A 51,751-nucleotide genomic window follows, 5' to 3' on the forward strand; every position below is an offset into this window, starting at 1 on the left:
GCCCATATCCTGTTCGCCCGCGCCTTCGCCCTCGCACCCGTCTCGGCGCTCGCGCCCTATGAATACTCGAACGTGTTGCTGGGCGGCATCCTCGGCTTCCTGATCTGGGCGGAGGTGCCGGCCTGGACCACGATCGCCGGCGCGGTCGTGGTCATCGCCGCGGGGCTGTACAATCTGCACCGCGAGAGGCTCCGGCGGGCCGCGGAGCGGCACGACGGCATACCCTGATGCCGCTGCGCCACGACATTCGCCGCGGCGCGCTGATGATGCTCGGCGCGACCGCGCTGTTCACCGTGATGTCGGTGATCATCAAGGACGTCTCGGACAACATCCACTTCGTCGAAACGATGTTCTTCCGCTCGGCCTTCGCCCTGCCGGTGATGCTGGCGATTGCCGCGCGCGGGCGTGACTGGGGGCTGCTGCGGACCAGGCGCCTGCCAGCCCATGTCGTGCGCGCCTTCACCGGGACCATGGCGCAGGGCTGTTCCTTCTTCGCCCTGACCGTGCTGCCGCTCGCCGAGCAGACCTCGCTGTCCTACACGACGCCGCTGTTCGTCACGATCCTGTCGATCCCCGTGCTCGGGGAGAAGGTGGGGATCCACCGCTGGTCGGCCGTGCTGCTCGGCTTCGCGGGCATCCTGGTCATCGCGCTCGGCGAGGGCGCCTTCCAGGGTGGCGGCATGCCCACCGGCATCGTGGCGGTCGGCATGGCCGCGGCGGTGGTGCAGGGCCTTTGGTCGGCTGTCACCACGTTGCTGGTGCGCAGCCTGTCGGCGACCGAATCCTCGGCGACCATCGTGCTGTGGCAGTCGCTGCTGATGACCGCCTTCACCCTGGTCGCACTGCCCTTCATCTGGACTACGCCGAGCTTCGGCGAGTTCATCCTGCTGGTGCTGATCGGGCTGATCGGCGGCGTGGCGCAGGTCATGCTGACGGAAGCCTATGCCTCGGCGCAGGTCTCGGCACTCGGGCCCTACTCCTACACCTCGATCCTGTGGTCCGTGGCGCTCGGCTGGATCGTCTTCTCGGACACGCCGTCCTGGAGCACCGTGGCGGGCGCCGTGCTGATCGTCGCCTCGGGGCTGTACATCCTGCACCGGGAACTGAAACGCGCTGCGATGCGGAGGACCCAGTGAGCATCCCCTTCCTCAAGGAGGACACCCTGCCGCCCGGACAGGTGCAGCAGGTCGCCCCCGGCGTGCGCCGCGTGCTGTGCGCCAATCCAGGCCCGTTCACCTTCCGCGGCACCAACACCTGGATCATCGGGCAGGGCGCGTCGGTGGCGGTGCTCGACCCGGGGCCGGAGGATGCCGCCCATCTCGCGGCAATCCTGCGGGCGACGGAAGGGGAGAGGATCACGCATATCCTGGTCTCCCACACCCATCGGGACCATTCACCGGGCGTGGCTGCGCTGCAGGCGGCGACCGGCGCGCTGTCCCATGGCTTCGGCCCGCACATGACCCCGCCCGACCAGGGCGGGGAGGGCGGCGATCACGGCTTCCATCCCGATGTGCTGCTGCCCGACGGCGCGGTGGTCGAAGGCGATGGCTGGCGGCTCGGTGCCATCCACACGCCGGGCCATTGCGCGAACCATCTGTGCTTCGCGCTGGAAGGCACGAGCATCCTGTTCAGCGCCGACCATGTGATGTCCTGGTCCACCACGGTGGTCAGCCCGCCGGATGGGGACATGGCGGCCTATATGCGTTCGCTCGCGCGCCTTGCGGCGCGTGACGACAGGCTCTACCTGCCGGGCCACGGCGCGCCGCTGCCCGATCCCGCCCCCTTCGTCGCCGCCCTCGCCGCGCATCGGCGCGAGCGCGAAGCGATGGTCGAGGCAGCGCTGCGCACCGCCCGCCGCGCGACGGCGCAAGAACTGGTGCCACCGGTCTATGGCCCGGCACTCGATCCGCGGCTGGTGCCGGCCGCGGCGCGCAGCCTGCTCGCCCATCTCGTGAAGCTCGCCGCCGAAGGCGCCGCTTCCCGCGACGGGGAGCATTGGGAGCCGCGATAGGCGGGCTGGTCAGCGCGTCGGCGGTCGTGGCCGGCGCGCCGGCCCCTTGACCGGCTGCATCGGCGCGATGCGGATATGTGCGTCATCGCCATCCGCCTTCCGCGCCGCGGCGGCGAAGCGCGCGGCGGCATAGGGCGCGACCTCGAACTGCGTCTCGCGCGACAGGATGCGGATGCGGCCGATCTCCTGGCGCGTGACATGGCCGCGCCGGCACAGGAAGGGCAGCAGCCATTTCGGGTCTGCCCGGCCGTCGCGGCCGACATCCATGCGGAACCAGATGCCCTCCTGCGCGCCGGGCTCGGCGCGTGGCGCGGGCTCACGCTCGCGCGGGGCGCGCGGCGCCGCGCGGTCGGCAATCTCGCTCAACTCCTCGGGCGCGGGCAGCGGGGCGCGCAGCACGCGCAGAAGTGCTGCGGCCACGACCTCCGGCCCACGCGATGTGAAGGCAGGGTCGGCGAGCAGGCGGTGGGCGAGGGCGAGATCGTCGTCACCCGGTTCTTCCGCCACCAGCGCCAGGGCCTGTTCGCTCAGGCGTTCGTCATCCCGCGCGCGCACGGTCTCGACCGATGGTGCGGGCGCCCAGCCCGCCTTCACCCGTGCCGCGGCGATCAGCCGCTGGCCCAGGCTGCGGCGCGTATGCGGCACCAGCAGCACCGACACGCCCTTGCGCCCGGCACGCCCCGTGCGCCCGGACCGGTGCAGCAGCGTCTCCGGGTCGCGCGGCAATTCGGCATGGATCACCAGGCCGAGATCCGGCAGGTCGATGCCGCGCGCGGCGACGTCGGTGGCGACGCAAACGCGCGCCCGGCCATCGCGCAGGCTCTGCAGGGCGCGGTTCCGTTCCGCCTGGGACAGCTCGCCCGACAGCGCGACGGTGGAGAAGCCGCGCTCCGAGAGATTGCCATGCAGCCGGGCGACGGTGGCGCGCGTCGCGCAGAACACCATGGCGATGCGCGCATCCTCCAGGCGCAGGACGTTCACCACGGCGCGCTCGATCTCATGGGGCGCGACCAGGGCGGCGCGGTACTCGATGTCGCCATGCGGTTCGGCCTGGCTGGTCGCCTCGATGCGGAGCGCGTCGCGCTGGTAACCCTTCGCCAGGGCGGCGATGCCGCGCGGCACCGTGGCGGAGAACAGCAGGGTGCGCCGTTCGGCCGGCGTCTCCTCGAGGATCGCCTCGAGTTCCTCCTTGAAGCCGAGGTCGAGCATCTCGTCGGCTTCATCCAGCACCACGGCGCGCAGGGCGGCCGGCGCCAGGTTGCCGCGTTCGAGATGGTCGCGCAGGCGGCCGGGCGTGCCGACCACGATATGCGCGCCCTGGGCGAGTTGGCGGCGCTCGGCGACCGGATCCATGCCGCCGACGCAGGAGACGATGCGCCCGCCCGCGGGGGCGTAGAGCCAGGCGAGTTCCGCCTTCACCTGCAGCGCCAGCTCACGCGTCGGCGCCACCACAAGGGCGAGCGGTGGCCCAGCGGGCGGCATGCGCGGCGCGTCACCGATCAGTTCGGGCGCGAGGGCAAGGCCATAGGCGACCGTCTTGCCCGACCCGGTCTGGGCGGAGACGAGCAGGTCGCGCCCGGCCGCATCCGGCGTCAGCACGGCGGATTGCACGGCGGTGGGTTCGGCATAGCCACGGGCGGTGAGCGCATCGCGCAGCGGCGCGGGCAGGTCGGCAAAGGACATGAGGCAGGTTCCGGGGGAGGGCGCGGCAGCACGCAGGCCAGCGCAAGCGGCGCGTCAGGCGCGCGATGGGCGCCTGTTTGTCACAGGGAGGCGTCCGGGTCGAGCCTTATGACGTAAGAGCGCCAATCGGTGTGCTCGGCGATGCGTTCGTAGAGGACGATGGCGCCGCGATCGGCTTCGGGCACGATCCAGCGCAGATGCGACCAGTGGCGCTCGCGCCCGAGGTCGCACAACGCGCCGATCAGCGCGCGGGCGAGGCCGCGGCCGCGGCTGTCGGGGCGCACGAACAGGTCATCCAGCGCGCCGCAGCGCCGGGCAAAGACCGCCTCGGGCAGGTCGAAGAAGATGGCGAAGGCGAGGATGTCCTCGCCCTCCGTCGCGGCGAGAATCTCGGTGCGCGGGTCGGCGGCGAGCATCGCCGCGGCATCCTGTCCGCGTGCCGGGCGACTGCCGGCGAGCGTGTCGCGCATCTCCGCCGCATAGGCTTCGAGCAGCGGGGCGAGGCGGTGGCGTTCGGCCGGAGCGAGGGGGCGGATCGTCGTCATGGGCGCTACCTGATGCGAAAAGGGCGCCGCCCGCATCGCGGACGGCGCCCCTCGCCGGGATCGGCGATGGTATCAGTCGGCCGGAGTTTCGCTGGCCGGCATGGCAGCCGCAGCGGCCTTCGCGGCCTTGTTCGCCGCGCGGGTGGCGGCAGCCTTGCGCGCCGCCTCGACGCGGGCGGCGGACTTCACGACGGCCTTCTTCGGAGCGGCAGCCTTCTTGGCAGCGGCCTTCTTCGGAGCGGCCTTCTTGGCGGCAGCGCGCTTCGGAGCAGCCTTCTTGGCAGCGGCCTTCTTCGGAGCGGCCTTCTTGGCAGCGGCCTTCTTCGGAGCGGCCTTCTTGGCGGCGGCGCGCTTCGGAGCGGCCTTCTTGGCGGCAGCGCGCTTCGGAGCGGCCTTCTTGGCGGCGGCCTTCTTTGGCGCGGCCTTCTTCGCGGCCGGCTTCTTGGCAGCGGCCTTCTTCGCAGCCGGCTTCTTCTTGGCGGCGGCCTTCTTCGGCGCGGCCTTCTTCGCGGCCGGCTTCTTGGCGGCGGCCTTCTTCGCAGCCGGCTTCTTCTTGGCCGGCGCCTTCTTCCTCGCCGCGGCCATGGCCATCGGCTGGGCGCGCAGGCCCTCCTCGGTTTCGGTGGTCTCGATGATGTCCGTCATGATGTCTGGTGTCTCCGTGCGTTCCGGTGAGTGGGGCGCGACGCGGGAAATCGCGGCGGCCCCATTGAGCACAGCAGGTGGGAAACGGCCGGCTTCAGGCGCGCGGATCCCGTGGCGCGCGCCATTGGCTGAGTGGCGATCGTCCGGTCGTGGGCGGCGCAGTCCGGAGCGAAGGCGGCATATCCCCGCCGCGCGACGCTTCCGATGCCTCTCTCGCCAGGGCGCAGCAGCTGCGCTGCGTCATCCGGCGATGCGGGATGGAAGGCAGTGGTGGCCATCCGTCCCAAGAGCCTGCGGTCCATCGACCGTCCTTCCCTGCTGCGGCGGTCACCTTTCCGATGCGTCGTTGGTCTCCGGTGCACGGCGATCCGACTCTGTCGTGCGGAGCGTGGTGCGAGAGAACGTGCCCGACGAATCGCGCAAGATGATTCGCGCGTCGTCACGCTATCTGCACGCGCATATTGCATGTCAACAGAATCCGTGCGCACGCGCGCGCAAATCGCACGTCGTCGTCGTCGTGATGCTGATTGTGTTGCGCGCGTGTCGCGCTTGCGGCGTCGTCGTGGTGCGCAGCGCGTCGCGCCGGAGGTGCGCAACGCGTCGCGCCGCAGGCGAGCAACGCATCGCTGCGTGCCGCGTTCACCTCCCGCCGCGACGCATGCGCGCGGCGGGAGGATGCGTCGTTCAGCCGCGCTGCGGCAATGGCACCACCGGGCGCTGCTCGACGCCGGTGTAGACCGACAGCGGGCGGATCAGGCGATTGTCGGCAGACTGCTCCAGGACATGCGCCGCCCAGCCGGTGATGCGGGAGCAGACGAAGATCGGCGTGAAGAGCGGGATGTCGAAGCCCATCAGGTAGTAGGCAGGCCCGGCCGGGAAATCGAGGTTCGGGTGGATGTTCTTCCGCTCCAGCATGATCTTGGCGAGCACGTTGGAGGTGTTCATCCAGCGGCGGTCGCCCACCACCTCGGCCATGATCTCGGCGTACTTCTTCATGGTGGGCACGCGGCTGTCGCCGGTCTTGTAGACCCGGTGGCCGAAGCCCATCACCAGCGCCTTGTGGTCGAACTTGCCTTCCAGCCACCCCGCAGCGGCCTCCGGCGAGGGGATCTCCTTCAGCATATGCATGACCGCCTCATTCGCCCCGCCATGCAGCGGCCCCTTCAGCGCGGCGATCGCCGCGGTGATGGCGCCATGCATGTCCGCCTGGGTGGAGGCGACGGTCCGCGCGGTGAAAGTCGAGGCGTTGAAGGTGTGCTCGGCGTAGAGGATCATGCTGACGTCGAAGGCCCTCAGCACCTCCGGCTGCGGCACCTTGCCGAACACCATGTTGAAGAAGTTGGCGCCGAAGGACAGCGAGGCGTCCGGCGCGATCGGTGCCTGGCCCTTCGATGCCCGGTGGGCGGCGGCGACCGCGGTCGGGATCTTGGCGAACAGGCGCATCGCCTTCCGCCGCTGGGCGGCATCCCCGATATCGGCCCATTCCGGGTCCTCCATCCCCATGAAGGAGACGGCGGTGCGGATCGCATCCATCGGATGCGCGTCCTTCGGGAAGTCGGCGATCACCCGCAGCAGGGCCGGGGACAAGGCGCGGTTCGCCTTCTCCTCGGCCTGGAAGGCGGCGAGTTCCGCCTTGGACGGCAACTCCCCGTTCCACAGCAGGAAGGCGGTCTCGTCGAAGGAGGCGAGTTCGCACAAATCCTGCACGGCATAGCCGCGATAGGTCAGGCTGTTCGTCTCCGGCATCACCTTGGAGATGGAGGAGACGTCGGCAAGGACGCCGACCAGGCCCTTCTTGATGTCAGCCGTTTCGCTCATGGGGTGCTCCCGCTTGTCGTGATGTCTGTGTCCGGGGTGCCGTCATCCCTCGCGTAGAGGATGTCGGGCTCCCCTTCTTCCGTGCCCGCGCCGTCGCTGGTAGCGGCGGCGCGGAAGCCATGGCGTTCGTAGAAGGCTCGGGCGCCAGTGTTGCGCGCGATGCAGAACAGGGAAAGGCGCGGGCCAAGCGCGGTCGCCGCCTCGGCGAGCAGGCGGCTGCCGATGCCGCGCCGCTGCCACGCCGGGTCGAGGTAGAGATGCATGACCATCGGGCCATGCGCCGGGTCCCGGCCGAAGCCGATATAGCCGACCGGACGACCGGCCTGCGCGGCGACGCGAACGCTGTGCTGCGCCATCAAATGCACAGCGATCCAGTGCGCCACCTCCGCTTCGTCATGCGCTTCGCGCAGGCCGGGCAGGGCAGCCGCGCGGGCGACGGCGTGGAGCCGGGCGAGGGACGGCGCATCCGCCGCCACCCCCGCCCGGATCGTCACCGCCGCCGTCACGCTCAGAAGATGCCCGGCTTGCTCTCGGCCAGCCCACCGGCCGGCAGGGCGACGTTCAGCGCGCCGAGTTCGCCCGCCTTCAGCTTCGGCAGGTCCTGCACCAGCTCGATGAAGCGGTTGGCCTCGCGGGCGGTGATGATGCCGTCCGTCAGGGTGCGGAACTTGTTGATGTACTGGGCCCGGGCGAAGGGCCGCGCGCCGTTCGGGTGGGCGTTCGCCACGCCGAGCTCATCGACCAGGCGCGAGCCGTCCTTGAAGATGATCTCCACCCGGCCGCCGAAGGCCAGCTCGTCAGGGTCCTTGGAGTGGTACTTGCGGGTCCACTCCGGATCCTCGGTGGTGACGATCTTCTGCCACAGGCGGACGGTGTCGGCGCGACCGGCGCGCTTCGGCGCATAGCTGTCCACATGGTGCCAGCGCCCGTCCTGCAGGGCGACGGCGAAGATGTACATGATGGAATGGTCGAGCGTCTCGCGTGACGCCTTGGGGTCCATCTTCTGGGGGTCGTTCGCCCCGGTCCCGATCACGTAGTGGGTGTGGTGGGAGGTGTGGATGATCACCTTCTCGATGGCGTCGAAGTCGCTGATCTGTTCGCGCATGCGGAAGGCGAGGTCGATCAGGGCCTGGGATTGGTACTCGGCCGAATGCTCCTTCGTATAGGAGGAGAGGATGGCGCGCTTGCCCTCCCCGGCCTCGGGCAGCGGCACGTGGTAATAGGTCGGGCCATAGACATCGTCGCGGTTCGACCGGCCGGACAGCACCCAGGCGATGACGGAATCCTCGCCTTCATAGATGGGGGAGGGCGCACCCTCGCCGCGCATGCAGCGGTCCACCGCCTCGATCGCCAGCTTGCCGGCATGGGCCGGGGCGTAGGCCTTCCAGGACGAGATCTCACCCTTGCGCGACTGGCGGAAGGACACGGTCGTGTGCAGCGCCTGCTGGATGGCCTGGAACACCACTTCCTGCTTCAGCCCCAGCAGCGTGCCGATGCCGGCCGCGGCCGAGGGGCCGAGATGGGCGATGTGGTCCACCTTGTGCTCATGCAGGCAGATCGCGCGCACCAGGTTGATCTGCAGCTCGTAGCCGGTGGCGAGGCCGCGGATCAGGTCGCGGCCGGACTTCTCCATCGCCTGCGCGACGGCGAGCACCGGCGGGATGTTGTCGCCGGGGTGGGAATAATCGGCGGCGAGGAAGGTGTCGTGCATGTCGAGCTCACGCACCGCGGTGCCGTTCGCCCAGGCCGCCCATTCCGGCGAGACCGTCGTGCCGGACTTCACGCCCATCACCTGCGCGCCGCCCGCCTTCTTCGCATGGCCGAGCGCCATGCCGCGCGCCGAAACGACCGGGCGGCGGTTGATCGCGGCGATGGCGACGGAGGCGTTGTCGATGACCCGGTTGATGATCATCTCCTGGACGTCCTTCTCGACCGCCACCTTGTCGGTGGCGACGCCGGCCATCTTCCAGGCGAGCTGGTCCTCGCGCTTCAGCAGCGCCTTGGACGGGTGGACCTTCACGGGGTGGAGCTTCATCGGCGGCGTTCTCCCTTGCGAGCGCGGATGCCGCAGGTTGTGCCCCCGTATTGCGCGATCGTCCAATCCGATTGACCTCCGCGCGCAATAGGAATTCCGTATCGCAATGGATTTCCGGCTGGTGCGCCGCCTCGGGGCTTTCCTCGCGGTGGCGGAGGAAGGGCATTTCGGGCGGGCGGCGGCGCGGCTGGGCATTTCCCAGCCGCCACTGACGGCGCAGATCCAGGCGTTGGAGCGCGAGCTGGGTGTGCGGTTGCTGGAACGCACCGGCAAGGGCGCGCGCCCGACGCGGGAGGGTGAGGCGCTGCTGCCGCTGGCCCGGCGCGTCGCCGGCGATGCGGCGGAACTGGAATCGCTGGCGCGGGAGTTGCGCGCGGGGCGGTCCGCGCCGGTGGCGATCGCCTGCGTCACCTCCGCGCTGTTCGATTACCTGCCGCCGCTGGTGCGCGCGATGCAGGCGGCTCGGCCCGAGGCAGCGGTCAGCGTGCGGGAGATGGACACCGCGGATGCGCTGGAGGCGTTGCGGCGTGGCGAGGTGGACCTCGCCCTGCTGCGCGCGGATCGCGAGATCTCGCCGATCCGCCTGCGGCCCTTGGGCGAGGATCGCCTGGTCGCCGCCCTGCCGATCGGCCACGCGGCACTGGCGGGGCCGGACCCGCTGCCGCTCGCGATGCTGGCGGAAGCGTCGATGCTGGTGCTGCCGCGCGCGATCAGCCCGTCCTACTCGGATGCGATGACCGCCGCCTGCCGCGCGGCCGGCTTCGCGCCGGTGGCGGTGCGGGAGGTGGGTTCGGCGATGGCGCAGCTCGGCTTCGTCGCGGCGGGGCTGGGCGTTGCATTGGTGTCGGAAGGCATGGCGCGGCTGAACCCGCCGGGGGTGGCGTTCCGCATGCTCGCCGGGCCGCTACGCGGAGTGGGCGTGGCACTCGCCTGGCATGCGGAGCGCGAGAGCGAGGCGACGCGGTTGGCGCTGCGCATCGCGGAGGATCTGTTCCCGCCACCCACCGCGGCGTGAGCGAGGGCGCGCACGCATCTATATAGTGTGTGGTGGTCATCGCGCGCCGCCTTGCCCGATCACGGTGCCGGTCCTGTAATCGCCAGCGCATATCGGACGGGAACCAGACGCGATGACCGAGGACCGGATCTTCGAAGGCGCCAGGCTACGCAGCCGCTACCGGCTGCAGGGCGACGGACAGCCCATCGTGCTGATCCACGGCGTTGGCAGTGACCTCGAGGATCTCTCGCCGATGGCGCAGGCGCTCGGGCCGGACTTCCGGATCCTGCGGCACGATTTGCGCGGGCACGGGAAATCCGAGCGCGTGCCGGGCCCCTACAGCCTGGAGGATTTCGCCGCCGACCTTGCCGAGCTGATGGACCACGCGGGGTTCGAGCGCGCGGATGTGATGGGCTTCTCGCTCGGCGCGCTGATCGCGCAGCGCTTCGCGCTCGATTATCCACAGCGGGTCCGGCGGGTCGCCATGGTCTCCGGTGTGGCCGGCCGCACGGCGGAGGAGAAGGCCGCGGTGCTGCGCCGGCTGGAGGCACTGGAGACGAACGAACCGACGAGCCACGCCACGGCATCGGCATCCCGCTGGTTCACTGATGAATTCCGCGCGCGGCATCCCGAGGTTGTGGAATCCCGCCTGTCGCGCATCGCCGCCAACCACAAGCCGAGTTACGCCGCCGCCTATCGCGTGCTGGCGACCAGCGACCTGGCCGATGAACTCCACCGCATCACCCAGCCGAGCCTGGTGATGACGGGCGAGTTCGACCAGGGATCGAATCCGCGCATGGCTCGGCTGATGCACGACCGCATCGCCGGATCCGAATTGCAGATCCTGCCGGGGCTGCGCCACTCCATCCTGCTGGAGGCGCCGGAACAGGTGGCGGGGCATCTGCGCGCCTTCCTGACGCGGCCGGGCCAGGCCGACGCACTCGGTCGCCGTGCCGCGCTCGCTGGCGTCGCGGCGATGTTCGGCATGGCGGTGCGGCCGCTGCACGCGCAGGCAGCCTATCCGGACCGGCCGGTGCGGCTGGTCGTGCCATTCGCGCCGGGTGGCGGGACGGACATCGTCGCGCGCGTCATCGCCGATGCCATGACGCAGTCGCTCGGCCAGCCGGTGGTGGTGGAGAACCGCGGCGGTGCCGGCACGGTGATCGGCACGGACTACGTCGCGAAGGCGGCGCCGGACGGCTATACGCTGCTCTACAGCGGGCTTGGCCTGACCTTCCAACCTGGGATGACGCGTTCGCTGCCCTATGACGTGATCCGGGATTTTGCACCGATCTCGGTGACGGGACGGCAGCCGAACATCCTGATCCTGGCGCCGAACAGCCCAGTCCGCGACGTGCAGGATCTGGTGCGGCGGGCGAAGGCGCAACCGGGCCGGCTGACCTTCGGCACCGCCGGGCAGGGAAGCGGCACGCATATCGCGTCCGAGATGCTGTGGCGCACGCTGGGTGTGGAGATGCTGCACGTGCCGTATCGCGGCACGGCGCCGGCGCTGAATGACCTTCTGGCCGGGCGGCTCGATGTGATGTTCACCACCATTTCCTCGGTCGCGTCCCAGGTGCGGGCGGGGGCGGTGAAGGCGGTCGGTGTCAGCGGCGCGCAGCGCAGCCCGTTGCTGCCGGATGTGGCGACCGTCGCGGAGCAGGGTTTCCCCGGCTACGAGTACTCCAACTGGGCGGCGATCGTGGCACCTGCGCGCACGCCGCGGCCGGTGCTCGACCGCGTGGCGGCGGCGGTGGCGCAGGCGATGCAGACGCCAGCGGTGCGGGAACGCCTGGCGGGCGAGGGCGTGGTGGGCGATCCGGAAGGCCCGGATGCCGCGGCGGAGCTTTACCGCACCGAGGTGGCGCGCTGGACGCCGCTGCTGCGGGAGATGCGGGTGGAGATGAACTGATCCTCGGCCGGCCCGGTGCGGAAGGGTCGGTCGCCCGCCGCTACCTCTGCCCTATGGTGACGCGATGCGCTCCTCCGCTCCGCTCTGGCTTGCCGCAGCCTTCCTTGCGGGCGTGCTCCTGTCGGGCGTGCAGTACTGGCTGCTGTCCTACCGGCAGGCGGAACTGCCGGCGGCGGTGATGGGGCCGGGGCTGCTGGCCTTGCCGGTGATCGCCGCGGCGCTCGTCGCCGCGCGAGTGGCCGTGCCGCGGCGGGTCCTCATGGTCATGGTGTCCTGCCTGCCCTGCGCGATCATGCTGCGCGTGATCGTCGAGACGTGGCGGGATCCGACATCGCACAATCTCTGGCCGTTCGAGGTCGTGATGGCGATCCTCGTCGGGCTGGTGGCGGTGCTGCCTGGGGTCGGCATCGGCGTGTTCCTGCGCGGGCGGCAGGCGCCGTGATTTCCGATCAGCGGAGGAACCGCTTCTCGATCTCCCGCATCCGGTCGTCGCCCTGCAGCGCGAAGACCTCCTGCACGCTCGCGATGCGTCCCTCGACCCCGGCGATGCCGCCCTCGGCCAGGATGCGGGCGAAGGTGTCGCGCATTGCCGCCACCGCCGCGCGGATCGCGTGGTTGCCGCAGATGATCAGCCCGACCTTGTTCAGCGCCGCGACCTCGGCGAAGGACAGTTGCGGGTAGGAGGTCGGCACCAGCACCAACGGCACCCGCCCCGGCCAGGCGCGGCAGAAGGCGAGGATCTCGTCCGGCGTCTTCTGCTTCGAATGGATCAGCACGGCATCCGCGCCAGCCTCGGCATAGGCAGCGCCGCGCTTCAGCGCCTCCGCCTGGCCGAGGCCCGCGATCAGCGCCTCGGTGCGCGCGATCACCAGCGGGCCACCGGCGATGCGGGCGGCTTCGATCTTGCCCTGGAACTCCTCGACGGGGACCAGTTCCTGCCGCCCGCCGACGCGCAGCGAGGAATCCTTCGGGAAGGTCTTGTCCTCCATCACAACCGCGGCGACGCCGGCCGCGGCATAGCGTGGCACCAGATACGCGACCGAGACGGCATTCCCGCTGCCGGTATCGATATCCGCGACCACCGGGACGTCCTGCACCTCGACCATCGCGCGCATGGCGGCCAGATGCGTGTCCCAGGACAGGATCGAGGCATCCGGCACCGCATGGGCAGCGGAGAGCTCGAAGCCGCTGCCCCAGATGGCGTCGAAGCCGGCCTCGGCGGCGAGCTTCGCGGAGAGCGGATTATGCGCCGACATCGCAATGGCGGGCTTGTCGGGGGTGAGGCGGGCGCGAAGCCGCGCGGCGGGCGTTTCCATGCCGCGATGCTCCATCGGCGCGGCGGCCGCATCAAGCCGGACAACCGGGCCCGGGGTGGGCATCGCGCCGCCGCAGGGCTAGCCTTCGCACCGCGCCTTACCGGGAGTTGCCTTGCATGTCCGACGCCACACCCTTCGACCGCGTGATCCGCGGTGACATCGTGCTCACCGACCGCGTGCTGCGCGACGGCTACGTCGCGATCCGCGGGGAGACGATCGCCGCGATCGGGGAGGGCGCGCCGCCGCCGGCCAAGGCCTTCACCGATTTCTCAGGCAAGTATGTGCTGCCCGGCCTGGTCGATGGGCACATGCACACCTCCTCCTCGCGCGGTTGGCCGGGCATCAAGGGGGCGTCGATGACGGCCGCCGCCGGCGGTGTCACCACCTGCGTGGACATGCCCTACGACGTGCCGCGCCCCGTGACCGATGCCTCGATCCTCGCCGAGAAGATCCAGGTGGTGAACAGCACGTCCCACGTGGACATGGCGCTCTACGGGACGATCAGGAAGGAAGGCGGGGTGGATGCCATCGCCGGGCTGGCCGAAGCCGGCGTGTGCTCCTTCAAGCTCTCTACATATGAGTATGACCCGGTGCGCTTCCCGCGCATCGACCACCCGACCATGGTCGCCGCCTTCCGGGAGATCGCGAAGACCAACCTGATGGTCGCCATCCACAATGAGGACCAGGAGATCGTGGTCCGCATGACGGAGGAGGCGAAGGCCGCGGGCAACACCAGCCCGATCTGGCACTGCCGCACCCGCCCGCCCCTGTGCGAGACCATGGCCGACCTCGAGATCTTCGAGATCGGGCTTGAGACCGGCGCCCACGTCCACATCGCCCATTCGTCGCTGGCGCGCGGCTTCGAGATCGCGGAGGTGTTTCGCCGCATGGGCGGCAAGGCCTCCGGCGAGGCCTGCATCCAGTACCTCTGCATGACCGAGGAGGACATCATCCGCCTCGAAGGCTTCGGGAAGTGCAACCCTCCATTCCGCACGAGCGATGAAGTCTCCCGCATGTGGGATGCCTTCGCGGCGGGCAAGATCGCCTATGTCTCGACCGACCACGCGCCCTGGCCGAAGGATCGCAAGACCTATACCGGGGACATCTTCACGGTCGGTGCGGGTCTGACCGGCATGCAGTCCTTCGCGCCGCTGATGTTCACCCTGCTGACGGAACGCTCGCTGCCGGTGACGCTGATGGCGAAGTATTGCGCCGAGCGCCCGGCGAAGTTCCACGGGCTGTTCCCGAAGAAGGGCGCGATCCGCATCGGCGCGGATGCCGATTTCGTGGTGCTGGAGACCGGCGACTTTACCTTCGACGCGAAGGACATCCAGGACGACGAGGATGCCCGCTGGTCGCCCTATGACGGGCGGCGCATGTCGGCGCGCGTGGCCGCGACCTTCCTGCGCGGCACCTGCATCTGGGACGGCAAGGCGGTGCTGGCGAAGCCCGGCGCTGGACAATTCGTGCCGCGTCAGCACAACGGGACCTATGTCGGAGAAGAATGAGCGGCCGGACGGCCACTGGATCAAGCGGCCGAAGCGCCCGTCGCGCATCGGCAACGCGCCGCCGCCGCGCGAGAAGCCCGGCTTCTGGCAGGCGGCGATCGCGATCGGTGTCGGGTTGCTGCTTGGGCTGCTGGGCGCGAGCCTCGCGGCGCAGGCCGGGCTGCGCGAGGGCCTGCCAGGTCTGATGCTGGGCGGCGGGTTGTGCCTCGGCACGGCGCTGGTCTGGCGCGCCTTCGGGGGCACGTTTCAGGATTTCAGGGACCTGTTCAAATGACGCGCATCCTCCGCATCGCCGGCGCCCAGATGGGCGCCAACCAGAAGGCCGACAGCCGCAAGCAGATCCTCGACCGCATGATCGCGCTGCTCGAGGATGCGGCGGGGAAGGGCGCGAAGCTCGTCGTCTTCCCGGAACTGCCCTTCACCACCTTCTTCCCGCGCTGGCTGTTCGACACCCAGGCCGAGGTCGATGCCTGGTTCGAGGCATCCATGCCCGGGCCGAACACCCAGGCGCTGTTCGACCGGGCGAAGGCGCTCGGGGTCGGCATGTATGTCGGCTATGCGGAGCTGACGCCGCAGGGGCAGCACTTCAACACCTCGATCACCGTCGGGCCGGACGGGACGATTCTTGGCAAGTATCGCAAGATCCATCTGCCCGGCACGGTGGAACCGCGCGTCGGCGACCGCTTCCAGCAACTCGAGAAGCGGTATTTCGAGTACGGCGACATGGGCTTCCCCGCCTTCCGCGGGCCGGATGCCTGGGGCCGCCCGGTCACCGGCATGCTGATCTGCAACGATCGCCGCTGGCCGGAAGGCTGGCGCTGCTACGGGCTGCAGGGCGTGGAACTCATGCTGATCGGCTACAACTCCGCTGCCTACGACCCGATGGGTGGCACCACGGAAAGCGCCGACCTGCGCACCTTCCACTCGACGCTCGCGGTGCAGGCCAATGCCTATATGAATGCGACCTGGGCAGTCTCGGTCGCCAAGGCGGGCAATGAGGACGGGTCGGGGCTGATCGGCGGATCGGTCATCGTGGACCCCAACGGCATCGTCGTGGCGCAGACCGGCACGCTCGGCGACGAGGTGATCGTCGCCGATGCCGACCTCGACGCCTGCCGGCAGGGCAAGGAGAAGATGTTCAACTTCGCCGCCCATCGCCGCCCGCAATGGTATCGCGCCATCGTGGACCAGGTGGGCGCCGTCCCGCCGACCTGATCCTGACCGCATGACGCCGGCGCGGGCTTCCCCCGCGCCCCGTGCGGCTTGCCCCTACCACGGCCGGCGCCCAAACTCGGTCCCAACCATCTAGGGACGAAGGAAACAGCGCCATGGACGGCATCCTCACCGGCACGGCGACCGATGCGCCCGTGAAGGCATGGCTCGCCGATTTTGCCGCGGCGATCGAGGCTGCCGACGCCACGCGCCTCGCCGCGCTGTTCGCGCAGGAATGCCACTGGCGCGACATCCTCGCCTTCGATTGGGACTTGCGCACCGTCTCCGGCGCTTCCGCCATTGCCGGCCGGCTCGCCGCCCGACTTGGCACCGTCGCACCGCAAGGCTTCGCCCTGGCCGCCGACCGCACGCCGCCGCGCCGCGTCACCCGCGCGGGCACCGAGGCGGTCGAGGCGATCTTCACCTTCGAGACCGCCACCGGCCCCTGCAACGGCGTGGTGCGCCTGGTGAACGAGGGTGGGGCGCCGCGCGCCTGGACGCTGATGACCGCGCTCGACGAGATCCGCGGCCATGAGGACCCGGCCAATGGCAAGCGTTGGCAGGACGTGGACTGGAAGCGGAATTTCGGCGGCGAGAACTGGCTCGACCGGCGCAACAAGGCGCGCGCCTATGCCGGCCACGATCCGGCGGTGCTGGTGGTGGGCGCGGCGCAGGCCGGGTTGTCGGTGGCGGCGCGGCTGTCGCTGCTCGGCGTCGATACGCTGGTGGTGGACCGCGACCCGCGCATCGGGGATTCCTGGCGCAAGCGCTACCACGCACTGACGCTGCACAACGAAACGCGCGTCAACCACCTGCCCTACATGCCGTTTCCCCGGTCCTGGCCGGTCTTCATCCCGAAGGACATGCTGGCCAATTGGTTCGAGCTCTATGCCGAGGCCATGGAGCTGAATGTCTGGACCGGTACGGAACTGACCGGCGGGTCCTGGGACGAGGCGGCGCAATGCTGGAACGTGACCCTGAAGCGCGCCAACGGCACGGAGCGGACCATGCGCCCGCGCCACATCGTCATGGCCAATGGCGTCTCCACCACACCGATCATGCCGGATCTTCCTGGCCTGAAGGACTTCAAGGGCGCGGTGCGGCATTCGAGCGGGCTGGGCAGCGGGCTCGACTGGGCCGGCAAGCGGGCGCTGGTGCTCGGCACAGGAACCTCGGGGCATGACGTGGCGCAGGACCTCGCCGTGTCCGGCGCGGCGGAGGTGACCATCATCCAGCGCCGCCCCTCGCTGGTGGTCAGCCTCAAGGAAGCGCAAGCGCCTTACGCCCTCTACGACGAGGAGATCTCCTTCGAGGACAAGGACCTGCTCGCGACCTCCTTCCCCTATCCCGTCTATCGCCGGTCGCACCAGCGCATGACGGAGATGAACCGCCATGCCGACAAGGCGCTGCTGGACGGGCTCGAAAAGCGGGGCTTCCGGCTGTCCTATGGCGATGAGGGATCGGGCTGGCAGTTCCTCTACCAGAGCCGCGGCGGCGGATATTACTTCGATGCCGGCTGCTCGCAGATGATCATCGATGGCCGCGTCGGGCTGATGCAGTTCGACGACATCGCGCGCTTCGGGACCGAGGGCGCGGTGATGAGGGACGGCTCGGTGAAGCCCGCCGACCTGATCGTGCTGGCGACGGGCTATGAGGGCCAGGCCGCGGCGGCGCGGCGCATCCTGGGCGATGCGGTGGGCGATCGGATCGGCAAGGTCTGGGGCTTCGACGCGGAAGGGGAACTCCACGGCATGTGGCGGCCGACCGGCCAGCCGGGCCTGTGGTTCCATGCGGGCGGGCTCGCACAATGCCGCATCTTCTCGAAGGTGCTGGCGTTGCAGATCAAGGCGCGGGAACTGGGCCTGGTCACGTGATCGAGGTCGTGGAGGATGAGCAGACCGGGCACTTCCGCGTGGTGACCTTTCGCGGGGAGACGATCGGCATCGCCAGGACGCGGCCGGCCGCGGACGACCTGGCCGAGTTCCTGCTGCAGGCCTGGGAGGAAGCGGTCGCCGCGGCCGCCGCGCGGGCGCGGCTGAAACATGGGGCGGCGATCGTCGAGCCGCGGTGACCTCCCGCACCGCGGCAAAGCGCGATAGGGTCCGGGCCTTCACGCCGGAGACCCGCCGATGACCCGCAGCCTCGTCCTCGCCGCCGCCCAGCTGGGCCCCATCCAGAAGGCCGAGGGCCGGGACGTCGCTGTCGGCCGCATGGTCCGCCTGATGGAAAAGGCGCATCGCATGGGCGCGGAGGTCGTGGTCTTCCCCGAACTCGCGCTGACCACCTTCTTCCCGCGCTGGTACGAGGAGGACATCGCGGTCGCCGACCATTGGTACGAGACCTCGCTGCCCTCCAACGCCACCGCTCCGCTGTTCGAGGCGGCGCGGAAATACGGCATCGCCTTCCACCTCGGCTATGCCGAGAAGACGCCGGACGGCCATCGCTTCAACACCGCCGTCTTCGTCAGCCCGAATGGCGAGGTGATGCTGAAGTACCGCAAGGTCCACCTGCCGGGTCACAAGGACTACGACCCGATCCGCAAGGTGCAGCATTTGGAGAAGCGGTATTTCGAGGTCGGCGACCTCGGCTTCCCCGTGGTTCGCGCGCCGGTCGCCGGCCATGACGTGAATGTCGGCATGATGATCTGCAACGACCGCCGCTGGCCCGAATCCTGGCGCGAGATGGGGCTGCAGCAGGTCGAACTCGTCATGCTCGGCTACAACACGCCGTCGCTGAACATGGACAATCGGGGCTTCGAGGCGCACCACCTGCGCGTCTTCCATTCCCACCTGACGATCCAGGCTGGCTGCTACCAGAATGCCTGCTTCGCGGTGGCGACGGCGAAGGCGGGGACCGAGGATGGGCACGAGCTGTTCGGCCATTCCATCATCGTGAACCCGCAGGGGGAGATCATGGCCCAGGCCACCTCCTGGGGCGATGAGCTGATTGTCGCCGATGCTGATCTCGGCATGTGCGAGCTCGGCCGCACGACGATCTTCAACTTCGCGAAGCATCGCCGCCCCGAGGCCTATGGCCGCATCACCGCGCAGGTCGGCAGCGAGCCGCCCAAGGCCTGGTCGCCCGGCGGCTGAATGGCTTCGCGCGGCGTGCATGCGCGCATAGTATCTCCAGCGATGAACACCAGGACGAACCCGCCATGCGCTGCCTCCTGCTGATGGCATTGCTCGTCACCGGCGCCTGCGCGCCGGAACGGCCGCCTATTCCGATCACCTATGTGCCGCAGGCGCCGATACCGGCCTCGGCGGGCACGGCAGCCCAGCAGGATTCCCGCCGGCTGAACCGCGCCATGGGCCAGGAGACGCGGCAGGACCGGCTGCAGGATGCCGATCCCTATGCCGCCTCCATGGCCGGGACGCCGACGCCGGGCACCGACCTGGATGTCGGCGGCAACGACGTCGGCCAGGCGGTGCCGCAGATCGGCATCCCCTTCAGCGGCATTTGAACCGGCGGCGCCGAAGCGCGCACCGCCGGCACGGTCACGCCACCTCCGCCAGCCCCTCCGCCTGGCGGCGGAACAGCCCGGCATAGATCCCACCCTCGCGGCCCAGCAGCGCGGCGTGGCTGCCTTCCTCCGCGACGCGGCCGCGGTCGAAGACCAGGATCCGGTCCATCGCGCGCACCGTGGACAGCCGGTGCGCGATCACCAGCGCGGTGCGGCCCTTCAGCAGCCGCTCCATCGCGTCCTGGATCATCGCCTCGCTCTCTGAATCGAGCGCGGCGGTCGCCTCGTCCAGCACCAGGATCGGCGCATCGGCCAGGAAGGCGCGGGCCAATGCGATGCGCTGGCGCTCCCCGCCCGACAGCTTCACGCCGCGTTCGCCCACCAGCGTGTTCAGGCCACGCGGCAGCCGCGCGATGAAGCCATCGGCATGGGCCAGCGTCGCGGCGCGCAGGATCTCCGTCTCGCTCGCCTGAGGACGGGCATAGGCGATGTTCTCCGCGATCGAGCGATGGAACAGCACCGGTTCCTGCGCGACGAGCGCGATGGATTGCCGCAGGCTGGCCTGGGTGACGTCCCGGATGTTCTGGCCATCGATCATGATGCGCCCCTCGGTCGGGTCGTGCAGCCGCTGCAACAGCTTCACCAGCGTGGACTTGCCCGATCCCGAATGCCCGACCAGGCCCACGCGCTCCCCACCCGCGATGCGGATGTCGAGGTCCCGGTACAGCGGCGTGACATGCCCGCCATAGCGGAAGCCGATCCGTTCGAAATGGATCGCGCCGGCGGGCACCTTCAGCGCCGTGGCGCCGGGGGCGTCGGCGATCGCCGGGCGCGTGGCTTCCAGCGCCACCGCGTCCTCAAGCTCGTTCACGCTGCGCTGCAGGTTGCTGATATGGTAGCCGACATCGCGCAGATAGCCCTGCACCACCAGGTACATAGTCAGCGCCGCCACCACGTCCCCCGCGCTGGCCCGGCCGAGATGCCACAGCAGTAGCGCCGCGCCGATCACGCCGGCACGCAGCGCCAGCAGGGCGACATCCTGCGCCGCATTGGCCGCCGTGCCGCGCAGCCAGGCGCGCGCGGTGCGCTGGCGCCAGCGCGACAGCAGCCCGCCGAGCAGCGCATCCTCCCGCGCTTCGGCGGCGAAGGACTTCACCACCGCATTGGCGCCGATCGAATCCGACAACGCCCCGCCGAGGCGGCTGTCCCAGCGGTTGGACAGCCGCGAGGCGGGCGCTACCCACAGGATCGACAGCACCGCGGTCAGCGCGATGTGCCCGGCCGCGCCCACCAGCACCACCAGCCCCAGCCAGGGCGAGACGGTGGCGAGCATCAGTGCCGAGGCGAGCAGCACGGCGAGCGACGGCAGCAGCGCGATCAGCACCGTGTCGTTCAGCAGGTCGAGCGCCCACATCCCACGTGAGATCTTGCGCACGGTGGACCCGGCGAAGGTTTCCGCATGCCAGTCGGCCGACAGCCGCTGCACGCGCGCGAAGGTGTCCTGGGCAAGGCCGGTCATGTTGCCGAGCGTCAGCCGGATTACCGCGCGGATGGCGCCATAGCGCAGCGCCGCCATGGCGGCGCCGAGCAGCACCATGCCGCCCAGCAGCCACAGCGCGGTGGCGAAGGCATCGGGTGCGCCGGTGCTGACCGCATCGGTCAGCCGGCCCGCCAGCAGCGGCATGGCGACGTCGCACAGCACGGCGGCGAGCATCAGTCCGGCACAGAGGGGCGCGGCGAGACCCTCCCGCCGCCAGCGGGAGACAATGAAGCGATAGGCGGCGCGGAAGGGTTCCGCGCGCGCGGTAGGGGAAGAATGGACCATGGTTCGGGCACGGCCAGCGGCCGTGTCTCCACTATCGGGAATGAAGGGAGGGCGCAGGCGTCAGGCCGGCGCGGTGGCGTCGAACGGGGTTACCCGACGCGCGGAGTGTCGGGCGGGCGATGGGAACTCATCCGGCACTCCTTTCCTTCAGCGGTGAATCATGACGATATGTTCATGATACGGATGGTATCGCTCGCGAACAAACCACGAGATCGTGACCGGCAAACTGCCCTTCCGCCACGGCATGCCGGAGCGGTAGATTGGGCCAGTGCCCTCGCATGACAAGGATTCCGCATGCATCGCGCCAGCCTGATGGCCGTCCTGATCGCCGTCGCCTGTGCCGAGGCACCGGCGCCGCAGCCCGTCGCGGCCCCCACCCAACGCCTGCCGCCGCCGGTGCCGATCGCGGCATCCGGCACGCCGGAGGAGCAGGCCTCGCGCCGGCTGAACCGCGCGCTGAACCAGGACGCGCAGACCGACCGGTTCCAGGCGACCGGTCCCAACGCGCCCCGCCTGACCGGCGAACCGGGTGCGAGCCCCTTCGATATCGGGGGTAGCGGCCAGGGTCCGGTGATGCCGAACCAGGTTTCTCCGGCCTTCAGCAGCGGGTACTAGGCCGCCCTCAGCGCCGTACCGCGATCTCGCGCGCGAGGTCGTCGCGCGCCGTGCAGCCCTGCGGGCACAACGCCTCCAGGCGCCGAAGATTGGCCGCCGCCCGGTCAGGTCGCCCGGTGTCGAGGAACAGCACGCCCTGATAGGCGATGGCCGGCAGGTGCGCCGGTTCGCGCGACAGTGCCTCCTCGTAGCGCGCCTCAGCCTCCGCGAACCGGCCGGTCCGCCGCAGGGCCAGCGCCAGGTAGGTCAGCAGGTCCGGGTCTCCGGGCAGGCGGGCGAGCACGGCTTCCAGCATCGGCACTGACAGCTCGTAGCGCCCGGCCTCGGTCAGCCGCGCCGCCTCGGCGGCCTGCGGGTCGCCGGCGGGCAGCGTCGGTGGCGCCGCCTGCGCTGTCGTGGCTGCGAGGCAGAGGGCCAGGGCCGTGAAGGGCCTCATCCGTGTTCTCCCGCGGGCGCTGCCTCGCCGGGCGCTGAATGTCCTGGCCTATTCCGCCGCCATCCGCATCCGCCCGCCGCGCGCCGCCACAACCGCCAGCAGCGCCTGGGCCACCGCCGCCTGGCACGGCTCGATGACCGGAACGCCGCAGGCATCCTCGGCGAAGGCGCGATGCCCGGCCATCCCGGCACAGCCGAGGATCACCGCCTCCGCCCCCATCGCCACCAGTTCCTTCGCCGCCTCGGCCAGCCGGGCGCGGGGGGCGAGGGGGTCGGTCAGGACCTCCATGTCGAGGTTCAGCGGAATGGTGCCGGCCAGCCGGCCCTCCACCCCCATCGCCTGCAAGGCGCGGCGCTGGCGGGGCTTCGACTTGTCGGTGAAGGCGATGATGCCGAAGCGTTCGCCGCGCATCATTGCTGCCGCCACGGCGCAGCGCAGCGGGCCGAACACCGGCTTGTCGGTCACGGTGCGCACGGCCTCCAATCCAGGGTCGGAGACGCAGCCGATGACATAGGCGTCGGCCGGTTCGGACTCGACGACCCGGCACAGCGGCTCAGCGATGCCGTACCAGTCGCGCCAGGTGACGATGGCGGGCGGGCCATCGGCGATCCGCGTCACGTCGAGGCGCGGCAGCCCCGGCGCGGCGAAGGGCGCGATGGCGGTGGCGATCCCGTCCGTGCAGGACAGGCTCGAATTCGGATTGATCACCAGGATGCGTTCGACCATGGCGCATCCTCGCGCCGTCCGGCCGGCGTCTTCAAGCCCGTGCGTGCCCGGCCGGATGCCGGGGTCAGACCACTCCGTGCTTGAAGGCGGCATGCAAGGCGTGCTTTATGTTGCATTGCACAATGGGCGCCGCCAGAGCGCCCGCGAAAGGAACGCCAATGCCCTGGGCTTCGGAGCAGGTTTCCCCAACGGAGGTCGTGGCGCAGCCGCCCATCGGCACGGCCCTGTTGCGCGGCGCGCGGGGCCGTTGCCCGGCCTGCGGCGAAGGGAAGCTGTTCAGCGGCTATCTGCGGCTGGTGGATGAATGCTCGCATTGCCATGCGCCGCTCGGGCGCATCCGCGCCGATGACGCGCCGCCCTATTTCACCATCCTGATCGTCGGGCATGTGCTGGTGCCGATCGTCTTCGTGGTCGAGAAGGCGTGGTACCCGCCGATGTGGCTGCACATGGCGATCTGGCTGCCGCTCTTCGCTATCCTCAGCGCGCTGTTCCTCCGCCCGATCAAGGGGGCGGTGGTGGCCTGGATGATGCGGCTCGGCCTGACCGGGACCGAACAGGGCGCGCAGATTCCGACCCCTGCGCCGCGACAGGCACCGCGCGATGCGTGACCAGCGCCTGATCCGTGTCGAACTGCCGGAGGAACCGCCGGCGCCGTCCGTCTATGCCGAGGCCGATCGCCGCCAGGCGATCGCGGACCTGCTGACCGGCAACCATTTCAGCCCGCCGAACCTGCCCAAGGGTCCCTATGCGCTGGCCGTGTCCGTGCGCGAAGGGCGGCTGGTGCTCGACATCCGCGACGTCGACAACCGTCCGCTGCATGTCCTCGCCCTGGCGCTCGGGCCGTTTCGCCGCCTGATCAAGGACTACCACATGGTGGTCGAGGCGCATGAGCAGGCGGTCGCCGAAAGCGGCCCGGAATCCCGTGTCCAGGCGATCGACATGGGCCGGCGTGGCCTGCACAACGAAGGCGCGGAGTTGCTGCGCCAGCGCCTCGACGGCCGGATCGAGGTCGATTTCGAGACGGCGCGGCGGCTGTTCACGCTGGTCTGCGCGTTGCACCAGAGAATCTAGAATCCAGAGAGAATCTAGAATCCAGCAGATCCTGGATGCCTGGGACGCCATCCGGCGGCTAGGCTCGCAGGCCGTGCGGCGCCCTGGCCTGGGCGCGGCCACGCCCTGCGCGCCGGCGCGGGACAGGGCATCGGGCCGCTGCGATAGGGAAGGGACGGGCATGAAGATCGAGGGCACCTGGTATCGCAGCGTGCGCGTGGATGCGGAGGATGGCTGGTCGGTCCGCATCCTCGACCAGACCAAGCTGCCCTGGCACGTCGAGTGGCTGCGCCTGACCGATGAGACGCAGGTCGCCCACGCCATCCGGTCCATGCAGACGCGCGGCGCGCCGCTGATCGGCGCCACCGCGGCCTATGGCGTCGCACTCGCCATGCGCCGCGACCCCGCGGCGCTGGAGGATGTCTGCAAGCGCCTGGCCGCCACGCGCCCCACCGCGATCAATCTGCGCTGGGCGATCGAGCGGATGCTCGCGGCGCTGCGCAACCTGCCGGCCGCGGAGCGCGTGGCGGCTGCCTATGCCGAGGCCGCCGCCATCGCCGATGACGACGCCGCCACCTGCGAGGCGATCGGCCGCAACGGCCTGCCCCTGTTGCAGGAGATCGCCGCGAAGAAGCCGAACCAGCCGGTGAACGTGCTGACGCATTGCAATGCCGGCTGGCTCGCCACGGTCGATTGGGGCACCGCGCTTGCGCCGATCTACATGGCCCATGACGCCGGGCTGCCGATCCATGTCTGGGTGGACGAAACCCGCCCGCGCAACCAGGGCGCCGCACTCACCGCCTTCGAACTCGGTGCCCACGGCGTGCCGCACACCGTCATCGCCGACAATGCCGGCGGGCACCTGATGCAGCATGGGGAAGTGGACATCGTCATCGTCGGCACCGACCGGGTGACGCGCGCGGGTGATGTGGCCAACAAGATCGGCACCTACCTCAAGGCGCTGGCCGCGCGCGACAACGGCGTGCCCTTCTGGGTCGCGCTGCCGCATTCCACGCTCGACATGCGCGTCGCCGACGGGGTGAAGGAGATCCCGATCGAGGAGCGCAGCCAGGCCGAGGTGACCGACCTGACCGGCCGCACATCCGATGGCCGGATCGAGACCATTCGCGTCGTCGCCGGCCACAGCCCGGCCGCCAACCCCGCCTTCGACGTGACGCCGGCGCGGCTGGTAACGGGGCTGATCACCGAACGCGGGCGCATCGCCGCGAATGCCGAGGCGATCGCCGCGATGTATCCCGAGAAGGCGGTCCCCCAACCGGCGTGATCGGCCGCGCCCGCTTGACCAACAGCCAGGGCGGCGCAGGATCGCGGCCATGGAAACGCTTCAGCACCTCGCCGCAACGCTCGGCCCTCGGAACTGCCTGACCGGCGCCGACGACATCGCCCCCTATGCCGTCGATTGGCGTGCCCAATGGCATGGCATGCCGGCCGCCGTGCTGCGCCCCGGCACCACCGAGGAAGTCGCCACCACGATCCGTGCCTGCGCCGCGGCCGGGCTTGCGGTGGTGCCGGCCGGCGGCCGCACCGGGCTGTGCGGCGGCGCGGTGGTGCCGGCGAACGGGCCGCCTTCAGTGGTGCTCAGCCTGGAACGGATGAATCGCATCCGCGACGTCGATGCGCGGGATTTCTCGATCGTCGCCGAGGCCGGCTGCATCATCCAGAACGTCCAGCAGGCTGCCGCCGCGGTGGACCGGCTGTTCCCGCTGTCTTGGGGCGCGCAGGGCTCGGCGATGGTGGGCGGCGCGCTGTCCACCAATGCGGGGGGCATCCGCACGCTGCGCTGGGGCAATGCGCGCGACCTCGTGCTCGGGCTCGAGGTGGTGCTGCCGGACGGGCGCGTGCTCAACGACCTGCGCCGCGTGCGCAAGGACAATTCCGGCTATGCGCTGCGCCACCTGTTCCTGGGCGGGGAGGGGACGCTCGGCGTCATCACCGCCGCCGCCCTTCGCATCGTCCCCGCGCTGAAGCGCGTCGAGACCGCCTTCGTCGCCGTGCCTTCGCCGGAGGCAGCGCTGAACCTCTTCTCCCGCGTCATGGAAAGCGGGGCCGATGTCATCGCCTTCGAGCTTATCATCGGCGAATGCATGGATATCGTGAGCCGCAATGGCATCGGCATCCGCATCCCGCTGCCGGTCGGCAGCCCCTGGTATGTGATGGTGGAACTCGCCGCCGCACACCCTTCGGTGCCGTTGCGCGAGATGCTGGAGGACACGCTCGCCGCGGGGGCGGAGGCGGAGGAGGTGCTCGACGCCGCCATCGCCGAGAACGAAGCGCAGCGCGCGATGATCTGGCGCATCCGCGAGGATTGGCCCGATTGCGGCCGGCGGGAGGCGCCGACGGTCAACACGGACACCTCGGTGCCGGTCTCCGCGGTGCCGGAATTCTGCGCGCGGGTGAAGGCCGCACTTGCCGAGCGCTGGCCGGAGGGGCGGCTGATCGCGATCGGCCATGCCGGCGACGGCAACATCCATGTCAGCCTGATGGCGCCGAGCGGCACGGCCTATGACGAATGGTCGGCGCGCGCGCGGGATGCGGAAGGCATGGTCAACGCCATCGCGGTCGAACTCGGCGGGTCCTTCTCGGCCGAGCATGGCATCGGCCAGTCGAAGCGCCACGCCATGGCGACGCACAAGGATGCGGTGGCGCTCGACCTGATGCGCGCGGTGAAGGCAGTGATCGACCCGCGCGGGATGATGAACCCCGGCAAGATGCTGCCCTGACTGGATCGCCGATGCCCGTCGAGGAGATCGCGCTGCGCCTGGTCGCCGCCCTGCTACTGGGGGCGGCGATCGGCGTCGAGCGGCAGTATCGCCAGCGCTCGGCGGGGTTGCGCACCAATGGCCTCGTCGCCCTCGGCGCGGCTGCGTTCGCGCTGATCGGCTTTTCGACGACAGGGGAGGCGAGCCCCTCACGAATGGCCGCGCAGGTCGTCTCGGGTATCGGTTTCCTCGGCGCCGGGGCGATCCTGCGCCAGGGGCTGGATGTGAAGGGCATGAACACCGCGGCGACGCTGTGGTGTTCGGCGGCCGTCGGGATCGGCTGCGGGGCCGGGCAATTCGCCCTGGCGGGGATCGCCGCAGGGCTGGTGGTGGCGGTGAACATCGTGATCCGCCCGATCGTCGGCGCCATCGACCGCGTGCCGCGATCGGGGGCGGAATATGAACGCGCGTTTCGTATCAGCGTGACCGGCACGGCGGAGCGCAGGGCGGCGTTGCGACAGTTGATGGTCAAGCAGATCGCCGCGAGCGACGCCCGGCTGCAGCGCCTGGACGGCGAGGATCTGGCCGGCCCGGAGGGCGCCGCACCACGCGTCGTGTTGACCGCACAACTGATCGCCGGCGGCGCTGCGGAGGAACGGCTCGAGGCGATCGTCGCCCGGCTGAACCTGGAACCGGGCGTGACGCGCGCCGGCTGGTCGGAAATCGAGGACTGACCCTCAGCCCGTCGCGAGCAGCCCGCCCGCCACCAGCAGATCCGCCGTCGCTGGGCTGAAGGCGGCGGGGATGTCGTAGACCAGCGCGATGCGCAGCAGCGCCTTCACGTCCACATCATGGGCCTGTGGCGTCAGCGGGTCGGGGAAGAAGATCAGTGCCTGGACCTGCCCCTCGGCGATCATGCCGCCGATCTGCTGGTCGCCGCCGAGCGGCCCCGACTTCACCAGCCGGATCCGCAACTCCGCGCATTGCGCGTGGATCGTGGCACCGGTCGTCGCGGTGCTGACGATGGCATGCGGGGCAAGGTCCGCCGCATGCCTCGCGGCCCATTCGGCCAGCGCCGGCTTCATCCGGTCATGCGCGACGAGGGCGAGGGTGATCGGCATCGCGCATGACACTCCAGGACCGGCGGGCCGATCCTACCGGTTCTGGTCCACCCGGCGGAAGCGCTGCACGCGCTGCCCGGTGTCCACCTCGCTGATGTAGAGGTTGCCTGTGCTGTCCACGGCGATGTTGTGCGGCACCATGAACTGCCCGGCATAACGCCCCATGCGGCCGAAGGTGGACAGCACGGCGCCGTCGCTCCGGCGCAGCACGCGTGCGACGGAGTTGGTGTTGTCGGCGCTGAACAGGAAGCGCTGCTCGGCATCGCGGGACGGCACGATGTCGGCGACCGCGCCGTTCAGCAGCGTTTCGCGCGCGACGAAGAATTCCTGCACGAAGGTACCGTCGCGGCGGAACACCTGCACGCGGTTGTTCACGCGGTCGCAGACATAGACCAGGCCATCCCGCGTCAGGCGTACGCAATGCACCGGGCTGCCGAAGGATCGCGACGGCGGCTGGGAGGGGTCATAGGCCGGCAACCGGTTGTCATGCGGCCTTTCGCCATAGGCGCCCCAATGGCGGAGATACGCGCCGGTATCCATGTTGAAGACGATGACGCGACGGTTGCCGTAGCCATCGGCGACGAAGACCTCCCGCGTGCGGATGTCGACCTCGGTATCGGCGGGGCGGTTGAGGTTGGCGGTGTCGTTGCTGCCGGTGGAGGCGCCGGCGCGGCCGATCTGCAGGCGGAATTGGCCGTCCAGGCTGAACTTCAGCAACTGGTGGTCACGCGGGCCGTTGCCGGCGAGCCAGACATTGTCCTCGTCGTCGACGTAGATGCCGTGCTCGGACTCCGGCCATTCATAGCCTTGGCCGGGGCCGCCCCAGGACCGGATCAGGTTGCCGCCCATGTCGAAGACGAGCACCGGCGGCGCGGCGACGCAGCAGATCGTCGGCTGCGGCGTGCGGCCGGCCATCACCTGGCGGTCCTGCAGCGAGCGCGGGCGATGGACGATCCAGATGTGGTCGCGCCGGTCCACGGCCACACCGGCGACTTGGCCGAAGATCCAGTTGTTCGGCAGGGCCTTGGGCCAATGCGGATCGACCTCGAAGCCGGGCGGGACCTCGGTGGGCGGATGGGCCTGCTGGGCAAACCCTGCGGTACTGGAGAGCAGGAGAGCCGCCGCGGCGCCGGCAAGTATCCGGCGCCACCCTTGTATGGCTGACATCGCGCGTTCCTTCCCTGGGGCGTCGAGCCCCGCGGGAAGGCTAGAGCAGCACCGGATCGAGTGGAACCGCGGCACGGTTGCGCCGATGCGACAGGCGCTGCTTCATCAACTCAAATTGTCTAGAGCAGGAACGCCGATCCGATCATTCCATCCGATCGGGCCTTGCTCCGGTGCCGCGCGCCACGGGACGCAAGCCGGGCTATCGGTCTAGCACTCCGCCGTTCAGCCACTTCGCCCCCGACGCATACAGCGCCGCCACCTCCGGCCCCACCAGGCCCGGCATGTCGCGCTTCACGGCATAGCCGATGCGCGTCTGGATATACGCCAGGTGCCGGTACCCTTCCGGGAACTGCGCCAGCAGCGCGGGATCGAGCACCAGCCTTGCCGCCGGATCCACCGCGTCGATGCGATCCTTCTCGTAGATCGGCTGGCGCAGCACCACGCCCCAGCGCCCGTCGCGCTTTTCGCAAAAATCGTAGAAGCGCCCCGTGCAGACCACGTCCACCGTCACGCCTTCTGCCTCGGCGCGCTGGCTGATCGTCATCTTGGTCTGCACGATGGCGCGGGTGCCCGCCAGGTCCACGCTGCTGCCGCCGAGGAAGTGCAGGATGCGCACGCCGCGCTCGAAGCCCGCCCGGCTCACCTTGATGAATTCGCTGGCCGGACCCTGAAACCAAGTCGCCATCATGCGGGCGTCGGCGTGCCAGCAGGTAGCGAAACGGTCCCAGTCGCCGGCGTCACGCCACACCGCCCAGTCCTGGACCAGCCTGCGCAGGTCCAACTCGTCATGCAGGCCGTTGTCGCTCATGCCGGCGACCCCAGACTGCCCCACGCGCCCAGATGGGTGAACTCGGCGATCGGCCGGCGCGTGCGCGGTGCCACCTCGCGCGCCGCCAGCGCCTCGGGCAGCGCCGAGGGCGGCGCCACATAGCCGAGCGCGATGGCGCTCAGCGGATCGAAGCCCTCCGGGATGGCGAAGGCCGCGCGCGCCTTGGCCGCATCGAAGCCAGCCATCTGGTGCGCCTGCAGCCCCAGCGCCGCGGCCTGCGCGGCCAGGTTCGCCGCCGCCTGGCCCAGGTCGTAGCCCGCATGGCGGTTGGCATTGCCGTTATGCGCGAAATGCGTCCGTGCGACGCCGAGGATCAGCACCGGCGCGCGCCCGGCCCAAGCCTGGTTGTTGACCGACAGGCAGCCGAGCAACGCGGCGTGGCCAGCTGCGTCCTTGTCCCTGCGCGTCACAAGGAAGTTCCAGGGCTGGTCGTTGATGCAGGAGGCCGCCCAGCGCGCCGCCTCCAGCACCTGCGCCAGCGCGGCGTCGGGCACCGCGCGATCCTCGTAGGATCGCGGGCTCCAGCGCGCAGCGAGCACGGGCTCGATGGGATGCGCCGCGGGCGCGATGCGGTCGGTCATGGTCTTGCTTACTCCTGCTGGGGAATGCCGGCGCTGGCGACAAGCTCGCGCCAGCGCGCGATGTCGCGGCGGATCACGGCGGCGGCGGTTGCGGCGTCCGACCCGACCGGGGTCAGGCCCATCTCGCGCATCCGTGCAGCGAGGTCGGAATCGGCCAGCGCGCGCGCCGTCTCCGCCTGCATGCGCGCGACGGCGGCGGCGGGGATGCCGGCGGGAAAGCCGATGGTGAACCAGGTCGCGAGGTCGAACTCGGCAAGGCCGCTCTCGCGCATGGTCGGCACCTGGGGCAGGCCGGGGAAGCGCTCGGCGGTGGACAGCGCGATGGCGCGCGCCTCATTGCCCCGCACCTGGCCGAGCACGGCGGCCACCGTCTCGACCACCAACTGCACCTCGCCCTGGCGCAGCGCCAGCACCGCGGCCGGCGTGCCGCGATAGGGCACATGCGTGAGCTTCACGCCCACCATCGCCTGGAAGGCTTCGGCGACGAAATGCTGGGTCGAACCGACGCCGACCGTGCCGAGATTGAGCCTGCCCGGATTGGCCTTCGCGGCCGCGACCAGCGCGGCGACGGAGGCGAGCGGTCCGCTCGGCGGGGTGAGGAACACCAGCGGCATGGTCGCGACCTGCGTCACCGGCACGACATCGGCCAGCGGGTCATAGGGCAGCCGGCGGAAGGTCGCGGCCGTCACGGCGAAGGCGTTGTTCAGCATCATCATGGTGCGGCCATCCGGGCGGGCCCGGGCCAAGGTCTCCGCGGCCAGCGTACCGCCGGCGCCGGGGCGGTTCTCCACCACCACCGGCTGGCCAAGTGCTGCCGCCAGCGGCGGGGCGAGCAGGCGCGCGACGATGTCGGTGGTGCCAGCCGGCGCAAAGCCTTGGATGAACCGGATCGGCCCGTCGGGCACCCAGGCGTCCTGCGCGCGGGCGGGCAAGGCGGCCAGCGATGCGGCAAGCAGAAGGGCGCGACGTTGCGTCACGGCATCTCTCCCTTGGATCGTCCTCTCCTGCGGTCTCGCCTGCCGGCGCTGCACGGTCAAGGCGCGGCGCGTCAGGCAAGCTCTGGATAGCCCATGGCGGCCGCCTCGGCCTCGTAGCGCGCGAGGATGCGGTAGTCCGATCCTTCCGGCGGCAGGATCGCGCGCAGGCGCAGCGCCTGGCGCAGAGACGCGTGTTCCGGCGCGCTGCCGAAGGCGATGAGAGCGTCGCGCAACGCCGCGAGTGTCCGCGCATCGGTGGCGATTGAGGTCACGAAGGGAATTGCCGGGCTCGGCACCGATACGTCGAGGATGCGCAGCCCGGCCAATGCTTCGGGCCGCACATCGGCATGGAAGGCATAGGTCATGCTGTCGATCGACGCGGCATCGGCACCACCGCTCTGCACCAGTGCCATGGAGGCCGGGTGAGCGCCGGTCTCCACCACCCGCGCGAAAAAGGCGCGCCCGCCTGCAAGCGGTGCCAGGCTGCGCCGCGGTAGGTTCATCCCGCTGTTGGAATGCCGGCTGTTGCAGGCGAAGACGCGCCCGCGCAGGTCCTCGAGCCGTCGCGCCGGGTCGTCGCTGCGCACCACGAAGACCGCACGATGCGTCGGGCCGGGCAGGGATGGCGCGTCGCATCCTGGCATTGCGGGCTCGATGTAGTCTGGCACGCCGAGCAGCGCATGCTGGCCGCGATAGACGGTGCCGAGCGGATAGCCGCAGGTCTGCGAGAACAGCACTTCCGGCCCGATCGACGCGGGCACCGCCGGACGCTCGAAGCTGAGCGCCGCCGGCAGGTCGCGCAGGCCGCGGGCGCGCAGCAACGTCGCGATCGCATCCCAGGCGGCGGCGTTGACCGGACGCAGCTCCGCCAGATTGTACATGGGCAGGGAGGCGGTGCGGATCATGGGCCGTGCCCGACGACGTCGCGTGCCGCGGGCGGGATGTCGGCGATCGCCGTGAAGATCGGCTTGCCCGCCGCACGGAAGCGCGCGACCTCGGCGTCCGCCCCCGCGCTCGGCCCGCCGATCCGAAGCACCGCGTCGCAGCGTTCGGCGAGAGCGAGGGAGAGCGGCATCATCACTTCATCGAACGCATCGCCCTCGGCGGCGGTGATGATGGGCAGCGCCATATTCACGCCGATCACGGGCACATGGCCCAGGCGGAACAGGGCAAGGGCGGCGCGGTTCATCTCGGCCAGCCGTTCTGCGCGCGTCGCGGCGTCGGCGCCGCCCGTCGCATAGGGACCGGCAACCATGATCCACATCAACCGAAGGTCGCGAGCAGGTCGTCCACCTGCGCCGGCGTCAGCACCCGCGCGCCGGCGCTGCGCAGCAGCAGGGCGAGGCGGGCCGATTCCTCCAATTCCTCGGCGGCATGGACGGCGTCCTCCAGCGTCTTGCCCGACACCACAGGGCCGTGGTTCGCAAGCAGCACGGCCTTGGCGCCCTTCGCAGCCTCGTGGATGTCGGATTCCATCGCGGCATCGCCCGGCCGGTAATACCGGATCACCGGCAGCAAGCGCCCGACGCGCATGACGAAGTACGGCGTCAGTGGCGGGATCGGCGCCGTCTCGCCTGGTTCGGCGAGGCAGCCAATGGCGGTCGCATGGGTCGAATGCAGATGCACCACCGCACCCGCATCGGGCCGCGCCGTCAGCACGGCGCGGTGCATGAACACCTCCTTCGAGGGCTTGTCGCCGCCGATATGCGACCAATCCGGCGCCAGTTTGCTGATCCGCGCGGGATCGAGCCGCCCGAGGCAGGAATTGGTCGGCGTCATCAGGTAGCCGTCGGGCAGCCGCACGGAGATGTTCCCCGCCGTCCCCACCGAATACCCGCGCTGGAACAGGGACGCGCCAAGCATGGCCAGCTGCGCGCGGAGCGCCGCCTCATCCATGGCTGAACGCCTTGAGGAAGAAGTCCCGCGCGCCGAAATTCCCCGACTTCAGCGCGAGGTGCAGCCCCGCCGGATTGGCGTAGGTCCAGGGCACCCCTGGGTCGATTTCCGGCCCGATGCGCAGCGACGTCACGCCAAGCCGCTGCACCACGGCGCCCGAAGTCTCGCCCCCCGCCACCACCAGCCGCCCGACGCCGCGCGCGACGAGGCCCGCGGCGATGGTCGCGACCGCGTCCTCGACCAGCGCGCCGGCGGCGTCGCGGCCGAGTTTCGCCTGCAAGGCAGCGACCTTGTCCGGTGTCGCGGAGGCTGCGATCACCACCGGACGCGACGCCTCCAGCTTGCCATCCACCCAGGCGAGCGCCTGCGCCGCCATCGCCGCCGCGTCGGGTGTCGCCAGCGCATCCAGTTCCAGCACCGGCACATGGTCGCGCGCGAGGCCGATCTGCCCCAGCGTGGCACGCGAGCAGGACCCGGCCACCACCGCCGCGGCCCCGGCCATCGGCGGCAGCGCGTCGGCGTCGGGCCGCGCCGGCAGCAGGCCGGCGCGACGGAAATTCTCCGGCAGCCCCATCGCCACGCCCGAGCCGCCCGTCACCAGCGCGTGCAGTGCGACGGCCTCGCCGATCGCCATCAGATGTGCATCCGTCACTGCATCGACGATTGCCCAGCGACGGCCGGACTCCACCAGCCGCGTCGTCGCCTGCCGGATCGCCGCGGCACCCTGTTCCACCGTGTTGAAGGGCACCAGGCCGACACCGCCCTCGGCCTGGCGCGACAGCGCGCGCACCAGGTTAGGGTCGGTCATGGGCGTCAGCGGATGGTTCTCCATCCCGCTCTCGTTCAGCAGCGCGCCACCGACGAACAGATGGCCGAGATAGATGGTTCGCCCATTGGTCGGGAAGGCCGGGCAGGCGATGGCGAAGCCCGAGCCGAGCCGCTTCAGCAGCGCATCGCCCACCGGGCCGATATTGCCCTGATCCGTGCTGTCGAAGGTCGAGCAGTATTTCCAGAAGATTTGCTTCGCCCCGGCACGCGTTAGCGCGCCGCAGGCCGCCAGCGACTGCCCGACGGCATCGGCGACGGGTGCGGTGCGCGTCTTCAGCGCGACGATGACCGCATCGGCGTCCGGCAGCGGGCCATCCGGGACGCCGATGACCTGCACGGCCGACATGCCGCCCTTGACCAGCGTATTGGCGAGATCGGTCGCGCCAGTGAAATCATCGGCGATACAGCCGAGCAACAGGGGCATTCTCGCCCTCCCTTAGAGCAGGTCCCGATCAGGAGGGATCACCTGATTGGGTGAAGATGCTCGCGAAAACAACAATCTAGCGTCGTTGCCGTGAGCCGGGGCGAATGGCAGCGCCGCTAGAAAATCGGCGTTCCGTCCTTGCGGTAGTAGACGCTCTTGCCGTCCGGGCCCGGCAGGATCATCAGGTCGTCATCCGGGTAGATGACTTTTTCGAAGCGCGTGCGGTCGCCGACCTCAAGATAGAGGCAGTCGGCGTCGCCGCGATTGAGGAGATGATGCGCATCCCAGGTGCCGGCGCGGAAGCCAGCGCACATGCCCGCCGACAGCGGCGTCTCGCCCGCATCGGTGACCAGGGTGCACGACCCTTCCAGGATATAGACGAACTCGTCCTGCTTCTCATGCGCGTGGCGCAGCGCCGAGGCCGACCCTGGCGGCAGCCGGGTGAGGTTCACGCCGAAATTCTGCAAGCCGAACAGATCGCCCAGCACGCGCTTCTCGCGCCCGCCGATCTTGGCGACGAGATCCGCCGGATACATCGACGGCCGCGCGCGCGGCGGAACCTCGATGGCGGTCAGGGCGACGGGCGGCGGCGTATCGCTCATGGACGGTTCTCCGGTCTCAGGCGGGCGGCAGGGCCAGCAGGTCCTCATGGCCGATCGTCACGCGCAGGCGGCCGGCCAGCAGCTGTGCGCGGCGCGCCTCGGCCCAGCCGAGGATCGCCTTCGACTGCCGCCGTTCCCAGGGCAGCGCGGCCTTGGCGTGGCCGGTGACGATCTCGGCGGCCAGCATGCCGTCACGCCGGTCGATGTGCCAATCCGAAGCCGCGCGCAGCACGGTGTAGCCCTGCGCCGTGAAGGCCTCGGCCAGCACCGCGACCGCGTCGGGACCCAGTGCCACGCCCCCGAACCCCTTGTCGCGCCGCTGGTCGCGGCGGAAGCCGCGTGCGATCAGCGCGTCGCCGCGCCGCGGCGGGTCGAAGCGGTCGCGTCCGGTGACGTTCAGCGCGGCATAGAAGGGCAGGGACCGCGCCGCGCACGCCGCGGCGATACGGCCGACCCAGTCGCGCGAGACGAGGTCGCACAACGCCGAGCACACCACGGCATCGACGCGATCCAGCGGCAGCCCATCCGGCGCATCGGCGAGGTCCGCGAGCAGCCCCTCGATCCGCCACGCGCCGCCCGGCGTGTGGACCAGCAGCGTCTTCTTTCCGGGGAAGGTGGCGGACAGCCCCAGCATCTCGGCCGTGTCGGCCATGGTGTCGAATGCGCGCGACATCAGTTCCGCGTCGGCATCGACCATGGTCCAGGCCTGCGCCCGGTCGATGATCGGCCCGAGCCAACGGATGAGGCTGCCGGTGCCCGAACCAAGGTCGAGCAGCCGCGGCCGTGCGGGCAGGATCTCCGCAAGATGGGCACCAAGGTCCTGGTCGCGCGCCCAGGCATCCTGCTCCTCGCGCAGGTCGAGCCAGTCGCCGTCGAAGCCCTCCGCCATCAGGCGTAGGCCTTCTCGATCTCGGCGCGGAAGGCGGCCGCACGGTCGGGCCAGCGCGGCAGGGCCTGGCCGCCGGCCCAGGCCGCCTCGGCCATCTCGGCCCGCAGGTCGGCGTCGAAGATCGCCCGGCGCATGCCCTTGGACAGCGACATCACGTCATCGACCGGGGAGACGATGGCCGAACCCTTCACCACCACTTCGGCGATCGCCCCGCCGGCGGTGATCGCGAGCGGCAGGCCGCGCGCCATCGCCTCGGCCGCGGCCATGCCATAGCCCTCCCACTTCGTCGCGAGGGCGAAGAGGTCGGCGCGGTGATAGAGCGCCTCCAGCGCCTCGCCCGTCACCTCGCCGGCGAAGGTGACGCGGCCGGCGATGCCGAGTTCCTCGGCCAGCGCGCGCAGCCCATGGGCATGGGCGGGATCGCGCCGGTCGTCGCCGACGATGGTCAGGCTCCATTCAAGGTCGGTCAGCCGTGCGAGCGCCCGCATCAGCACGTCATGCCCCTTGCGCGGCACCAGCGTGCCGACCGACAGGATCGCGCAGCCTGGGCCGCCGGACCCGGCGGCGCGCGGCGCTTCCTCGGTGCCTGGCTCGACCACGCCGATGCGCAGCGGGTCGGCGCCGAATTCCTCCGGCAGGCGCCGCGCGGTGAGGGGGGAGGTACAGATGATCCGTGCCATGGCGCCGAACAGCGCGCGTTCCTTCGCCTTGAGCACGGTCCGCGACGCCTCGGGAAAGCCGTGTTCGAGCGCCGTCGGATGGTGGATCAACGCCACCGCGCGACGTTCCGCGAGGTCCTGCGCCAGCGGCAGGAAGGCGGGCAGGCCGAGCCCGTCGATCACGATGCGCGCATTGGCAGGCAGGCCGCGCAGCGCGCCGCGGGCGCCTTCGGTCGCGGCATCGTCCGGGGCAGGGTGGCTGCCGGGCAATTCCACGACCTCGACCGTCTCGCCAAGCGCGCGCAGCCCTTCGACCATGCGGCGGTCATAGATGTAGCCGCCCGAGATCGCGTCGAAGGGGCCGGGGACGAGCAGATGCAACGTCACGAAGCGGGCGCCCCTTCATAGGCCGCCCAGGCGACGTGGCTCTCGCGCAGCAGCACCTTGATGCCCGTCACCGCGCGCCCGCCCTCGCCAAGGCGCCCTTCGGCCAGCGCGGCGGACAGCAGCTTGTGGATATGCGCGCAGAGGAACTCGGTCGTCGTGTTCTGCCCTGCGAATTGCGGTTCGGCATCGAGGTTGCGGTAGTCGAAGCCGTCGAGGATGCGGCGCAGCTCGACCTTCGCCGCGGCGATGTCGACCAGCAGGTTCAGGCGGTCGAGTTTGGGCGCGCGGAATTCCGCTTCCACCACCATGGTGGCGCCGTGCAGGCGCTGGGCCGGGCCGAATTCCTCCCCACGGAAGGAATGGGCGATCATGACGTGGTCGACGACGGTCAGGCTGAACATGCCGCCTTTGTAGCGGCCGGGCCGCCGCGCGTCATCCGGCGCTACTGCCTAACGAAGCAGCAGCCAGGCCACGCCCATCCCGATCACCACGGCTGTCAGGGAGATGCCGAGCACCCAGCGCATCACGCCGAGCGTGATGCCCTGCCGGACCTTGGTGGTGATGTTACGGGCATCGGGCGGCAGGGAGCGATCGGCTCCCCAGGGCAGCGGTCGTTCCATATCGGTCATGGCGCATCCTTTCGGATCCCATCCGGGCGCGCGACGCATCGCCGCCCGGCCATCACCCAGGAACGCCCCGCCGAAGGCATCGTTGCCTGTGGCCCGTCAGCAGCGGGTCAGCCATATGTGACGAACGGGCAGAGCGGCGGCATCTCGCCCGGTGGCGGGTTGAGCAGGCGGGGCATCGCCTCGGCCAGATCCGCGAAGCGCGTCGTCGGGCCGGGCAGGGCATCGAAACGGTCATCGGCGAGCAGCGACAGGGCCAGTGCCATGCGTTCCCCATGCGTTCGCCGCCCGCGCATCGCCGGCGCGACGGCGCCGACCTGGGTCGAGACAATCGACAGCCGTTTGGCGTGGAAGGCCTCGCCCAGCGGCAGCGTCGCCTCCCGCGTGCCGAACCAGGAGGCTTCGACGATCCGCGCCTCGAAGGCGCAGAGATCGAGCGCCCGGCGCAGCCCGGCCGGGTCGGCGCTGGCATGGATGATGAGGTCGCGCTCGCCCGGCGCGTCCTCGGGCGCGGCGAAGCGGGCGCCGAGGGCTTCGGCCACCGCGCGCCGCCGCGCGTCGATGTCGCAGACCACGACCTCGATCCCCGGCATGCGCGCCAGCAATGCCGCAACCAGCAGCCCGACGACGCCGGCGCCGATCACGAGCGTGCGTTCGCCGACCAACGGCCGCGCATCCCACAGGATGTTCACCGCCGTTTCCATGTTGGCGGCGAGCACGGCACGGGCATCCGGTACCGCATCGGGCACCGGGACACACATCGCGGCCGGGGCGAGGAAACGGTCCTGATGCGGATGCAGCACGAAGACCCGGCGGCCGAGCAGGGCGTCCGGTCCGTCCTCGACGACGCCGACCGCGCTGTAGCCGTACTTCACCGGGAACGGGAAATCGCCGGCCTGCAATGGGCAGCGCATCGCGTGCTGCAGGCTTTCCGGCACGCGGCCCATCAGCACCAGCCGCTCGGTGCCGCGCGAGATGCCGCTCGCGACGCCGCGGATCAGCGCCTGGTCGGGGCCGCGCGGCGGCAGCGTCTCCGTGCGGATTTCGCAGCGGCCGGCGGCGACCGTCCAAAGCGCGCGCGCCATCATGCCGGGCATCCCGGCTGCGCGCGGTCGATGGGGATGTCGAGCAGGATGTCCGGCGGGATCGGATACACCTGCCAGGTGAAGCGCAGCCCATCGGCGATGCGCGGCACTTCCGGCAGGGTGAAGGCGGGGATGCCGGAGCCCAACAGCACCGGCGCAACAGTCACATGCAGCCGGTCGAGACAGCCCGCGGCGAGGAAGCGCGAGACCGTCAGCCCGCCGCCCTCGACGAAGATGCGCGTCACGCCGCGCGCCGCGAGCAGCCGCAACAGCGCCTCGGGCGCGATGCCGCCCGATGGGGCGCGTGGGACGCGCAGCACCTCGGCGGTGCCGTGCCGGTCCTCACCCGGCGCGTCCTCGGCGCAGGCCAGCAGCGTCGGCGGGCCTTCGCGGAAGATGCGATAGTCAGCGGACAGGCGGCGATCCGTGTCGATCACCACGCGCAGCGGATCGGGGCCGCGCACCTCTCGCGTCGTCAGGCGCGGATCGTCATGGCGGACCGTGCCGGCGCCGATCACCACCGCATGACACAGCGCGCGCAGCCGATGCGTGTGCAGGATGTCGCCCGGCCCACCAATCCACTGGCTCGAACCGGAGGCGGTGGCGATGCGCCCGTCCAGCGTCTGCGCCAGCCGCCCGACCACCCGGCAGCCATCCGGCGCGGTGGCTTCGGCGAGGATCGGCGCGAACAGGGGCGCCAACCCGCCCGCCGGCGCCTTGCCATCGCGCGCGGCGAGCATCGCATCCCAGTCCGGATCGGCAGCGTCAGGTTTCATCGGCGCCGTCATGCACGAAGCGGGGTGGTGGGGGCTAGATGTCGTTGCCATGGAGGTTGTCCCTCCGGGCCTGGAAGAACGTCTTGCCTCCGCGGGTGAAACCGGCGCTTTCGTAGAAGCGCAGCGTCGCCTCCTCGCGCGAGCCAGTCGCCAGCATGACCTTGTAGCAGTCGGCGGCCCAGGCCGCATCCAGCGCGGCCTTCAGCACCGCCTGGCCGAAGCCGTGCCGCCGATGCGCGGCATGCGTCACCACATTCTCGATCAGGCCATACGGCCGCGCGCCGCGGGTGAGGTTCGGCACGATGACGAGGGTGCAACTGGCCACCGGCCGCCCCGTCGCCTCGGCGACGAAGACACTCGTCAGCCCCGACGCGAGAAGGGCGCGCCAGGCGGCTTCGGCCGCAGCGGCGGACGGACGTGGATCATCCGCGTTGAGATGGCGGTAGAGATCCAACATCCCATCGAGATCCCCCGGCTCCGCCAGGCGGATGCGGGCATCGGCCATCGTCAGGGTACGCCGAGGGTGATGGGAAACACCTCGACCACCAGCTCGGCCAACAGCCCGGCGATGATCGGCATCGGCAGTGCCGAGACCATGCGCATGACGACGAAGCGCCAGCCGAGCAGCGGATACTCCCAGGAGATGATCCGGTGCACCGCGAAGATCGACCAGCCGGTGATCAGCGCGGCCATCTGCGGCACCCCCGCCCCGGCCTTGGAGAAGGCCAGCACGAGCGGGAAGGTGACGAAGGGTCCGCCGGGCATGAACCCGCCGGCGACCGAGGCGATCACCACCCCCATGAACCCTGAATCCGGGCCGATCCAGGCGACCGCGGCATCGGCCGGCATCAGTTCCGCCAGGAAGGCGGCCATGGGCAGCGCCACGGCGAACATGGGCAGGATCTTGATGAGGCTCTGGCTGGTCTCGACCCCCACCCGCCGCACCGTGCCCGGCCCGCGCCGCAGGCAGAAGCCCAGTGCGATCAGCGCCAGGACCCACAGGAAGGCTTGTCCCAGCGTCACTTCGGCGGCTCCCAGGCGATCGGCAGGCGGCGCGCGATCCAGCCCGCGAAAATCGGCATGGGCAGGGTGATGAGCGTGCGCATGATCGCGAATTCGGGGCCGAGCAGCGGCACCTCATAGACCAGCAGCTTCTGGAAGCCGTTCAGCGACCAGCCGAGGATATAGGCGACCAGCGCCCCGCGATCCGCCCCCGCGCCCGCCAGCACCAGCACCAGCGGAAAGGCCGCCATCGGTCCGCCGGGTGTCAGCGTGCCGGCGAGCGTCGCCACACACAGGCCGAACCAGCCGCTGTCGGCCCCCATCCAGCGCGCCAACGCGCCTGGCGCCATCAACTGCCGCAGCGCTGCCGCCAGCAGCAGGCCCGCGAGCAACGACGGCGCAATGAACAGGAACAATTCCCAGGCGTGATACAGCGCGCGGCCGACCGCGGGCCCGCCGTCGCGCCGCCACAGCGCGGCCGCGGCTACGGCCCCGACGGTGGCGGTCACCAGCAGGCTGGCATGTCGTCGCAGGAGGTTGATCACGCGCGCAAACTGCGCCGGGCGGCACGGGTGAGCAAGCCGCGGGCTGGACGTCACCGCGCGGGGCGCCCATGCAAGGACGGATGATCGCGCCCGCCCCTCATTTGCCGCCCGCGCTGGCCGAACGCCTCGCGGTCGTGGCGCGTTGCGCGGTCATGGCGCCGGACGCCCCGGGGCTCGGCCCGCTGTTCCGGGCGATGCAGCCGCTGCCGCCCCCGGGCGGCGTTCCGCGCCCCGGTGCCGTGCCGATCGCGGCACCGCTGGCCCGGCTCGGCCTGCTGAACCGGCCGGAGGATGCGGCCCGGCAATTGCTCGATCTGCCCTCCGAGGTGCTCGACCGGATCCGTGGTGGGGAGGGCATCGTCGCCTTCGATGGTGCCAGCGAGGGGCGCGGCTTCGCACCTGTCCACGCCGAGGCGCTCCATGCGGCGCTGGAGACCGCGCGTATCGCGCCCGGGCGTGCCGCCTGGCTGCAGCAGAACCGCCGGCAACGACCGGCCTATGAGGCCTTCTGCGCGGCGCGCGACCTTGAGCCGCTGCAGGTCGTCACCGCCGATTCCTACGGCTTCGGGCTGTGGGACCGGCTGGTGGGGCGCCGGCCGCGCGGCTGGCGCTGGGGTTTCGCCCTGTCCGCCGATGGCGTGCGGCGGCATCGCTGGATCTGCCTCAACTACATGCTGCGACCGCATCGCGCGCTGATCGCACTGTGGCTGATGGATCGGGCGGAACCGGGCTACCTGTCGCTTTCCACCCAGCGCGAGGCGATCGACGCGGCATGGCGGAAGCACTTCCTCGACGCCACGGCGCGCCTCGCGCCCGAAGCGCCGGAGGCGGCGGCCGCGCGGGTGGCGGGACTGATCGACAGCGGCCTGCATCTCGGCGGCGACACGGATGCCTTCGCGCACCCACAGGAACGCATCTTCAGCCTGCCCGAAGCCGAGGTTGCCGCTTCGGAACTCTTCGTCGTCACCGAGACGGAGATGGCCGGGCCGGGCCTTGCCCGCTGGACCGAGAAGACGCTGAAGGCGCTGGCGAGCGGGCTACCCTTCATCGTCTTTGGCAATCAAGGGACCATCGCGGGGTTGGAGGCGCTCGGCTTCGACCTGCTACGGGACTTCGTGGATCACGATTACGACGCACAGGCCAGGCCCGTCGCACGCTTCGCCGCGGCGCGTCAGGCGGTGGCGCGATTCCTCGAACGGCCGCCGGGGTTTTCGGCGGCGGAGATGCGGCGGTTGCGTGAGGCGTCGGCGCACAACAAGGCCATCTTCGCGACGGAGATGCTGCGGGTGTCGATGCTTGGGCCGCTGGATGCCCTGCTGGAAATGATGGCGGCGTAGCGAAGGGTAGCCACCCCCACCAAAGGCCAGGGGGCCTTTGGAATGCCGAGACCTGGCGCTAGGCGCGGGCGGACAGCGCCAGCGCGGGGGGGCGCGCCTCTGCTGCGCGTTTGCCGGCAGGGGCATAGCCCCGCGCCGTCATGCGCGGCAACGCAGCGCCGGCGATCGTCTCGATCACGCGGGATTGCAGCGCGACGGCACGTTCGAGCAGGCGCCGGTTCTCCTGACCGAGTTCCTCAAGTCGTCGTGTCAGCAGCGAAGCCGCCTGGCGCACCGGACCGTCGGGCGCGGTGCCGTGCTTCGCCTGTGCGGCGAAGGCAGCAGCGAAGGCATCCGATGCGGCGATCTTGCTGCTCGCGAGCGTCGCCGCGCGCGGCAGGTCGAGCTTCGCCAGCGCCTCGTTCTCCGCGCGAAGTGCGTCCGCCAGGCGTTGGCCGGCGATGATCAGGCTGTCCATCATGGTCCGCTGTCTCCCGTGTTGGGGTTGGTCTGGTCGCCACGGATGCGCTGCAACTCCCGCAACACGGCATCCGCGAGGCCGATGCCATGGCCCGACCGCACGGCGGCGGCGGCATAGGCATCGACGAGCATGGGGCGCCACTGCGCCTCGGCCGCGCCGCCGCCGAAGCGGAACCGGGCCGTGTCGACGGTGGCGAAGATCGGCTGCATCAGCATGCCCAGCGCCTGCGCCTCGAAGTCCCGGGCGGCCTGGCGTTGCGCGGCGTCGCTGGTGGCGTTGCCCGGCGCACGCAGGGCGCGCGACTGGACCGGAGTGGTCGCGGGGGTATCCATCAGCGGACCTCCAACTCGGCCTGCAAGGCGCCGGCCGCCTTGATCGCCTGCAGGATGGTGATGAGGTCGCGCGGCCCGACGCCGAGGCTGTTCAGCCCGCGCACGAGTTCCTGCAGCGTGACGGATTGCGGCAGTACGCCCATGCGGCGGTTCGCCTGGTCGTCCACCTCGATGGAGGTGCGCGGGGTGACGACGGTCTCGCCCTGCGCCAGCGCATTGGGTTGGCTGACCTGCGGTGTCTCGGTGACGCGGATCGTCAGGTTGCCCTGCGCGATGGCGACGGTGGACACGCGCACATTCGCCCCCATGACGATGGTGCCGGATGCCTCGTCGATGACTACGCGCGCGACCTGGTCCGGTTCGACGCGCAGTTGCTCGATGCGGCTGAGGAAATCGACCGGGCTGCGGCCGCCCAGCGCCACGGTGACGGTGCGTGAATCGGTCGCCGCCGCGACATCGCCGCGCAGTGCGCCGTTGATCGCCGCGGCGATGCGCCGCGCGGTGGTCAGGTCCGGATTGCGCAGCGACAGCCGCACGCGGTCGCGCGCGGCCAGTTGGAAGGGAACCTCGCGCTCCACGATGGCGCCATTGGCGATCCGCCCGGCGGTCGGCACGCCGCGCGTGACGGAGGCACCAGCCCCGCGCGCGCTGATCGCGCCGGTCGCGATGGACCCCTGCGCGACGGCATAAACCTCCCCATCCGCACCCAGCAGCGGCGTGACGAGCAGCGTGCCGCCGGTAAGGTTCGTGGCGTCGCCCAGGGCCGAGACCGAGATGTCGATCCGGCTGCCCGGCCGGGCGAAGGGCGGCAGGTTGGCCGTGACCATCACCGCCGCGACGTTGCGTGTATCGAGCTGCCGTTCATTGTCGCGCGTGTTGACGCCGAGCCGTTCCAGCATCCCCACCAGCGATTGCCGGGTGAACACGGCGGACCGCAACCGGTCGCCCGTGCCGTTCAGCCCGACGACCAGGCCGTAGCCGACCAGCTGGTTGTCGCGCACGCCTTCCACATCCGCGATGTCCTTGATGCGCACCTGGGCCGCGGCCGGCGCCACCAGGCCGAGTGCGAGCAGCAGCCCGGCCAGCAGCGTCTTCGTTCTCGCGTAAGCATTGCGGCCCAAGATGCGTCTCCCGCGCGCTTGCCCGGTTCGGACCCCGCGGGCCTTCCGCGGGGCTGGGGAGGCAAGCGCAAGGCCCATGCCAGCTGTGGGGGCGGCGAAGGCCGGCAGGCTTTGCCGGGACCAGGCCGGAGGTGCCGGTGATGCGGAAGGGAAGGGCCATGGTCGGCGTTCGTGGCGTGTCGGGCGGGGTGGCGGCGGGGAAGGGGCGGGCGCTGCGCGGGTCCGCCGGCGGCTTCAGCCTGGGTGGCGCCCCCGCTGGCGGGGCGGCGGCCGCGCAGGGAGCCGCGCCGGCGCAGGCGATCGGCCTGCTTGCCTTGCAGGAATCGGCCCCGGCGGCCGAGCGCGACGCCCGCGCCCGCAAGCGCGGGGAGGCATTGTTGCGGTCCCTGTCCGACCTCCAGCTCGGGCTGCTCGACGGGTCGGCGGACCCCGCGCGACTCCGTGCGCTGGCGGTGCTGCTGCCGGGGGATGAAGCCGCGGATCCGGCCCTGGCCGCCGCTCTCACGGCCATCCGGCTGCGGGCCCGGGTGGAACTTGCGCGCCACGGTCTGGACCCCGCTTCGTCACCGGACTGAAAAGCGCGCTGTTTCAGGGATTTGTCGCTTTCTCCCCCCTTGGCTTTGCCCGGGGCACGCGTCTATGTTCCGCCCGCATTGAGGGGGGGTGCCCGCTCCGGCAGGAGCGGATCGCACTCTCGGCCCGGGGGAATGGATTGATATGCTCGTGACGCTGCCGCCGGACTACCGACCCTCGGACGACGAGGAGTTCATGAACCCGCTTCAGCTGGAATACTTCCGGCAGAAGCTGCTCAAGTGGCGACAGGACCTGCTGAGGGAGGCAGGCGAGACACTCTCCTCCCTCTCCGAAGGCGGGATCGCGGAACCCGACCTCACGGACCGCGCCAGCGTCGAGACCGACCGCGCCCTCGAACTCCGCACCCGTGACCGGGCCCGCAAGCTGATCAGCAAGATCGACCAGGCGATCGACCGGATCGAGACCGGCACCTACGGCTATTGCGAGGAAAGCGGCGAGCCGATCGGCCTGCGGCGCCTCGAGGCCCGCCCGATCGCGACGATGAGCATCGAGGCGCAGGAGCGCCACGAGCGCATGGAACGCGTTCACCGCGACGATTGATGCACGGGCCGCCTTTTGCGGCTTTTTTTTGTGCGTGCCCTCACACGGCGGGCGGCGGCCATCCGGCCGCCTTGCCTCCGCGCCATAGACTGGCGCGCCGGGGGCGGCTGACGGTCTGGGCGCGGTCGCGCTTTGCGCTCCTGGCCCGATGCAGGGCATCGGGCCGATTGCCGGCGGTTCAGGTGCCGAAACGCGGCGGCGGGTCGTCCAGGCCGGGTGGCGGCTGGGCGAGCGGGTCGCGCTCGATCAGCCCGGCATCATCCTCCGCGACTCGGCCCACGCGCGTTCCGACAGGCCAGACCGCCAGGGCCTGCCGCGGATAGGGCTTCAGCAGCGCGTGCAGCGTCGCGTCATCCGCCGGCGCGTCGCCCAACCAGGCGTCCCATGCCTCGGGCGGCAGGATCACCGGCATGCGGTCGTGCAGTACCGCGAGTTCCGGCACCGCCTGCGTCGTCAGGATGGTGAAGGTCCGCAGGATGCTTCCGTCCGGCGCCCGCCAGCCTTCCCACAGCGCGGCCAACGGCATCGGCGCGCCATCGGCCATCGCGACCGCGAAGGGCTGCTTTGCACCCTTCGGCCCGTGCTGCTCCCATTCGTAGAAGCCGTCGGCCAGGGCGATGCCGCGGCGCTTGTGGAAGGCCTCGCGGAAGGCGGGCTTCTCGGCGACCGATTCGCTGCGGGCGTTGATCATCCGCGCCCCACCCGAGGCATCCTTCGCCCAGCGCGGTACCAGCCCCCAGCGCAGTGCATCGAGATGGCGCGCCCCGGTCTCGGGGTGCCGGCGCAGGACCAGCCCATCCTGCGTGGGTGCCCGGTTGAAGGACGGCGGCAGGTTCGGAAGCCCTGTTGAGACACCGAAATGCCGCGCGACCTCGCCCGACGCTCGCTGCTGGAAATATCGCCCGCACATGCGCCCTGTTTGCCCGGACCGACACTGCGGCGGCAACCACGAAGCATCAGAACGGCAGGATCACGTCGAGCAATTCCTGCCCGGTCCGCGGCCGCTGCACGTCGCTGATCGTGCCGCGCCCGCCATAGGCGATCCGCGCCTCGGCCAGCCGGTCATGCCGCACCGTGTTGTCCGACGCGATGTCCTGCGGGCGGATCACGCCCCCCACCGTCAGGTCGCGCAACTCGCTGTTCACCCGCACCTGCTGGCGGCCCGTCACCACCAGGTTCCCGTTCGGCAGGACCTGGGAGACGGTGGTGGCGACGCGCAGCGTCACGCTCTCGTTGCGGCGGATCGCGCCGGCCCCGTTCACGCCGCTGGTCGAACTTGCCTCCACCAGGCGGGACGGGTCGATCCCGGTTGGGAACAGCCGGGCGTAGGAGGATTGCAGTCCAAGAATCTGCGGGATGCCCATTCCCTCGCTGTTGTCGCGCGACCGCACGGTGCGGTTCTGCAATTCCGCCTCGTCGGCGATGGCGACCAGCACGGTGACGATGTCGCCGACGGTCGCCGCGCGCTGGTCGCGCAGGAAGGTGCGGCTACCGGGTCGCCACAGCGAATTGTTGGCGAGCGGCGGGTCCTGCGGGTTCGGCATCGGCATCGACACTGGGCGCCAGCGCGGGTCGGCGGTGGGGTTGGTGACCCCCGCCATCTCCGGCTCGTCGCCGAGGCGGGACAGCCGCTCGGCACCGGAGCAGGCCATCAGCGTCATCGGCATCAGCAGCAGCAGGAAGCGGCGCATCTCAGTACCTCCGCGCGACCTGCATCGGCACGGCGCCGGCCAGCACGCGCACCCGCCCGGGGGCAATGACCTCGGCTTCCACAACGGAGCGAGAGGCGAGGTTCATCACCGGCACGAGTTCCCCCCGCGCGGCGGCTTCCATCGCCCGCCCCTGCGCGGTCAGCGCAAAGCCTGGTCCCTCCAGCACCATCAGCACGGTCTGGTTCTTCGCCACGATGGTCGGCGCGACCAAATCCACCAGCAGATAAGGCAGGTTAGCCGCGATCGGCCGACGCAACTGCCGCCCCGCGACTTCCTGCGCGCGCTGGGCGGTCCCCGGCCGCACGCGTTCGGCGCGCTGGCGCGTCTCACGCAGGTCGCCTGGTCCGATGATGTCGCCAACCGCAAGCCGGCGCGTCGCCACCACCACCGGCACGGTCGGCAGGGCGCGCCCGGTCAACCTTCCGCGCCAGCCCGCCATCCCATCGGCCGTGACCACCAGCGTCGCGGCGAAGCGGCGCGTCGGGGCGTCGTAATGCGCGGCTTCCAGCATCACCTGCGGCAGGACGCCGAGCGGCACGGAAGGCGGCGCGAAGCCGGGCAGTTCCAGTTCCGCCTCCGGATCCACGCCGAGGCGCACGAGATCCTCGCGCAGCAGCACCTCGATCTCTTCGCGCGGCAGGGGGCGGCCGGGGCGTTCGACGATGCTGCGTTCCTCGCCCGACAGTGGCCGCCAGGCGAGCCCATGCCGGCGTGCGATGGCGGAGAGCTGTGCCGCATCGAGCATCATCCGCCGCCCCGGCGCCGGCGCCGCACCCACCACGGCCTGTCCGGCATCGCCGGCATTCTCGAACAACTCGCCAAGGCGCAGCACGCCATCCTCGGTCAGCACCAGTGGGCGCGGGGCGGGCGGGATACCCTGCGCGCGCGCCGGCAGCGCCGCTGCCAGCGCCAGCAGGGCCAGGGACCGCCGGCGCATCAGCGCAGCCTCGTCAGGGTGGACAGCATCTCGTCCGAGGCGGTGATGACGCGCGAGTTCATCTCATAGGCGCGCTGCGCGGTGATCAGGGAGGTGATCTCCTGCACCACATTGACGTTCGACGTCTCGATGAAGCCCTGCATGGTCTGGCCGTAGCCGACCGCGCCGGGCGAGCCCTGCTGCGCTTCCCCCGACGACGGCGTTGCGAGCAGCAGGTTGTCGCCCACCGCCTCCAGCCCGCCCTCATTGGCGAAGATCGCCAACTGGATCTGCCCGACATTCTGCGGATTGGTCTGGCCGTCGATCTTGGCCAGCACCTCGCCATTGGCGTTGATGGTCACGTCGCGCGCATTGGCCGGGATGGTGATGCCCGGCTGCACGACGAAGCCTTCCGCCGTGACGATGGTGCCCTCCGCCGAAAGTCCGAAGGTGCCGTCGCGGGTATAGGCGGTCTCGCCCGAGGGCATCTGGATTTGGAAGAAGCCGTTGCCGCGCACGGCGAGGTCGAAGCGGTTCTCGGTCTGCTGCAGGTTGCCCTGCTCGCTGATCCGGTAGACCGCGGCGGTGCGCACGCCGAGGCCGATCTGCGCGCCGGAGGGTAGCGTCGTGCCGGTATCGGCGCTCTGCGATCCGGTGCGGCGCAGGTTCTGGTAGATCAAATCCTGGAACTCCGCCCGCCGCCGCTTGAAGCCGGTGGTCGAGATATTGGCGATGTTGTTCGAGATGACCTCGACGTTGTTCTGTTGGGCCTGCATGCCCGTGGCGGCGATGGTCAGCGATCGCATCGGTGGCGGTCCTTACGAGCGGCGGCGCAGGATGCGCTCGACGGCGGTGGACAGGCGCTCGCCCTCGCGTTCGGCGAACTGGGCGGCGAACTGGAATTCGCGGAGCTCGGCGGTCAGGCGCGTCATCTCCAGGATCGGGTGGACATTGCTGCCCTCGAGCGCGCCCTGCACCACGGCGGGGCGTTCGACGGGTTGCGGGTCTTCGCCGGCCGGGTCGAACAGGCGGTCGCCTTCGGCGCGTAGCGTCTGGGGGTTGTCGAAGCGCACGATGCGCAGCCGGCCGAGCGGGCCGTTCTCGCTGCGCACCGTGCCGTCGCCCTGGATGGTGATGCGGGTGTCGTTGGCGGAGACAGCGATAGCATTGCCCTCCGCGCCCATCACCGCATGGCCTTCCATGTCCACGATCCGGCCGTCCTGGCCGATGGAAAAGCGCCCGGCGCGGGTGAAACGCTCGCCGCGCGGCGTCTCGACGGCGAAGAAGCCCGCGCCGCTGATCGCGACATCCAGCGGATTGCCGGTGACCTGGTGCGCGCCGGCGTCCATCTCCCGCCAGGTGGCGCGGTCCTGCACATAGGCGACGGGCCGCCCGCCCGGCGGTGCGGCATCCTGGCGGCTGATGAACTGCGCGAAGACCGGGCGCTGCGCGCGGAAGCCGGGTGTGTCGGCATTGGCGACGTTGTGCGCCAGCACCTCGGTCGCGCGGGACTGCAGCGCGAGGCGCGAAAGGATGATGTAGCCGGGGCTGTCCATGACGCCGTCTCCGTATCCGTGCGACGGAAGGGCAACCGGCGTGCCAGCCTGGGACCGGCTGACGGGCGGCATTTGCTGCCGGGATGCGGCAGGGCCGGCCCTTCACCCGGCAGCGCTGGTCCGCCGCAAGCCTTCCTTAACGGCGGGCGTGGAGGATGCCCCCGTGCAGGAGGCATGACATGGCGGCGGCAGCGGCCGAGGTGAGCGAAGCGGCAGCAGGCAAGGGCGGCGGGGGCAGGAAGAAGCTGCTCCTGGTCGCAGCGCCCGTGTTGCTGGCTGGGGTCGGGGCCGGGTTGTGGTTCACCGGCATCCTGCCGCCGCTGCTCGGCATGGGGCCGGCGCCGGCCGGTACGAGCGGGGACGCGCCACGGGCCGAAGCGCCGCGCCCGCCGGCCTTCTTCGACATGCCCGAGATCATTGCCAACCTGAACGCGACGGGCCGCCGTCCCGTCTTCGTGAAGCTGCGCAGCAAGCTCGAGATCACGCGCGCGGAGGATGCCACGGCGATCCAGCTCGCAATGCCGCGCCTGCTCGACCTGTTCCAGACCCACCTGCGGGAAATGCGCCCGGAGGAGTTGCGCGGTTCCGCCGGCACCCAACGCCTGCGGGAGGAACTGGTCGCCCGCGCCAACATCGCCGTCGCCCCGCCGGCGGGCAGCACGCAACCCCCGCCCCGCATTACGGATGTGCTGTTCGTGGAGATGCTGGTGCAATGAGCGGCCAGTCTGAGGAAGACCTCGCCGCCGCCTGGGGTGCCGCGCTGGAGGATGAGGACGCGTCCGCCGAGGCGCCCGCGCCGGATGCGGCGCGCGTGCTCAACCAGGCAGAGATCGACAGCCTGCTCGGCTTCGACAGCAAGGGTGGGGAGGGCGGCGAGGAAAGCGGCATCCAGAGGATCATCTCCTCCGGGCTCGTCTCCTATGAACGCCTGCCCATGCTGGAGATCGTCTTCGATCGCATGGTCCGGCTGATGTCCACCACGTTGCGCAACTTCACCTCCGACAATGTGGAGGTGTCGATCGACGGCATCGTCTCCCTGCGCTTCGCCGACTATCTCAATTCCATCCCGCTGCCGGCGATGCTGGGCGTCACGCGCGCCGCGCAATGGGACAATTACGGGCTGGTCGTCGTCGATTCCGCGCTGATCTATTCCGTGGTGGACGTGCTGCTGGGCGGGCGGCGCGGCACCGCGGCGATGCGGATCGAGGGCCGCCCCTACACCACCATCGAGCGCACCCTGGTCGAGCGGTTGATCGGCGTGGTGCTGGACGACCTGACCGCGGCGTTCGAACCGCTCTGCCCCGTTGTCTTCGGCTTCGAACGGCTGGAGGTGAACCCGCGTTTTGCAGCGATCTCGCGGCCGTCCAACGCCTGCGTGCTGGTGCGCCTGCGCGTGGACATGGAGGATCGCGGCGGCAAGCTGGAACTGCTGCTGCCCTACGCCACGCTGGAACCGGTGCGTGAATTACTGTTGCAGCAGTTCATGGGGGAAAAATTCGGCCGCGACAGCATCTGGGAAACGCACCTCGCGGAAGAACTGCGCTCGACCGAGGTGGCGCTCGACGTGGTGCTCGATGAACAGCTTGTGCCGCTGTCCTCCGTCATGGGGTTGAAGGTCGGCGACCGCATCGCGCTCGGCGTCGCTCCGGGTGCGCCGGTGCGGCTGCGTTGCGGGGAGGTGCCGCTGTTCGAGGCGGAACTCGGCCGGCAGGAACAGCGCCTCGCGGTACGCATTTCGCGGGAACTGGAACGCGCACGCGGCGGGGTGCCGGCATGACGCTGCTCGAATGGGGCTTGCAGGTCTTGCTGCTGGCGATGCTCGGCGCGGCCATTCCCTTCGCGTTGCGGCTGGAACGCGCGTTGCAGGAAATCCGCGCCGACCGATCCGCGATGGAAGGCAGCGCCCAGGGCCTCGGCGAGGCCGCCCGCATGGCCGAGGCCGCGATGGTGCGGCTACGTGCCTCCGCCGAACTCGCCGGGCGTCAGGTCGCCGAGCGCATGGCGACCGCCGAGCCGCTGCGCGACGACCTCCGCTACCTGATCGAACGCGCCGAAGCGCTGGCCGACCGGTTGGAAGGCCTGGTGCGCGCCGGCCGGCCAATGGCCCAGGACACGCCGCGCGCGGCCGAACCCGCACCGCTGCAAAGCCAGGCCGAACGCGACCTGCTGCGCGCCATCACCGCCGGCGCACGGGGGCTGCGCTGATGCGTCGCCCGCGCCTGCTGCCCGCAGCGATCCTCGCCATGGCGGGGCTGTTCCTGGTGAAGGCGGAGGC

At 70.5% G+C, this 51,751-nt stretch carries 63 protein-coding genes (2 of these 63 cut by a window edge); 26 read left to right on the forward strand and 37 right to left on the reverse strand.

Going from position 1 to position 51,751, the window contains the following annotated elements:
• The 3 genes in view from AC2YHJ_RS04290 to AC2YHJ_RS04300 are tightly spaced (each overlapping or abutting the next) and all read left to right on the forward strand, a layout consistent with a single transcriptional unit that may run on beyond the window.
• Positions 1-228 carry the end of a DMT family transporter gene (locus tag AC2YHJ_RS04290; RefSeq protein ID WP_487394192.1) on the forward strand. It extends 669 nt beyond the left edge of the window, so the window shows 228 of its 897 coding nt (coding positions 670-897); its start codon lies off the left edge, out of view; it ends in the stop codon at positions 226-228.
• Positions 228-1,136, forward strand: coding sequence for a DMT family transporter (locus AC2YHJ_RS04295; protein ID WP_487394194.1), 909 nt, complete (start codon positions 228-230; stop codon positions 1,134-1,136). The genes AC2YHJ_RS04290 and AC2YHJ_RS04295 overlap by 1 nt, the downstream gene beginning before the upstream one ends.
• Positions 1,133-2,011 carry an MBL fold metallo-hydrolase gene (locus tag AC2YHJ_RS04300; RefSeq protein ID WP_487394196.1) on the forward strand — a complete coding sequence of 293 codons (879 nt, stop codon included), beginning with the start codon at positions 1,133-1,135 and terminating at the stop codon, positions 2,009-2,011. Before AC2YHJ_RS04295 ends, AC2YHJ_RS04300 begins: the two co-directional genes overlap by 4 nt.
• A gap of 9 nt (positions 2,012-2,020) precedes the next feature.
• Here the strand turns inward: AC2YHJ_RS04300 and AC2YHJ_RS04305 are convergent, their stop codons facing one another.
• The 6 genes from AC2YHJ_RS04305 to AC2YHJ_RS04330 all read right to left on the reverse strand — a co-directional run bounded on the left by AC2YHJ_RS04305 (position 2,021) and on the right by AC2YHJ_RS04330 (position 8,737).
• A complete protein-coding gene (locus tag AC2YHJ_RS04305) occupies positions 2,021-3,694 on the reverse strand; it encodes a DEAD/DEAH box helicase (protein WP_487394197.1) in 1,674 nt (557 codons plus the stop codon).
• Positions 3,695-3,774: 80 nt separating this feature from the next.
• Positions 3,775-4,239 carry an N-acetyltransferase family protein gene (locus tag AC2YHJ_RS04310; RefSeq protein ID WP_487394198.1) on the reverse strand — a complete coding sequence of 155 codons (465 nt, stop codon included), beginning with the start codon at positions 4,237-4,239 and terminating at the stop codon, positions 3,775-3,777.
• Positions 4,240-4,311: 72 nt separating this feature from the next.
• The gene (locus AC2YHJ_RS04315) at positions 4,312-4,884 is read right to left on the reverse strand and encodes a hypothetical protein (protein WP_487394200.1); all 573 of its coding nucleotides are present in this window, start codon (positions 4,882-4,884) and stop codon (positions 4,312-4,314) included.
• Positions 4,885-5,568: 684 nt separating this feature from the next.
• Complete coding sequence (locus AC2YHJ_RS04320; protein WP_487394201.1) at positions 5,569-6,702, reverse strand: bifunctional 2-methylcitrate synthase/citrate synthase; 1,134 nt, start codon at positions 6,700-6,702, stop codon at positions 5,569-5,571.
• Positions 6,699-7,208, reverse strand: a complete 510-nt coding sequence (locus AC2YHJ_RS04325; RefSeq protein ID WP_487394203.1) for an N-acetyltransferase family protein — start codon at positions 7,206-7,208, stop codon at positions 6,699-6,701. The genes AC2YHJ_RS04320 and AC2YHJ_RS04325 overlap by 4 nt, the downstream gene beginning before the upstream one ends.
• Before the next feature lie 2 nt (positions 7,209-7,210).
• Positions 7,211-8,737 carry an MmgE/PrpD family protein gene (locus AC2YHJ_RS04330; protein WP_487394205.1) on the reverse strand — a complete coding sequence of 509 codons (1,527 nt, stop codon included), beginning with the start codon at positions 8,735-8,737 and terminating at the stop codon, positions 7,211-7,213.
• 106 nt (positions 8,738-8,843) lie between these two features.
• Here AC2YHJ_RS04330 and AC2YHJ_RS04335 point away from each other — a divergent pair, with 106 nt between their 5' ends.
• The 3 genes from AC2YHJ_RS04335 to AC2YHJ_RS04345 all read left to right on the forward strand — a co-directional run bounded on the left by AC2YHJ_RS04335 (position 8,844) and on the right by AC2YHJ_RS04345 (position 12,085).
• Positions 8,844-9,752, forward strand: coding sequence for a LysR family transcriptional regulator (locus AC2YHJ_RS04335; protein ID WP_487394207.1), 909 nt, complete (start codon positions 8,844-8,846; stop codon positions 9,750-9,752).
• Between the two features lie 112 nt (positions 9,753-9,864).
• Positions 9,865-11,643: a tripartite tricarboxylate transporter substrate-binding protein gene (locus AC2YHJ_RS04340; RefSeq protein ID WP_487394208.1), complete on the forward strand. Its 1,779-nt coding sequence runs from the start codon at positions 9,865-9,867 to the stop codon at positions 11,641-11,643.
• Between the two features lie 64 nt (positions 11,644-11,707).
• Positions 11,708-12,085, forward strand: a complete 378-nt coding sequence (locus tag AC2YHJ_RS04345) for a hypothetical protein (RefSeq protein ID WP_487394209.1) — start codon at positions 11,708-11,710, stop codon at positions 12,083-12,085.
• Between the two features lie 7 nt (positions 12,086-12,092).
• Here AC2YHJ_RS04345 and AC2YHJ_RS04350 read toward each other — a convergent pair whose 3' ends face one another.
• Positions 12,093-12,959, reverse strand: a complete 867-nt coding sequence (locus AC2YHJ_RS04350) for a phosphonopyruvate hydrolase (protein WP_487394211.1) — start codon at positions 12,957-12,959, stop codon at positions 12,093-12,095.
• A gap of 116 nt (positions 12,960-13,075) precedes the next feature.
• Here AC2YHJ_RS04350 and AC2YHJ_RS04355 point away from each other — a divergent pair, with 116 nt between their 5' ends.
• From AC2YHJ_RS04355 to AC2YHJ_RS04385, 7 genes are all read left to right on the forward strand, one after another.
• Positions 13,076-14,467 carry a dihydroorotase gene (locus AC2YHJ_RS04355; protein ID WP_487394212.1) on the forward strand — a complete coding sequence of 464 codons (1,392 nt, stop codon included), beginning with the start codon at positions 13,076-13,078 and terminating at the stop codon, positions 14,465-14,467.
• Positions 14,451-14,741, forward strand: coding sequence for a hypothetical protein (locus tag AC2YHJ_RS04360; protein WP_487394213.1), 291 nt, complete (start codon positions 14,451-14,453; stop codon positions 14,739-14,741). The genes AC2YHJ_RS04355 and AC2YHJ_RS04360 overlap by 17 nt, the downstream gene beginning before the upstream one ends.
• Positions 14,738-15,682 (forward strand): N-carbamoyl-D-amino-acid hydrolase, encoded by a 945-nt coding sequence (locus tag AC2YHJ_RS04365; RefSeq protein ID WP_487394214.1) that lies wholly within the window; start codon positions 14,738-14,740, stop codon positions 15,680-15,682. The genes AC2YHJ_RS04360 and AC2YHJ_RS04365 overlap by 4 nt, the downstream gene beginning before the upstream one ends.
• A gap of 113 nt (positions 15,683-15,795) precedes the next feature.
• The gene (locus tag AC2YHJ_RS04370; protein ID WP_487394216.1) at positions 15,796-17,553 is read left to right on the forward strand and encodes a flavin-containing monooxygenase; all 1,758 of its coding nucleotides are present in this window, start codon (positions 15,796-15,798) and stop codon (positions 17,551-17,553) included.
• Positions 17,550-17,750: a hypothetical protein gene (locus AC2YHJ_RS04375; RefSeq protein WP_487394217.1), complete on the forward strand. Its 201-nt coding sequence runs from the start codon at positions 17,550-17,552 to the stop codon at positions 17,748-17,750. The genes AC2YHJ_RS04370 and AC2YHJ_RS04375 overlap by 4 nt, the downstream gene beginning before the upstream one ends.
• A gap of 58 nt (positions 17,751-17,808) precedes the next feature.
• Positions 17,809-18,771, forward strand: coding sequence for an N-carbamoyl-D-amino-acid hydrolase (locus tag AC2YHJ_RS04380; protein ID WP_487394218.1), 963 nt, complete (start codon positions 17,809-17,811; stop codon positions 18,769-18,771).
• Positions 18,772-18,836: 65 nt separating this feature from the next.
• Complete coding sequence (locus tag AC2YHJ_RS04385) at positions 18,837-19,142, forward strand: hypothetical protein (RefSeq protein ID WP_487394219.1); 306 nt, start codon at positions 18,837-18,839, stop codon at positions 19,140-19,142.
• A gap of 34 nt (positions 19,143-19,176) precedes the next feature.
• Here the strand turns inward: AC2YHJ_RS04385 and AC2YHJ_RS04390 are convergent, their stop codons facing one another.
• On the reverse strand, positions 19,177-20,967 hold the full coding sequence (locus tag AC2YHJ_RS04390; protein WP_487394220.1) for an ABC transporter ATP-binding protein: 1,791 nt from the start codon (positions 20,965-20,967) through the stop codon (positions 19,177-19,179).
• A 294-nt stretch (positions 20,968-21,261) separates the two neighbouring features.
• Here AC2YHJ_RS04390 and AC2YHJ_RS04395 point away from each other — a divergent pair, with 294 nt between their 5' ends.
• Positions 21,262-21,582, forward strand: coding sequence for a hypothetical protein (locus AC2YHJ_RS04395; RefSeq protein ID WP_487394221.1), 321 nt, complete (start codon positions 21,262-21,264; stop codon positions 21,580-21,582).
• Between the two features lie 7 nt (positions 21,583-21,589).
• Here AC2YHJ_RS04395 and AC2YHJ_RS04400 read toward each other — a convergent pair whose 3' ends face one another.
• Together AC2YHJ_RS04400 and AC2YHJ_RS04405 are read right to left on the reverse strand one after the other, a co-directional pair.
• Complete coding sequence (locus AC2YHJ_RS04400) at positions 21,590-22,018, reverse strand: tetratricopeptide repeat protein (protein ID WP_487394222.1); 429 nt, start codon at positions 22,016-22,018, stop codon at positions 21,590-21,592.
• Between the two features lie 48 nt (positions 22,019-22,066).
• Positions 22,067-22,744: an aspartate/glutamate racemase family protein gene (locus tag AC2YHJ_RS04405; protein ID WP_487394223.1), complete on the reverse strand. Its 678-nt coding sequence runs from the start codon at positions 22,742-22,744 to the stop codon at positions 22,067-22,069.
• 158 nt (positions 22,745-22,902) lie between these two features.
• On the opposite strand from AC2YHJ_RS04405, the gene AC2YHJ_RS04410 reads away from it, so the two are divergent.
• From AC2YHJ_RS04410 to AC2YHJ_RS04430, 5 genes are all read left to right on the forward strand, one after another.
• Positions 22,903-23,352, forward strand: coding sequence for a DUF983 domain-containing protein (locus tag AC2YHJ_RS04410; RefSeq protein WP_487394225.1), 450 nt, complete (start codon positions 22,903-22,905; stop codon positions 23,350-23,352).
• Positions 23,345-23,815: a UPF0262 family protein gene (locus AC2YHJ_RS04415; protein ID WP_487394226.1), complete on the forward strand. Its 471-nt coding sequence runs from the start codon at positions 23,345-23,347 to the stop codon at positions 23,813-23,815. The genes AC2YHJ_RS04410 and AC2YHJ_RS04415 overlap by 8 nt, the downstream gene beginning before the upstream one ends.
• A 160-nt stretch (positions 23,816-23,975) precedes the next feature.
• On the forward strand, positions 23,976-25,079 hold the full coding sequence (gene mtnA, locus AC2YHJ_RS04420) for an S-methyl-5-thioribose-1-phosphate isomerase (protein ID WP_487394227.1): 1,104 nt from the start codon (positions 23,976-23,978) through the stop codon (positions 25,077-25,079).
• 49 nt (positions 25,080-25,128) lie between these two features.
• Complete coding sequence (locus AC2YHJ_RS04425; RefSeq protein ID WP_487394228.1) at positions 25,129-26,535, forward strand: FAD-binding oxidoreductase; 1,407 nt, start codon at positions 25,129-25,131, stop codon at positions 26,533-26,535.
• An 11-nt stretch (positions 26,536-26,546) separates the two neighbouring features.
• The gene (locus tag AC2YHJ_RS04430) at positions 26,547-27,248 is read left to right on the forward strand and encodes an MgtC/SapB family protein (protein WP_487394229.1); all 702 of its coding nucleotides are present in this window, start codon (positions 26,547-26,549) and stop codon (positions 27,246-27,248) included.
• Positions 27,249-27,251: 3 nt separating this feature from the next.
• Here the strand turns inward: AC2YHJ_RS04430 and AC2YHJ_RS04435 are convergent, their stop codons facing one another.
• The 19 genes from AC2YHJ_RS04435 to AC2YHJ_RS04525 form a co-directional block, all read right to left on the reverse strand.
• Positions 27,252-27,635, reverse strand: coding sequence for a methylglyoxal synthase (locus tag AC2YHJ_RS04435; RefSeq protein ID WP_487394231.1), 384 nt, complete (start codon positions 27,633-27,635; stop codon positions 27,252-27,254).
• A gap of 33 nt (positions 27,636-27,668) precedes the next feature.
• A complete protein-coding gene (locus AC2YHJ_RS04440) occupies positions 27,669-28,802 on the reverse strand; it encodes an NHL repeat-containing protein (protein ID WP_487394232.1) in 1,134 nt (377 codons plus the stop codon).
• 199 nt (positions 28,803-29,001) lie between these two features.
• Positions 29,002-29,610 carry a nuclear transport factor 2 family protein gene (locus AC2YHJ_RS04445; RefSeq protein ID WP_487394233.1) on the reverse strand — a complete coding sequence of 203 codons (609 nt, stop codon included), beginning with the start codon at positions 29,608-29,610 and terminating at the stop codon, positions 29,002-29,004.
• Complete coding sequence (locus AC2YHJ_RS04450; RefSeq protein ID WP_487394234.1) at positions 29,607-30,212, reverse strand: nitroreductase family protein; 606 nt, start codon at positions 30,210-30,212, stop codon at positions 29,607-29,609. The genes AC2YHJ_RS04445 and AC2YHJ_RS04450 overlap by 4 nt, the downstream gene beginning before the upstream one ends.
• Positions 30,213-30,220: 8 nt before the next feature.
• Positions 30,221-31,189, reverse strand: a complete 969-nt coding sequence (locus AC2YHJ_RS04455) for a tripartite tricarboxylate transporter substrate-binding protein (protein WP_487394236.1) — start codon at positions 31,187-31,189, stop codon at positions 30,221-30,223.
• A gap of 71 nt (positions 31,190-31,260) precedes the next feature.
• Positions 31,261-32,094, reverse strand: a complete 834-nt coding sequence (locus AC2YHJ_RS04460) for a phosphate/phosphite/phosphonate ABC transporter substrate-binding protein (RefSeq protein ID WP_487394238.1) — start codon at positions 32,092-32,094, stop codon at positions 31,261-31,263.
• Complete coding sequence (locus AC2YHJ_RS04465) at positions 32,091-32,444, reverse strand: DUF1937 family protein (RefSeq protein WP_487394240.1); 354 nt, start codon at positions 32,442-32,444, stop codon at positions 32,091-32,093. Before AC2YHJ_RS04465 ends, AC2YHJ_RS04460 begins: the two co-directional genes overlap by 4 nt.
• A gap of 8 nt (positions 32,445-32,452) precedes the next feature.
• Positions 32,453-33,085, reverse strand: a complete 633-nt coding sequence (gene otnC, locus AC2YHJ_RS04470; protein WP_487394242.1) for a 3-oxo-tetronate 4-phosphate decarboxylase — start codon at positions 33,083-33,085, stop codon at positions 32,453-32,455.
• A complete protein-coding gene (gene otnK, locus AC2YHJ_RS04475; RefSeq protein WP_487394243.1) occupies positions 33,078-34,337 on the reverse strand; it encodes a 3-oxo-tetronate kinase in 1,260 nt (419 codons plus the stop codon). The genes otnC and otnK overlap by 8 nt, the downstream gene beginning before the upstream one ends.
• Before the next feature lie 116 nt (positions 34,338-34,453).
• A complete protein-coding gene (locus AC2YHJ_RS04480; protein WP_487394244.1) occupies positions 34,454-34,939 on the reverse strand; it encodes a cupin domain-containing protein in 486 nt (161 codons plus the stop codon).
• A 16-nt stretch (positions 34,940-34,955) separates the two neighbouring features.
• On the reverse strand, positions 34,956-35,828 hold the full coding sequence (locus tag AC2YHJ_RS04485) for a class I SAM-dependent methyltransferase (RefSeq protein ID WP_487394246.1): 873 nt from the start codon (positions 35,826-35,828) through the stop codon (positions 34,956-34,958).
• Positions 35,828-36,874, reverse strand: a complete 1,047-nt coding sequence (locus AC2YHJ_RS04490; protein ID WP_487394248.1) for a glycosyltransferase family 4 protein — start codon at positions 36,872-36,874, stop codon at positions 35,828-35,830. The genes AC2YHJ_RS04485 and AC2YHJ_RS04490 overlap by 1 nt, the downstream gene beginning before the upstream one ends.
• On the reverse strand, positions 36,871-37,275 hold the full coding sequence (locus AC2YHJ_RS04495) for a 6-pyruvoyl trahydropterin synthase family protein (RefSeq protein WP_487394250.1): 405 nt from the start codon (positions 37,273-37,275) through the stop codon (positions 36,871-36,873). The genes AC2YHJ_RS04490 and AC2YHJ_RS04495 overlap by 4 nt, the downstream gene beginning before the upstream one ends.
• A gap of 48 nt (positions 37,276-37,323) precedes the next feature.
• A complete protein-coding gene (locus AC2YHJ_RS04500; RefSeq protein WP_487394251.1) occupies positions 37,324-37,503 on the reverse strand; it encodes a hypothetical protein in 180 nt (59 codons plus the stop codon).
• A gap of 107 nt (positions 37,504-37,610) precedes the next feature.
• Positions 37,611-38,588, reverse strand: coding sequence for a zinc-dependent alcohol dehydrogenase (locus tag AC2YHJ_RS04505; RefSeq protein ID WP_487394252.1), 978 nt, complete (start codon positions 38,586-38,588; stop codon positions 37,611-37,613).
• On the reverse strand, positions 38,585-39,361 hold the full coding sequence (locus tag AC2YHJ_RS04510) for a RibD family protein (protein WP_487394254.1): 777 nt from the start codon (positions 39,359-39,361) through the stop codon (positions 38,585-38,587). The genes AC2YHJ_RS04505 and AC2YHJ_RS04510 overlap by 4 nt, the downstream gene beginning before the upstream one ends.
• A gap of 34 nt (positions 39,362-39,395) precedes the next feature.
• A complete protein-coding gene (locus AC2YHJ_RS04515; RefSeq protein WP_487394255.1) occupies positions 39,396-39,866 on the reverse strand; it encodes a GNAT family N-acetyltransferase in 471 nt (156 codons plus the stop codon).
• A 2-nt stretch (positions 39,867-39,868) separates the two neighbouring features.
• Positions 39,869-40,384, reverse strand: coding sequence for a permease (locus AC2YHJ_RS04520; protein WP_487394256.1), 516 nt, complete (start codon positions 40,382-40,384; stop codon positions 39,869-39,871).
• Positions 40,381-40,908 carry a hypothetical protein gene (locus AC2YHJ_RS04525; RefSeq protein ID WP_487394257.1) on the reverse strand — a complete coding sequence of 176 codons (528 nt, stop codon included), beginning with the start codon at positions 40,906-40,908 and terminating at the stop codon, positions 40,381-40,383. Before AC2YHJ_RS04525 ends, AC2YHJ_RS04520 begins: the two co-directional genes overlap by 4 nt.
• Positions 40,909-40,988: 80 nt before the next feature.
• On the opposite strand from AC2YHJ_RS04525, the gene AC2YHJ_RS04530 reads away from it, so the two are divergent.
• Positions 40,989-42,245 carry a hypothetical protein gene (locus AC2YHJ_RS04530; protein WP_487394258.1) on the forward strand — a complete coding sequence of 419 codons (1,257 nt, stop codon included), beginning with the start codon at positions 40,989-40,991 and terminating at the stop codon, positions 42,243-42,245.
• A 58-nt stretch (positions 42,246-42,303) separates the two neighbouring features.
• Here AC2YHJ_RS04530 and AC2YHJ_RS04535 read toward each other — a convergent pair whose 3' ends face one another.
• Genes AC2YHJ_RS04535 through AC2YHJ_RS04545 form a run of 3 tightly spaced genes read right to left on the reverse strand, consistent with a single transcriptional unit; the run spans position 42,304 to position 44,158 of the window.
• Positions 42,304-42,705, reverse strand: coding sequence for a hypothetical protein (locus AC2YHJ_RS04535; RefSeq protein WP_487394259.1), 402 nt, complete (start codon positions 42,703-42,705; stop codon positions 42,304-42,306).
• On the reverse strand, positions 42,702-43,037 hold the full coding sequence (locus AC2YHJ_RS04540) for a rod-binding protein (protein ID WP_487394260.1): 336 nt from the start codon (positions 43,035-43,037) through the stop codon (positions 42,702-42,704). The genes AC2YHJ_RS04535 and AC2YHJ_RS04540 overlap by 4 nt, the downstream gene beginning before the upstream one ends.
• Positions 43,037-44,158, reverse strand: a complete 1,122-nt coding sequence (locus AC2YHJ_RS04545) for a flagellar basal body P-ring protein FlgI (protein ID WP_487394262.1) — start codon at positions 44,156-44,158, stop codon at positions 43,037-43,039. Before AC2YHJ_RS04545 ends, AC2YHJ_RS04540 begins: the two co-directional genes overlap by 1 nt.
• Positions 44,159-44,316: 158 nt before the next feature.
• On the opposite strand from AC2YHJ_RS04545, the gene AC2YHJ_RS04550 reads away from it, so the two are divergent.
• Positions 44,317-44,733, forward strand: coding sequence for a flagellar assembly protein FliX (locus AC2YHJ_RS04550; RefSeq protein WP_487394263.1), 417 nt, complete (start codon positions 44,317-44,319; stop codon positions 44,731-44,733).
• 142 nt (positions 44,734-44,875) lie between these two features.
• Complete coding sequence (gene dksA, locus AC2YHJ_RS04555; RefSeq protein WP_487394265.1) at positions 44,876-45,292, forward strand: RNA polymerase-binding protein DksA; 417 nt, start codon at positions 44,876-44,878, stop codon at positions 45,290-45,292.
• A 178-nt stretch (positions 45,293-45,470) separates the two neighbouring features.
• Here dksA and AC2YHJ_RS04560 read toward each other — a convergent pair whose 3' ends face one another.
• The 5 genes from AC2YHJ_RS04560 to flgF are packed head-to-tail and all read right to left on the reverse strand — an operon-like array spanning position 45,471 to position 49,476.
• Positions 45,471-46,202 carry an SOS response-associated peptidase gene (locus AC2YHJ_RS04560; protein ID WP_487394267.1) on the reverse strand — a complete coding sequence of 244 codons (732 nt, stop codon included), beginning with the start codon at positions 46,200-46,202 and terminating at the stop codon, positions 45,471-45,473.
• 46 nt (positions 46,203-46,248) lie between these two features.
• Positions 46,249-46,983: a flagellar basal body L-ring protein FlgH gene (gene flgH / locus AC2YHJ_RS04565; RefSeq protein ID WP_487394268.1), complete on the reverse strand. Its 735-nt coding sequence runs from the start codon at positions 46,981-46,983 to the stop codon at positions 46,249-46,251.
• 1 nt (position 46,984) lies between these two features.
• Positions 46,985-47,941: a flagellar basal body P-ring formation chaperone FlgA gene (gene flgA / locus AC2YHJ_RS04570; protein WP_487394269.1), complete on the reverse strand. Its 957-nt coding sequence runs from the start codon at positions 47,939-47,941 to the stop codon at positions 46,985-46,987.
• Positions 47,941-48,726 (reverse strand): flagellar basal-body rod protein FlgG, encoded by a 786-nt coding sequence (flgG, locus tag AC2YHJ_RS04575; protein WP_487394270.1) that lies wholly within the window; start codon positions 48,724-48,726, stop codon positions 47,941-47,943. Before flgG ends, flgA begins: the two co-directional genes overlap by 1 nt.
• A gap of 12 nt (positions 48,727-48,738) precedes the next feature.
• Complete coding sequence (flgF, locus tag AC2YHJ_RS04580) at positions 48,739-49,476, reverse strand: flagellar basal-body rod protein FlgF (protein ID WP_487394271.1); 738 nt, start codon at positions 49,474-49,476, stop codon at positions 48,739-48,741.
• 179 nt (positions 49,477-49,655) lie between these two features.
• Between flgF and AC2YHJ_RS04585 the strand changes: the two genes are divergently transcribed.
• The 4 genes in view from AC2YHJ_RS04585 to AC2YHJ_RS04600 are tightly spaced (each overlapping or abutting the next) and all read left to right on the forward strand, a layout consistent with a single transcriptional unit that may run on beyond the window.
• Positions 49,656-50,192: a flagellar basal body-associated FliL family protein gene (locus tag AC2YHJ_RS04585; protein WP_487394272.1), complete on the forward strand. Its 537-nt coding sequence runs from the start codon at positions 49,656-49,658 to the stop codon at positions 50,190-50,192.
• A complete protein-coding gene (fliM, locus tag AC2YHJ_RS04590) occupies positions 50,189-51,253 on the forward strand; it encodes a flagellar motor switch protein FliM (RefSeq protein WP_487394273.1) in 1,065 nt (354 codons plus the stop codon). Before AC2YHJ_RS04585 ends, fliM begins: the two co-directional genes overlap by 4 nt.
• On the forward strand, positions 51,250-51,681 hold the full coding sequence (locus AC2YHJ_RS04595) for a DUF6468 domain-containing protein (RefSeq protein ID WP_487394274.1): 432 nt from the start codon (positions 51,250-51,252) through the stop codon (positions 51,679-51,681). Before fliM ends, AC2YHJ_RS04595 begins: the two co-directional genes overlap by 4 nt.
• On the forward strand, positions 51,681-51,751 hold the start of the coding sequence (locus tag AC2YHJ_RS04600) for a MotE family protein (protein WP_487394275.1). The gene runs 550 nt beyond the window's last position; 71 of the gene's 621 nt are visible here — the first part of the coding sequence; the start codon lies at positions 51,681-51,683; its stop codon lies beyond the right edge, outside the window. The genes AC2YHJ_RS04595 and AC2YHJ_RS04600 overlap by 1 nt, the downstream gene beginning before the upstream one ends.

It is taken from the genome of Roseomonas sp. SRI_022 (genome assembly GCF_057586215.1).

What these genes read in the sequence shown, in the direction of transcription:
- otnK (WP_487394243.1), bottom strand. Translation starts at nt 34,337, where the DNA reads ATGCCCCTGTTGCTCGGCTGTATCGCCGATGATTTCACTGGCGCGACC.
- AC2YHJ_RS04495 (WP_487394250.1), bottom strand. Translation starts at nt 37,275, where the DNA reads ATGTTCAGCCTGACCGTCGTCGACCACGTCATGATCGCCCATTCCTTC.
- AC2YHJ_RS04315 (WP_487394200.1), bottom strand. Translation starts at nt 4,884, where the DNA reads ATGACGGACATCATCGAGACCACCGAAACCGAGGAGGGCCTGCGCGCC.
- AC2YHJ_RS04515 (WP_487394255.1), bottom strand. Translation starts at nt 39,866, where the DNA reads ATGGCCGATGCCCGCATCCGCCTGGCGGAGCCGGGGGATCTCGATGGG.
- AC2YHJ_RS04410 (WP_487394225.1), top strand. Translation starts at nt 22,903, where the DNA reads ATGCCCTGGGCTTCGGAGCAGGTTTCCCCAACGGAGGTCGTGGCGCAG.
- AC2YHJ_RS04405 (WP_487394223.1), bottom strand. Translation starts at nt 22,744, where the DNA reads ATGGTCGAACGCATCCTGGTGATCAATCCGAATTCGAGCCTGTCCTGC.
- AC2YHJ_RS04350 (WP_487394211.1), bottom strand. Translation starts at nt 12,959, where the DNA reads ATGGAAACGCCCGCCGCGCGGCTTCGCGCCCGCCTCACCCCCGACAAG.
- dksA (WP_487394265.1), top strand. Translation starts at nt 44,876, where the DNA reads ATGCTCGTGACGCTGCCGCCGGACTACCGACCCTCGGACGACGAGGAG.
- AC2YHJ_RS04510 (WP_487394254.1), bottom strand. Translation starts at nt 39,361, where the DNA reads ATGAAACCTGACGCTGCCGATCCGGACTGGGATGCGATGCTCGCCGCG.
- AC2YHJ_RS04445 (WP_487394233.1), bottom strand. Translation starts at nt 29,610, where the DNA reads ATGAGCGACAACGGCCTGCATGACGAGTTGGACCTGCGCAGGCTGGTC.
- AC2YHJ_RS04465 (WP_487394240.1), bottom strand. Translation starts at nt 32,444, where the DNA reads ATGGTTGCCGGTCCCTATGCGACGGGCGGCGCCGACGCCGCGACGCGC.
- AC2YHJ_RS04340 (WP_487394208.1), top strand. Translation starts at nt 9,865, where the DNA reads ATGACCGAGGACCGGATCTTCGAAGGCGCCAGGCTACGCAGCCGCTAC.
- AC2YHJ_RS04365 (WP_487394214.1), top strand. Translation starts at nt 14,738, where the DNA reads ATGACGCGCATCCTCCGCATCGCCGGCGCCCAGATGGGCGCCAACCAG.
- flgH (WP_487394268.1), bottom strand. Translation starts at nt 46,983, where the DNA reads ATGCGCCGCTTCCTGCTGCTGCTGATGCCGATGACGCTGATGGCCTGC.
- AC2YHJ_RS04505 (WP_487394252.1), bottom strand. Translation starts at nt 38,588, where the DNA reads ATGATGGCGCGCGCGCTTTGGACGGTCGCCGCCGGCCGCTGCGAAATC.
- AC2YHJ_RS04360 (WP_487394213.1), top strand. Translation starts at nt 14,451, where the DNA reads ATGTCGGAGAAGAATGAGCGGCCGGACGGCCACTGGATCAAGCGGCCG.
- AC2YHJ_RS04450 (WP_487394234.1), bottom strand. Translation starts at nt 30,212, where the DNA reads ATGACCGACCGCATCGCGCCCGCGGCGCATCCCATCGAGCCCGTGCTC.
- AC2YHJ_RS04560 (WP_487394267.1), bottom strand. Translation starts at nt 46,202, where the DNA reads ATGTGCGGGCGATATTTCCAGCAGCGAGCGTCGGGCGAGGTCGCGCGG.
- AC2YHJ_RS04380 (WP_487394218.1), top strand. Translation starts at nt 17,809, where the DNA reads ATGACCCGCAGCCTCGTCCTCGCCGCCGCCCAGCTGGGCCCCATCCAG.
- AC2YHJ_RS04540 (WP_487394260.1), bottom strand. Translation starts at nt 43,037, where the DNA reads ATGGATACCCCCGCGACCACTCCGGTCCAGTCGCGCGCCCTGCGTGCG.
- AC2YHJ_RS04485 (WP_487394246.1), bottom strand. Translation starts at nt 35,828, where the DNA reads ATGGCGGAGGGCTTCGACGGCGACTGGCTCGACCTGCGCGAGGAGCAG.
- AC2YHJ_RS04550 (WP_487394263.1), top strand. Translation starts at nt 44,317, where the DNA reads ATGGTCGGCGTTCGTGGCGTGTCGGGCGGGGTGGCGGCGGGGAAGGGG.
- AC2YHJ_RS04440 (WP_487394232.1), bottom strand. Translation starts at nt 28,802, where the DNA reads ATGTCAGCCATACAAGGGTGGCGCCGGATACTTGCCGGCGCCGCGGCG.
- AC2YHJ_RS04480 (WP_487394244.1), bottom strand. Translation starts at nt 34,939, where the DNA reads ATGAGCGATACGCCGCCGCCCGTCGCCCTGACCGCCATCGAGGTTCCG.
- AC2YHJ_RS04500 (WP_487394251.1), bottom strand. Translation starts at nt 37,503, where the DNA reads ATGACCGATATGGAACGACCGCTGCCCTGGGGAGCCGATCGCTCCCTG.
- AC2YHJ_RS04430 (WP_487394229.1), top strand. Translation starts at nt 26,547, where the DNA reads ATGCCCGTCGAGGAGATCGCGCTGCGCCTGGTCGCCGCCCTGCTACTG.
- AC2YHJ_RS04595 (WP_487394274.1), top strand. Translation starts at nt 51,250, where the DNA reads ATGACGCTGCTCGAATGGGGCTTGCAGGTCTTGCTGCTGGCGATGCTC.
- AC2YHJ_RS04425 (WP_487394228.1), top strand. Translation starts at nt 25,129, where the DNA reads ATGGAAACGCTTCAGCACCTCGCCGCAACGCTCGGCCCTCGGAACTGC.
- AC2YHJ_RS04345 (WP_487394209.1), top strand. Translation starts at nt 11,708, where the DNA reads ATGCGCTCCTCCGCTCCGCTCTGGCTTGCCGCAGCCTTCCTTGCGGGC.
- AC2YHJ_RS04400 (WP_487394222.1), bottom strand. Translation starts at nt 22,018, where the DNA reads ATGAGGCCCTTCACGGCCCTGGCCCTCTGCCTCGCAGCCACGACAGCG.
- AC2YHJ_RS04355 (WP_487394212.1), top strand. Translation starts at nt 13,076, where the DNA reads ATGTCCGACGCCACACCCTTCGACCGCGTGATCCGCGGTGACATCGTG.
- AC2YHJ_RS04435 (WP_487394231.1), bottom strand. Translation starts at nt 27,635, where the DNA reads ATGCCGATCACCCTCGCCCTCGTCGCGCATGACCGGATGAAGCCGGCG.
- AC2YHJ_RS04415 (WP_487394226.1), top strand. Translation starts at nt 23,345, where the DNA reads ATGCGTGACCAGCGCCTGATCCGTGTCGAACTGCCGGAGGAACCGCCG.
- AC2YHJ_RS04310 (WP_487394198.1), bottom strand. Translation starts at nt 4,239, where the DNA reads ATGACGACGATCCGCCCCCTCGCTCCGGCCGAACGCCACCGCCTCGCC.
- fliM (WP_487394273.1), top strand. Translation starts at nt 50,189, where the DNA reads ATGAGCGGCCAGTCTGAGGAAGACCTCGCCGCCGCCTGGGGTGCCGCG.
- AC2YHJ_RS04535 (WP_487394259.1), bottom strand. Translation starts at nt 42,705, where the DNA reads ATGATGGACAGCCTGATCATCGCCGGCCAACGCCTGGCGGACGCACTT.
- AC2YHJ_RS04385 (WP_487394219.1), top strand. Translation starts at nt 18,837, where the DNA reads ATGCGCTGCCTCCTGCTGATGGCATTGCTCGTCACCGGCGCCTGCGCG.
- AC2YHJ_RS04395 (WP_487394221.1), top strand. Translation starts at nt 21,262, where the DNA reads ATGCATCGCGCCAGCCTGATGGCCGTCCTGATCGCCGTCGCCTGTGCC.
- AC2YHJ_RS04390 (WP_487394220.1), bottom strand. Translation starts at nt 20,967, where the DNA reads ATGGTCCATTCTTCCCCTACCGCGCGCGCGGAACCCTTCCGCGCCGCC.
- AC2YHJ_RS04320 (WP_487394201.1), bottom strand. Translation starts at nt 6,702, where the DNA reads ATGAGCGAAACGGCTGACATCAAGAAGGGCCTGGTCGGCGTCCTTGCC.
- AC2YHJ_RS04370 (WP_487394216.1), top strand. Translation starts at nt 15,796, where the DNA reads ATGGACGGCATCCTCACCGGCACGGCGACCGATGCGCCCGTGAAGGCA.
- flgG (WP_487394270.1), bottom strand. Translation starts at nt 48,726, where the DNA reads ATGCGATCGCTGACCATCGCCGCCACGGGCATGCAGGCCCAACAGAAC.
- otnC (WP_487394242.1), bottom strand. Translation starts at nt 33,085, where the DNA reads ATGGATGAGGCGGCGCTCCGCGCGCAGCTGGCCATGCTTGGCGCGTCC.
- AC2YHJ_RS04305 (WP_487394197.1), bottom strand. Translation starts at nt 3,694, where the DNA reads ATGTCCTTTGCCGACCTGCCCGCGCCGCTGCGCGATGCGCTCACCGCC.
- AC2YHJ_RS04460 (WP_487394238.1), bottom strand. Translation starts at nt 32,094, where the DNA reads ATGATCCGCACCGCCTCCCTGCCCATGTACAATCTGGCGGAGCTGCGT.
- mtnA (WP_487394227.1), top strand. Translation starts at nt 23,976, where the DNA reads ATGAAGATCGAGGGCACCTGGTATCGCAGCGTGCGCGTGGATGCGGAG.
- flgF (WP_487394271.1), bottom strand. Translation starts at nt 49,476, where the DNA reads ATGGACAGCCCCGGCTACATCATCCTTTCGCGCCTCGCGCTGCAGTCC.
- AC2YHJ_RS04530 (WP_487394258.1), top strand. Translation starts at nt 40,989, where the DNA reads ATGATCGCGCCCGCCCCTCATTTGCCGCCCGCGCTGGCCGAACGCCTC.
- flgA (WP_487394269.1), bottom strand. Translation starts at nt 47,941, where the DNA reads ATGCGCCGGCGGTCCCTGGCCCTGCTGGCGCTGGCAGCGGCGCTGCCG.
- AC2YHJ_RS04295 (WP_487394194.1), top strand. Translation starts at nt 228, where the DNA reads ATGCCGCTGCGCCACGACATTCGCCGCGGCGCGCTGATGATGCTCGGC.
- AC2YHJ_RS04335 (WP_487394207.1), top strand. Translation starts at nt 8,844, where the DNA reads ATGGATTTCCGGCTGGTGCGCCGCCTCGGGGCTTTCCTCGCGGTGGCG.
- AC2YHJ_RS04330 (WP_487394205.1), bottom strand. Translation starts at nt 8,737, where the DNA reads ATGAAGCTCCACCCCGTGAAGGTCCACCCGTCCAAGGCGCTGCTGAAG.
- AC2YHJ_RS04585 (WP_487394272.1), top strand. Translation starts at nt 49,656, where the DNA reads ATGGCGGCGGCAGCGGCCGAGGTGAGCGAAGCGGCAGCAGGCAAGGGC.